The organism is Legionella norrlandica (genome assembly GCF_000770585.1).
Classification (GTDB): domain Bacteria; phylum Pseudomonadota; class Gammaproteobacteria; order Legionellales; family Legionellaceae; genus Legionella; species Legionella norrlandica.
Genome location: NZ_JNCF01000003.1, coordinates 1 through 57,671, shown reverse-complemented (window position 1 = coordinate 57,671; position 57,671 = coordinate 1). Strand labels below are relative to the sequence as shown.

The following is a 57,671-nucleotide window of genomic DNA, read 5'->3' as shown; positions in this document are numbered from 1 at the left end:
TTTGTTCGAAGGCGTAACAGGCAATATTTTGGATGACAGAGCGACTGCAAATGAGTATTTTTTTCCAACTGATTGCAGTGCTTTCCAAACACTATTCGCATTAGCTTGATTGTCTGTCACAATTAATTCATTACCCCTAAAAACTACATTGACATTTTGCCCTCTCAGAGCCTGTCTTACTACAGTTTCAAAATTCCTCCATCTTGCCTGGCGAGCTCTTTGTAACTCACCTTGAGTAGGACTCAATTGGAACTTGATGCGAGCATGAGGGGAAAATACTCGTGCCAAGCGGCTACTTGTTGGACTTTGTTGCAAGAAATAGGTACATAACGCATCCAATAGTGGACGTCCTGGCCCCGCTGGCTTTCCGGGCAACCTGTTAATATACATAGCAAAAGCCAAAGTGTGCCCATTAGCAGTATACAAATATCCGGATAAACTATTCATTCCGGTCATAGTTCCAGTTTTTGCACGAACAAAACCTTGTTGATTTGGAGTTTTAAATCGTTTTTGTAAAGTACCATCGCGCCCAGAAATAGGTAAAGCAGCTATGTATTCATAGGATAATGGAAAACGTTGATATAAAAATTTTAAAAGCGCCATAGTCTGTTCAGGAGTTACCAAATTATAACGTGATAGTCCCGACCCATCTGTAAAGATGGAATCTTTTAAATCTATTCCTGTTTCTTTTTGTAAAAAGTTTTTAATCACAGGTTGCGCCTGTTTCCAATCAACTGGAGCTCCTTTAATTTTAGCAGCTGCATGCAAATATAAACTGTCTGCATATAAATTATCAGAAGGTTTCAGGGTATCGGCCATAAGTTGCGAAATCGGTTTTGAATAACGAGTAGCAATCAATAAAGTACCTGCAGGGGCTCTTGCAAGCACAACTTGTCCATTCAATTTGATATTAGCCTTAGCAAGCTCATTTATAATCATTCCTTGAGCGTATACAAAAGGATTCTTTATTGCTATGCGTTGTTGCACAGCCCACTGTCCCAATCCAACACATCCCCTCACTGTTAAATTATTTTCAGGATCTAAATAAAGTCCCACACCACATCCCTTGGCACTCGCCTTCGTCGTAGCTTGATTATTGAGATGGATAGTACCGCCACCATCATCTACTTCTACAATTGCTGGATCCCCGGCTTTAGCTCCTGGGTTTACGGTGATGGTTAATCTGTTTGAATCCACCATTAGAGGCGCAATAGGAGCACCATAACTATAAGATAAATCAGCAGTTAACCAACCTGGGGGGTAGGCAGGGATGGACATTAAGCTACTATCAATAACTACATTGCCCTGAACAGCAGTAATATTCCAATCCTTTAGAGAAGAAAGCAATGATCGTAAATCTTCTCTACTAAATGAAGGATCTCCACTTAGATGCAAATACAAATTCCCATTCAAAACCCCTTGCTGCAATTGAGTAGCATTTGTACTAAGTTGATTCTTGAATTGGTAATCCGGCCCAAGCGCCATAAGGGCTGCAGCTTCAGAAAAAAGCTTCATATTGCTGGCAGGAATAAATAAACGATTAGCATTTCGCTTATATAAAGTCTCACCAGAAGTTAAATCAGTAACTACTATCCCCAGGTTTACATGAGGATTTAAGCGGTTAATTAATCTATCCACATCAATTTGCATACTAGCGCTATGGGATGAAATTGACCATACCGCCCACAAGCATACCCCAGCTAATGTCCTTTTCATCTAAATATTTTCCTTAATATTGAATTTCAATATATAAAATAGGTTGAATCGTTTGATACATTGAGATAACTTCTGAGTTAATTTCACCACCAATACGCTAATCATATCTCAAGCCCAAACGCTCCAAAAGCCCTGCAAGGGTATCATTATCAAAAAATTTTACTTTTAACCATCCTCCATCTTCACTATCGTTTACAATTTGAACAGGAGCACCAACTTGCTCTGCCAAGATAGTCTGCAACCTCTCAATATCTCTGTCTTTCTTAGGATTTTTAGGGGCATCAATATTTTTACTTTTATAAGACTTAATCTCTTGCTCTAATTGCCTGACCGACCAATCCTTCTCAATGACTTGACTTACAAACATTTCCTGTTGTCCAACACTTAATCCTACCAATACTCGAGCATGCCCAAGAGATAACACCTTATCCCTAATCAATTGTTTAACTTTATCTGATAAGCCAAGCAAACGCAGGACATTAGCAATATGGCTACGGGATTTTCCTACCAATACAGCAATTTCATCCTGATGGTAATGAAATTCATCAATCAAACGCTTATAACCAGCAGCTTCTTCAATTAAGTTCAAATCCTGACGTTGAATGTTCTCAATTAAGGTCAAAGCACAAGCTTGTTTATCAGTATAATCACCAATTAAACAGGGAACCTCATTTAATCCTGCTAATTTTGCCGCACGCCATCTTCTTTCCCCAGCAATAATTTCATAGCGCTGTTTTGCAATCGGCCTCACAACTAAGGGTTCGATTAATCCCTGTGAAGCGATTGATTGGGCCAACTCTTGTAATATTGTTGGATTAAAATCTTGCCTGGGCTGGTATTGCCCTGCCTGTAAGCTTTCAATAGGTAAGTAAGAAAACTGAGTTTGCATAAATCAAATCAATTGATTAAAGACAAGGAATTGTTTCATAATCAGCGTTAGAATGGAACCGAACAGAACCACAGTAGGTATAAAAAATCTATGATAATTTATCGTACCGATCCCAACCAAGGTGAAATAACATATGAGCTAGGATAGCAGAAATCAACCCATACTGCCAAAATAGAAAACCAAAAAGTAATGATTGCCAAAGGCTTAATGTTATAAAGGAATAAAGAAATCGTCTTGTTGATGAATACCCTGCTGCAATATAAGCAGGGATTTGCCCCACGGCAAAAATAAATCCGCTTAAAAATATTGAAATAATAATAATTTCTTGATTAATTTGGCTAGTGAACAATAAGGCAAAAAAAGTTATTACATTCATTAAACCCCACCGGGCAATGACTTCTTCTACAACTCCTCCATAAAGCACACAGCCATCAAGTCCTATAACAGATCTCAGTCTGGACATTATGTTAAAACTTTTTTCGTCCAATATAGAACCAACCAACCCATAATACAACACACAAAATATAACTAAACCCAAAAGAGCATATAATACGGTCGGTAATAAAATAGATTGAAAAGCGTTTAAACTCGCCTTCCCTTGCAGCAAATTTTCTAATATAGAATCGCCCAACCCCGTACGTGGTGACAAAACGGAACCTGCAAAACTCATGATAAATACCGTAAATAATGTCTGAAATACCACAAAACGACTAAACCTTTTTTTTAATTGCTCTGTATTATTCGCCAATAAAAAATAAACCAGCCGATGTATAGCAATCAAAACGCCTGGAACGGATAAACAAAATAAAACAATAATCATAGGCCAATTAATTATCATTTTTTCATCCCTTCGTTAAAACACTATAAAAAAAACCATCCATACCCTGTTCTCCAGGCAAAATCTGTTGACCATGACCAGTCCACCTACCCCAAGGCCAATGATCGTTAAGCACTTTACAATCGGCATGTCTTGTAACAAACCGTGCAATTTGGAGTTCATTTTCCTCATGAATAATGGAGCAAGTGGCATAAACCATAACTCCGCCGGTCGCCAGAAGAGGCCACAAAGATTCCAACATCGTAGTTTGTAAATTAGTAATAGTCAGAATTTCTTCCCTTGTTCTTAATAATTTAATATCCGCATGACGTCTTATCACGCCGGTAGCTGAACAAGGAGCATCTAATAAAATACGATCAAACAGGGAGCCATCCCACCAATCTTTAGGGGATAACGCGTCTCCTTGCACTACAGTAGCCTGTAACCCCAACCTATTTAAGTTCTCTCTGACCCGCTGCAATCTTTTGGATTCGAGATCTAATGCAACACATAAGTCGAGATTTGGCTCTCGCTCCAAAATATGGCAAGTTTTTCCGCCGGGAGCACAACAAGCATCCAGTACTCTTTGTCCCGATTCTAAAGACAACAGTTGGGCAGCCAGTTGAGCTGCACCATCTTGAACCGATACGCAGCCTTCTGCGAAACCAGGAAGTTCTTTTACATCACACGGATTTACTAAAGTAATACCATCAGACGCCATCAAATGCTTAAAAGCGTCAATACCTGAAGTTTCTAGTAAAGTCAGGTAATCTTCCACTGAATTTTTCCGTACATTGACTCTCAAAGTCATCGGAGGATGACTATCATTCGCTGCAGCAATACATTGCCAATCATTTGGCCAGTCTTTTTGCAAACGCTGAAGCAACCAATCAGGCTGACCATACAAAACAACTGGATCCTTTTCCAACTTGGTTAAAATATCGTTTTGTTGACGACAAAAATTTCTTAGTACCGCATTAATCAACCCTTTTGCCCAGACTTTCTTTATTTGTTCAAGCAACGAGACAGTCTCTTTAACAACGGCATAATCGGGCTTTCTCATATATTGCAATTGATAAATACCTATTAATAAGACTATCCACACTGCATTGTCCTTGGGCCGTTTATTTAACAAACTATCAGCAATAGCTTGTAAACGAAAATAATGCCGGCAAAATCCGTAGCAAATTTCCTTAGACATAGGGGAAATGCCTTCATTAGACATTAAGTGAGACAGGGATTTTTTGTTTTGTAGTAAAGCGGTTAATATTTTTAAAGCTTGCAAACGATCGTTGATTTTCATTGCAATATCAAACCATTATGTAATTGTGTTTTCCCAGAGTTTAGCCACTCCCTAATTGAAATAACTTTTGCCCCTGGAAACTGGATCTTCTCTACTAACAAGAACTTATTACCAGTAGCTACCAACATCCCATTCTTATCAATACTGAGCACCATACCGGGAGTATGGGCGCACTCTCTATCCACTACTTTAGCTTGATACACTCGAAGTACCAACTCTCCAACCAATGTGTATGCAATAGGCCACGGATTAAAAGCACGAATCTTTCTATCGATTTCTAGAGCAGACTCCTGCCAATTAATACGTGCCGCTTCCTTATTAATTTTACCAGCATAAGTGGCTAATTCATTAGCTTGTCTCTCAAATTGCACCGAATTAGTTTCCAATGCATCTAAAGTATCTAATAAGGGTTTCACCGAAATTTGAGCTAATTTATCATGCAAACTACCAGCAGTATCCACTAGAGTAATAGGGCATTCTACTTTACTTAACATAGGCCCTGTGTCCATTCCGACGTCCATTTGCATAATGGTCACCCCTGATTGCACATCACCATGTAGGATGGCATGTTGAATAGGGGATGCACCACGCCAACGTGGTAATAGAGAAGCATGGACGTTGATACAGCCTAAACGAGGAATTTCCAAAACAGCCTTCGGTAATATTAACCCATAAGCAATGACAACCATGACATCAGGCTTTAATGAAGCAAGTTCGTTGATCGTTTCCTGGCTTTTAAAATTAACGGGTTGATAAACAGGTATGTGGTGCTTTACTGCCCACTCTTTTACAGGGGATTCCTGCAGCTTACGACCACGCCCAGCAGGCCTGTCAGGTTGAGTATAAATAGCCCTCAGGTGATGTCTAGATTGAATTATAGCGTCAAGACAAGGTAACCCAAACTCAGGGGTTCCAGCAAAAACAATCGTTAAACCTTTCATGATTTGCGAGCTTGCAATCGTTTGAATTTATCTAATTTACGACGTGCCATCATTCTTTTTAATGGAGATAACAAATCGACAAATAATTTACCGTTTAAATGATCAATTTCATGCTGTAAACACTCAGCCAATAATCCTTCACCAGTGATTTCAAAAGGCTTACCAAACCGGTCTAACGCTTTAACTGTTACTTTTTCAGCTCTAACGACCACATCATAAGCTCCGGGAACAGACAAACAACCTTCTTCAAATTCCTTTTCACCCTGAGCAGAAACTATTTCAGGATTAATAATAACGATTTGTTCCTTTTTGTCTCCAACAATATCAATAACAGACAATCGCAAACTGACACCTATTTGCGGGGCAGCGAGTCCAACTCCTCGAGCATCGTACATCGTATCAAACATGTCATCAATTAAAACTTGCAAACTCTCATCAAACGTTTCTACAGGCTTAGCAATTTTTCTTAGCCGCTCATCAGGTAAATAAAGAATCTTACGGATTGCCATTGTTTATCTAGTTCTCCACACAGTAATCGTGATATTATCCTCTATATGCGGTAATGCTGCAAGATGCCAAAGTTTAACAAAAGGATTGATGTATGAGATATTACCTCCTCATTTTCAGCTTGATACTCTCCTCCTTTGGCCATGCTTTAAGTCTAAGATTAGACTCCCCTTCTCGTTATGTCGTACAACCAGGTGATACTTTATGGAGTATTTCTAGTCGCTACCTTAAAAACCCCTGGGAATGGAAAGCTCTATGGCGTGCCAACCCCAATATCCAAAACCCAGATCGTCTGTATCCTGGTGCAATACTTTCTCTGGAATATTACCAAAACATTCCTTATATCAGAGTCTTGTCTAACGGAACTGTCAAACTATCCCCTAATATAAGAATCACTCCAAGTGAAGATGCTGTGCCACCTATTCCATTAAGTGATATCAAACCTTTTTTAGATGAATCTTTAATTTTAGATGTTGATGTACTGAGCAGAGCTCCTTATATAGTGGCGCTACAAAGTGAAAGAATGCTAGGCGGACAAGGAGATGAAGTCTATGTCAAAGGACTCCACTCCTCTAAAGAAATGCCTCAAGGAAGTACAATTGGATATTCTATCTTCAGAGGAGGACGAAATTACTTCGATCCTATAACCCATGAATTGCTAGGCTATAAAGCCGTATTGGTGGGTTATGGCGAGCTGCTTGCAGGTGGAGAACCAGCAACGGTGCTATTAACCAACATCAATGTCGGCATTAAGATAGAGGATAAGGTTCTTATTAATAACCACCCAGAACTTGAATTGTATTTTGAACCTGAAACCCCTTCAAGGCAAGTGAAAGGGTATATTATTGAGATGCCAGATAATATGCCTGTTGGTAATACCCAGGAAGCTGTAGGAGGAGTGATAATAATTAATCTTGGAGAAACATCAGGATTAAAACCTGGAGATGTTCTTGCTATCTACGGTAAAAAGCGCATTGTCAATGATCCTAAAAATCATATGTGGCCTATTACTCTGCCCCAAGAACGCCTTGGGGAAGCTATGGTATTTCGAGTTTTCACCAAAGCCAGTTATGCCTTAATTGTGAGATCCACACGAGCCATTCACTTATTAGATACAGTAACTAACCCATGAACAATCTACGCCACTTCCTCGCCCTAAATAGGATGAATAAAATTGGCCCTCGAACCGTTCTAAAATTACTTAAAAAATGGCCAGATTTAAATTTAATGTTCCAGCTCTCGGGTTCTGAACTAGAACAGGCAGGCTTACCTCCTCTTTTAGCACAAACCATCAAAGATTTTAATTTGGATCTTATAAATGCTGACTTAAACTGGTTAAACTCATCAGAAAATCACCATATCTTAACTTGGGACTCCCCTTATTATCCCAAATTACTCAAAGAAATTGCCGATCCTCCCATTGTTTTATATGCCAAAGGTCAACTATCCGCTTTAGAGCAACCTAATTTAGCTATCGTAGGAAGCCGCAATTCATCTATTACAGGAAATGAAAATGCCCGGGAATTTTCCAAAGAACTTGCAAAATATGGAATAACCATAGTGAGCGGTTTAGCTCTAGGCATTGATGCCCACGCTCATTTAGGATGCCTGGAAGCCAGAGGACAAACAATAGCCGTTTTAGGTACAGGAATTGATTGCATCTACCCACGGCGCCATATAAAAATGGCTGAGCAAATCACTGAGAATGGCCTTTTATTAAGTGAGTTTCCTTTAAAAAGTCCACCAATCGCTGGACATTTTCCACTCAGAAATCGTATAATAAGCGGTCTATCATTGTGCATTTTGGTTATCGAGGCAGCAATTAAGAGCGGTTCTTTAATTACAGCAAGAATGGCTGTGGAACAAAACAGAGATGTATTGGCCATTCCAGGATCCATTCATAATCCTTTGGCTAGAGGTTGCCACTACTTATTACAACAAGGTGCAAAATTAGTAACCTCGGTGGCCGATGTTCTCGAAGAACTACGAATAGATCATGATCAAGTCATTTCTAATAAACCAATTTTTTCCCTTGCCAGCAGTAAGGAAAACCTAGTAAAGTTCATTGGTTTTGAAATTACTACTATAGATCAAATCGTTGTGCGTAGTGGCTATAGTGTAGAGCAAATCACAAGTGAGCTGGCTGAACTAGAACTACAAGGGGCCATTATAGCAGTCCCTGGTGGCTACATAAGGTGTGAATATGAAAGATAATTTGTTTGAAATGTTATTGAATTTGTTTGAAAAAAGTCTTAATCAACTTCAGAAAGACCATAAACTCAATGATCAAGATGCGCAAAATCAATTGCTTGAAGACGATCTTTTAAATACCGAAGAGCAATCATTATTTATCAAATCTGCCCATAAAAAATCAACACGTATTATTACCTATGAAGAACAAATGAAATTGACCAAAGCCAGTTATCAATTTCTAATGCGTATGAAATTATGGAACATCATTGATGTTGAACAATTTGAATCAATAATTGGTCAATTGCAATTTTCCGAATCTCGTATCGTAACCCTACAAGAAACTAAATGGACTATAAGAAATGCTCTTGCATCTAATTTGAATGAGGAACAATTAACTTTTCTTGATCTTGTGCTATACCAAACAGAAGATGAACTAACAATTCACTAAAAATTTTGTAGCTGATAAGCCTATTCATGAACTGTTAGAGAGCATTGACAACCAATAAAGGATAAGGTTCATTTTATATGAGTAAACACTTGGTGATCGTTGAATCGCCCGCAAAAGCAAAAACAATTCAAAAATACCTGGGAAGTGATTATGACGTATTAGCCTCTTATGGTCACGTACGTGATCTGCCTGCTCGCAAAGGATCAGTCAATCCCGAGCAGCATTTTGCTATGACTTATGCTCCTATTGAAAAGAATGCGAGACATATTGATACCATAGCAAAAGCACTTAAAAAGTCAGACTCACTATTGCTTGCCACGGACCCAGATAGAGAAGGCGAAGCCATTTCCTGGCATATCTTTGAATTAATGAAAGAAAGAAATCTTTTGAAAGACAAGTCCGTACACAGAATTTTCTTTAATGAGATCACTAAAGCGGCTATTCAAGAAGCTATCACTAACCCCAGATCAATTTCTATGGATTTGGTTAATGCTCAACAAGCCAGGCGTGCTCTTGATTATTTAGTTGGTTTTAACCTTTCTCCATTATTGTGGAAAAAAATTAGACGAGGATTATCTGCCGGACGAGTCCAAAGCCCTGCACTTAGATTAATCGTTGAGCGTGAAGAGGAAATTGAGCGTTTTATTTCTCAAGAATACTGGAAAATAATTGCAAAATGCACCCATGCCACCACAGAATTTGAAGCACGATTAACTCACTTTAATGAAGAGAAGCTACAACAATTTACAGTCACTCAGCAAGAGCAGGCGCATGAAATTAAAAACCAACTGATCAATCAGTCCCAAGGTTTTTTAACAGTTACCCAGATTGAAAAAAAACAACGTAAACGCAAACCTTCTCCACCATTTATTACTTCCACATTACAACAGGAAGCAGCAAGAAAATTAGGTTTTACTGCTCGTAAAACCATGATGATAGCGCAGCAATTATATGAAGGTATTGACATAGGCACAGGAACAGTAGGTTTAATCACTTACATGCGCACTGACTCTGTCAATCTGGCTAATGAAGCAATTGAAGAAATTCGTCAATATATTACTCAACGCTATACAGCAAATAATTGCCCACAGACCCCCAGAATTTATAAAACCAAATCGAAAAATGCGCAGGAAGCGCATGAAGCTATTAGACCTACATCCATTCAAAGAACCCCGGAACAAGTACAACACTCACTGACAGGTGATCAAATTAAACTATATAGTTTAATTTGGAAACGAACTGTAGCCTGTCAAATGGCTGACGCCATTTTGGATACCGTTAGCGTAGATTTCAGCTGTGGAAAAGGCAATTTGTTCAGAGCCAATGGTTCAACAGTAACCTTCCCAGGATTCCTTTCTGTTTATGAAGAAGGCAAAGACGACTCTAAAGAAGAAGATAATGAAGACAAAATCTTACCTGTTTTCACTGTTGGTGAGAAAGTAAAAATATTGGATATTGAAACTAATCAACATTTTACTGAGCCTCCTCCAAGATACTCTGAAGCCACTTTAGTTAAAGCGCTTGAAGAATATGATATAGGACGGCCATCTACCTATGCCACTATCATCCATACCTTGCAACAACGAGAATATGTAATAGTCGACAAAAAACGATTCTTGCCGACCGATGTCGGCAGGATAGTCAATAGATTTTTGACGAACTACTTCACTCGATACGTCGATTACCAATTTACAGCTGGTCTTGAAGATACTCTGGATGCGATTGCTCGTGGAGAAAAAGATTGGATTCCCGTCTTGGAAGATTTTTGGCAGCCTTTTGTTCAGCAAATCCAGAATATTGATGAACAAGTCCAACGAAAAGACGTGACTACAGAATTATTAGACGAAAAATGTCCTAAGTGTCAAAAGCCATTATCAATAAGACTCGGTAAGCGTGGGCGTTTTATTGGCTGCACTGGATATCCAGAGTGTGATTACACCCAGGATATAAGTGGTCAAGATAATGAGAAATCAGAGCCTGAAATCGTTGAAGGACGAAATTGCCCTTTATGCCATGGTAGTCTACATATTAAAACCGGACGCTATGGAAGATTTATCGGGTGCAGTAATTATCCTCAATGCAAACATATGGAGCCCTTGGAAAAACCTGCTGATACAGGAGTAACTTGTCCTAAATGTCATCAAGCCAAGATCCTGCAACGAAAATCAAGAAAAGGTAAAATCTTTTATTCTTGCGGAGATTACCCTAAGTGTGATTATGCTCTGTGGAATGAACCTATTAATGTGCCTTGCCCTAAATGTAGTTGGCCTATTTTAACTCTAAAAGAAAGCAAAAAATTTGGTCGCCAAATTATCTGCCCTCGTGAAGGCTGCGATTATTCTGAGAAAGAAAATTAGAGTTGACTCTTTAGCAACTGTCTTGAATTAAAAATTCAGGACTGTTGCCACTTACTTGCTGCCCAACCATATCAAATCACTAAAGGATTCTTGTTTTTTTGCAAATACAATTGGGCTAGATGATAAGACGCATAATCTGTAATATGCCCTGAATCACGGAATACAGGGACATCATGAATAGCGACCCGACACACTCCTGATGGGCACTGAACCAAACGAGGATCAATAATTATTAATTGAGAATATTTTTTTCCCATTTTTGTAAACAACGTATCAATCCAACGTTGTTCAGCTACATCTAATTTAAAATCACACTGCTCAGGATTGTATTTTTTTCGCAGTTTAATATGTTCGAAGAAACAGCTGTATGGATTCCCCTTAGAGAGAGCGATTGACTTGATTAATACTGGTTTCGCCCCAGAAGCAGTGATAATTTGTAAAGCTTCATCTAAAGCCTTTTCGATGCGCTTTTGAGAAAGTTCTTGTGAACGGACGTCATTTAATTGATTAATGATTTTATCACCTAAATAACCATTCCAGTTTTGTCCAAGAATAACATAATCATAATGATTTGCTTTAATCATATTAAAATAGCGATCCGTTTGATCATGACATTCTTGATAAATCTTATTTTTAATATTCACATCAAATTGATATATTCCAGGCAAAGCAAGGCACGCCACTGTTGCGTGAGCTAAAATAGACACATTAGCTTTTTTTGCAAAGGTATCCATAAATCTCCAATACTGATTGGAATAAGAATCTCCTATCATAAATCCATTATGGCTACCTGAATTTTGGGCCCCTAAAACGCATTGATTATCTACTTCGACGCTCTTTCTCTCAAGGCACAAAGGTCTTTGCACACTTTTGTATTTATTTAATTCTACATAAATTTGGGCAGCTTCCTTAAAACGATGAGGATAACCTATGTTCTTTTTAATTAAATGATCGCAGAGGTGAGTAACAATAACCGGGAGAATAAACAAACAAGCCACAGTATAACCAAATTTGATTTGATGTAATTTCCTTGCAGGTTTTTCAATAAATTGCCAAGAAAGATAAGCTATGATAAACACTATCCCAAAAGTAAGCAGTAATACCAAATTAGACTCTTCAATATTCAAATAACGAATCAAGGCAAATAAAGGCCAATGCCAAATATATAAGGAATAGGAAATCAACCCTATGAATACTAACGGCTTTAATGAGAGAACTTGGCTGGCAATCAGTTTTGGCTCTTGCCTCCCGACAGCAATCAATACAGCCGTCGCAAGACATAAAATTAAAGTATACCAATTAGGATAGCCTGCATTAACATCAACGTGCATCGCTATATAAAACAGCGTTATAATGGCCAGTATACTGATTGCATTTAATAAACTCTTATTGATTAAGAACCGATTCGAGCCCAAAGTAACACAAGCGCCAATCAAAAATTCAAAAATACGACTGGTCAATTGGTAATAGGTTTTTGCAGGATTACTCCAAGAATAATACATAGATAAACTTAAAAAACCAATAGCCAGCAAGTAAATAACCTTTGTCATATGATTGTGACCAAACAACCTATGAAGTAAATAGATAGCAACTGGTAAGATCAGATAACATTGCCATTCAATAGATAAGGACCACATATGTAAGAGTGGCAACTGATTGCTATCAGGAGAAAAATAATTACTAGTTACATTTTTAAAAAATACATTCGATGTAAAAATTGAAGTTTTGCGAGCACTTTTACTAAAAAGCAGCAGATCATCGGGCAAATAATAAAATAATGCGACTAACGTAGTAACAACAATCAGACAGATAAAAACAGGTTGCAGCCGCCATAATCGTCTACTATAAAATTCCACAAAAGAAAAATGGTTATTCTGTAAAGATTTTTGAATAATACTTGTGATTAAGAAACCTGAAATAACAAAAAAAATGTCAACCCCAATAAATCCAGAAGGGAATAGGGATAAACCACTATGGAAAAATAAAACAAATAAAATAGCAATTGCCCTTAAGCCATCAATGTCTGAGCGGTAATTCACACTAGATTTCCAAAATAATTGTTGATTTTTTAACCCTTTGCGGTGAATTTTAGGTGTTTTATGCGATTTGATTTGTAGTCATGCTACGATTAAAAACGAGCAATAGCAAGTCCCATCGCGAGTTTTAATCGTAGCATAGCATGAAAAAACAAGCAGGAAAAACTAAAACTCATTCATAAATATATCAAAATATTTTTAGCGAGAACTAAGGCATGAAGGCGCTTGGGAACAATTGCCAAACACCTTCTATTTTATTGCGGCTCGTTCATGAGCTGCTCAATATAGCGTCGGCAAGTTAATGGTTTATGTATATGGTTTATAAGATAACGTGTGCCTCCGGTACCTGTGATGATCAAGGTACCATAACTCAAGATGCTGCCTAGAATAGATTGTCGTATGTCTATGGTTTCAATTTTATTTAATGGTATATCTACTGTTTGTCTTACTATGATACCCGTACGTAAAATAACTTGCTTTTTCTTTATAGTAATGGAAGAAAAATAATAAGTAACCCAGGTAATGAATATCCAAATAAGAGCAAAAAAACCGAGAAAAAGACTGACTTCTCTTAATTGCGTAATATAATAATATATTGTCATAGCAATACCCAAACCAAGACAAGGGCCAAAAAATATAATCCAATGCAAGCGGGTAAAATAAATAACATTACTTTCAGTAGTATTCTCAGCCATTGCTCACCTTTTTTATATAATCTTTGGAAAAACAAATTGTAGCAGTCGGTACCTGTTTTTCATTGGATAATATTGCACTTCACATTATTTTGCTATTCTATACGCAGCTCTAGAAAAAAGTAGTAGTTAAAGTTCGTCTCTTCACAGACTAAACCAAGCGCGCTATAGCTTCAACTTCTTTTTCTAGGTTAAACCTAATTTTTTGCGGTAAACTGACACTTTAGCAGGCCCTCTAATAAGTAAGGCAACCTTATGAAATCAATCAATCGATGCCTAAATAAACAACTGAGCGAAATCTGCCAGCGCTCTATGCAGTTGGAAGAATTATCTCTTAAAATTTCGCGATTTCTTCCTGAAAATTTAGCAGATAAATGTCAAGTTGCCAGTTTTAACAAAGGGAGTCTTCTCCTTACAACAACCAATGCTGCTTTTGCATCCCAAATACGCTATCTACTCCCTGATTTACGAGATAAATTAAGAAAAGAGGCGGGGCTATACCAGTTATCTGCTATTAAAATTACCGTTATCGAACCATCTCCCCAATTACAAAAATCGATAGAAAAAAATTCCCCAACTCTATCAGAGAAAGCTAAAACTACGATCATCAGTGAAAGCCAGAATTGCAGCTATGAACCATTACAAAAAGCCTTACTTCGCTTAGCGCAAGGGGAGTAACTTAAACCTAGATAAGTTAGTACTTTCTTTAAATATAAGCAGTAGATTTTCTAATAAAGATCAACTGCTATTTTTAGGATTATAATCAAAGTAATTGATAATATCTTCTCAATAGCTAAATATGACTATGATCAAACAAATTGTACTGATGAGCTTTACCATTCTGGGTTTTGTAATTCTGCTCATGTATATATTTCAACGGCAACTTATCTATTTCCCTAATAGACACACGCCTAAACTTGAGCATTTCGACGCAACCGATATGCATGTAGTTTCCCTGCACACAAAAGATAATCTACCTATAAAGTCCTGGTATAAATCCGCAGTAAAACATCGCCCAACAATTCTTTACTTACATGGTAATGCTGGGCATATAGGGTATCGAATGCCACTTGCACGCCAATTCATTGATGCAGGCTTAGGAGTTTTTTTATTAGAATACAGGGGGTATGGAGGCAACCCAGGTAAGCCCACAGAAAAAGGACTATATGAAGATGGTAGAGCTGCAATTCAATTTTTGGCTCAAAATGGGATTTCTTCAAGGTATTTGATTTTATATGGCGAATCGATAGGCACAGGCGTAGCGACTAAACTTGCCACAGAACACCCTGTCTGTGCAGTTATTCTACAGTCTCCATTTACATCACTAACAAACCTGGCACATTACCATTATCCATTAAGCTTTCTTAAACCATGGGATCAGTATAATTCTCTGGAGCGCATAAAAAAAATAAATGCCCCGTTGTTGGTATTGCATGGGAAACTGGATCAGATTATTCCCTATCAAGAAGGTCTTACCATTTTTAAAGAAGCAAACGCGCCTAAGAAAATGATCTCTTTCGATAATAAGGAACATAATGATTTATGGAGTACTGACAATTTTTCTAAAGAAATTATTCAATTTGCTCTAGACCATTGTTCTTAACAACACATATTGAAAATGATCAACTATCAATTGATTCAGCAAAAGCTGCTGAAAATCGCCTTTCAACCCACTCTTTACTAAGGTATTTAAAACAATCTTCCAGATAATCGGCCAACTCTCCCTCTTCCAGAACATGCTCAAACCCCAAGGGTTCAACATTATGATGAAAATAATCCCCAAAATACTTCATGGAAAAATCAAAGTAGTCGCGAGTATGTAAGATAAAAGAATGCCACATTTCATCCATGATCAATAACGGGCCAAAAAGATGGGTCTTTTTACCTAGAGAATGTCTTTGCTCATTAAGCCACATCCAGGCTAATAAATCCTCAAAGATCACCCGTCCTTCGTTGGCAGAATATTCTGGATGAGAATGACAAAAATGAGCAATTATTTTCTCATTTTTATAATTAAGTAAATTAGATAATGTGTATTTCATTACCTTCCACAACAAGATTTCTTATTACTTGGTTTCTTAGTAATAAATGCAATTATTCTACAAATCATTTCTTCTTTAGTCATAATTGTCTCTTAATGTTTAAATAAGCCAAGTTTAACCCAATATTTATAAAGGACGCAATTGAATGTTCTTATTTTCATCTATTAATATCATATGTTGAGGTGGGACATCCTCCCATCCTTCATCCAAATCATTCAATCGTTCGGACGAAACAACGATATAAGCTGGCTTCTTTTCTTCCTTTACCCCTGTATGCTGAGTAGATAATACATACCCATTGAGGTAATGCAGGGTTAAGGGTTTTTTCTTTTTATGACTACAATAACGGGTAGCTATAATTTTTTTGCCATCTGTAAGGCAAACATTAAAATAGGAGGGGCCACTGTGACCAAATTGTTTTATCACATCTAATATTTTTCTTATTGTTTCTTCCAAAACATCAGCAGCAACAGATAATTGATTAATATCTCTTCCTTTTGCCAACTGCAAAAACAACCCAAACAAATGTTCAGAATCAGTTTCACCTTTCACCCAGTGATATATATCATCATCCAATAAATGTCTTATATGCCTCTTTACCTCAATAAAATCATTAATCTCACCATTATGCATTAACATCCAGTCACCAAAGATAAAAGGGTGACAATTGTAATTGGTTACTCCTCCAGCACTCGCTGATCTGACATGAGCAAAAAAACAGGAAGACTGAATTTTCGCTGTCAAATGCAATAAATTTCTATCATTCCATGCCGGATAAACAGAAGTAAATAAGGCTGGATCAGAGCTAATTTCTGGCGAATACCATCCCAAACCAAAACCGTCGCCATTTGTTCGATACTTGGTTTCGCGAGCATGCAGGCTTTGCATAATGATTGAGTTCTTAGGTTTAACCAAGACATTTTCCAATAAAGTAGGTTTTCCCAAATAAGCAACCAGCCGACACATGATAGCCTCCCTTTTTTACCAGATAATACACCGATTCTTATTCAGCATAGGACTATTATCCGGGACATTAAACGCCTTTTGAAATTGTGGGATATTCGCCAAACTGCCATTAACCCTGAATACAGCTGGTGGGTGAGGATCAGTAGTCACTTGATTTCGAAGTTGTTGGGGCCTTACGTTCATTGCCCAAACATGTGCAGTTCCTAAGAAAAATTGTTGGTCTGGAGTAACGCCATCTATAATTTTAGCATTTTTATATTCATCCGAACGCTGATAAGCTTTATACGCTAAAATAATACCCCCTAAATCTGCAGAAGCTTCCCCAACAACTAACTGTCCTTGTACATGGAGATCCCCATCCACCACATATTTTGAGAATTGATCCGCGATACATCCTGTGGCTTTCTTAAATTTTGATAAATCACTAGGAGCCCACCAATTTTTCAAATTCCCATAGCCATCAAATTGAGCGCCTTGATCATCAAAACCATGAGTCATTTCATGCCCCATAACATAACCAATCGCCCCATAATTTATTGCTGCAGAGGCATTGGGATCAAAAAATGGTGATTGCAATATTCCAGCAGGTATATTGAGATTATTCATTGAGGGATCATAGTAGGCATTAATAGTTTGAGGTGTCATAGCCCATTCGCTTCTATCGATGGGTTTACCAATTTTGTCAAGGTCTCGATTGATTAAAAATTCATTGGCTCTTATAACATTCAAAACATAAGGACCTCTATCCACTTTCAAACTGGAATAATCCCACCACTTAGAAGGATAACCTACTCGCTCCTCCATTAAATCCAGTTTCTTCAAAGCAGCTTCGCGAGTCTTGGGTGACATCCAGCTTAATGTTTGAATGTCTTCTTTTAGAACTGATCGGATGTTTTTTAGCATATCTAAAACTTTTTGTTTTGACTCAGGTGAAAAATACTTCTCGATGTAAAGTTTGCCGATCGCAAAACCTAATGCAGCATTTTCAGTGTTTACTACTCTTTTCCATCTTGGCAATAATTTTTCTGTACCCGTTAATGCAGAAACCATTTTAAAATTCTGATTAACAAAGGGCTCTGATAAATAAGGAGCAAAGGTATCTAACAAATGCCAACGTAAATAAATTTTCCAATCGTTCAAACTAACTGATTGCAATAACTCATTCATTTCTTTGAAAAAATTGGGCATTGCAAAATTAAGTTTTTTAATTTTTTCTTGATCTCGAGCCCTTAAGTATTGAGACCAGGAAAAATTGGGCGTTGCTTTGTCTAACTCAGCAATAGTCGTCATATGATAAATGGCATAGGGATCACGTTGTTCTACCTGGACATAGACGCTTTAGCCAATTTGGTTTCAATACTCATGATGATTTCAGCTTCTTTCGCTGCTGTTTCAGGATTATTGCCTAATAACTCAAACATTTTGGCTATATGATTCACATAAGCTTTTCTTATTTGTTTAAATTTGGCATCTTGTTTAAGATAATAATCTCTATCTGGAAGGCCTAACCCTCCTTGCATGACAGCACCTATCATGGAATTACTGTCCTTAAAATCTTGCATACTGCCAAAATTGAACAACACTCCTACGCCTATTTTATGAAGATGGATAATTTCCTTCTGCAATTCTTCATAGTTCTTAATTTTTTCAATTTTGATCAATTCGGGTTGAAGTGGAGTTATCCCTAGTTTATTAATACTCTTAACATCCATTCCACTATAATAAAAATCTCCTACTTTCTGCTCGATACTGCCGGGTTTGGCTTTTTTATTTTCGGATGCATTGATTAGCATCTGATGAATAATATTCTGTACTTTCTCATTAACAACATGAAAACTACCCCAAGAAGCATAATCTGCTGGGATAGGATTATTTTTTTGCCAATTACCATTAGCATAGGTATAAAAATCAACTGCAGGTGAAACACTGATGTCACGCCAATCCAGATGAAGCAGATCATTCGGATTATTGACTGAATTGTTTAAATTTGAAGAAAATACCAAAGAACTGCATAGTATTATTATAGAACAGATCCCCACCTTACATTTCATCCTGACACTCCTCTTAATCTATGCTACCTAAAACAAGTAAGATTACCTGTAACTATTCACGTTATGTCGCTGGAATGCTATATTTGGTCCATCTTGAGTTGGCTTTAAATGCTCATACACTAAGATATACTTCACTTACTTATCTAGTTTTTCATTCAAAATAGGCGCGCAACTATGGTATTCCGCCAAGATTCAAGATAACGACAATGCTATGATAATTTAGTAAAAGGAGCGTTCTGATTTATAAAATATGAGGAAATTCTCTTAGGCTTCAACAGGACAATATTCAGGGTGAATTGTTGGTAGATAATTTTCTGTGTCAAAATAGGTATATTCCCAAGCATCTTGTCTTACCATTAATTCACGCAATAACCTATTATTTAACTCATGGCCTGATTTATATCCTTCGAATGCTCCAATTAAACTGGAACCAATAAGTAAAGATCACCGATAGCATCCAAAACTTTATGAGTAACAAACTCTGATTCAAAGCGAAGGCCATCTTCATTAAGAACCCGATAATCATCTACAACGATAGCATTATCTAAGCTACCGCCTTTTGCCAAGTCACACTCTCTCAATTTTTCATAGTCCGAAAGAAAACCAAATGTTCTTGCCCTACAAACTTCCTTAACATAAGAAGTACCAGAAAAATCAAAGCTTACTGTTTGTGGCCTATCATTAAAAACTGGATGATCAAAACCTATAGTAAAAGTTATTTTATATCCTTTATGAGGAAGAAATTGAACGTATTTGCCATTATCTTCAACTCGTATAGGTTTAAGAATTCGAATGTATCTTTTAGCTGCATTCTGCTCTCTGATGCCTGCAGATTGGATTAAAAAAACGAATGGTGCAGCACTACCATCCATAATAGGGAGCTCTGGAGCGTTAACGTCTATATAAGCATTATCAATCCCTAATCCAGCAAGCGCCGATAATAAATGCTCTACTGTTGCAATTTTTACCTTTCCGTGATGTAACGTCGTGCAAAGCATAGTGTCTCCGACATATTCATAGGATGCTGGTATTTCGACAACTGGAGACAAATCTACGCGTCTAAAAACGATGCCTGTATTAACAGGGGCTGGTCTTAAGGTTAAAAGCACTTTCTCACCGGTATGTAACCCAACGCCAGTTGCTTGGATTACCTTTTTAGGAGTTCTTTGTTTTATCATTCAGTGCTCACCTTTCTCTCTTAATTTATTTTGCACGAAAAAACCTTAAGATCTTAGCAACAATTTGTTGATTAGTCTAATATTTTTAATTTTCTAATATAATTTAGAAATCTAAAATAAAAAAATGCAAAATAATCAATCATAAAACCACATTCACAACCTTTAAAAAAGGATGCTTATTTTTAAACGCTAAGCTCAGCCTTAAACTTTAAAAGGTATACGCATCCCTTCTAAAAATACCTCATTAATAATTATTCTACGCTTCTTCCTGTCGCCGTAAGAATGCTGGGATATCTAGATAGTCCACATCGGGAACACTGTCACTTGCATTATTAGTTTGCTTAGGTGTCGATGTTGTTGCTGGACCGGTTTGTGCTTGTTTTCTTATTACAGCAGGCCGCTCTAATTGTTGGTAATCCAGAGAACCATCGCTTCTTGTAGTTTCAATTAGTCGGGCTCTTAGAGATTGTTGTTGCTGCGGTTGCTGGTGGCGCTGTCTGTTATCACCTAAACCTGTAACAATCACAGTAACTCGCATTTCATCCGTCATCTCCGGATCGATTACGGTTCCTACAACAACGGTAGCATCATCAGAAATGAACTCCTTAACGACATCACCCACCTCTTCAAACTCACCAATAGACATATCTAGACCAGCAGTGATATTAACAAGTATTCCGCGAGCACCAGAAAAATTCACATCCTCTAGCAGTGGTGACGCAATAGCAGCCTCAGCTGCCTGACGAGCTCTTTGCTCCCCTACTGCACTGCCTGTACCCATCATAGCCATACCCATCTCAGACATAACGGTTCTTACGTCTGCAAAATCAACGTTAATTAAACCAGGGCGAGTAATTAAGTCTGAAATACCCTTCACGGCACCAAGTAATACATTATTCGCAGCTTTAAACGCATTAAGCAAACTGATATTTTTCCCTAAAACACTTAATAATTTATTATTTGGAATCGTGATTAATGAATCGACGTGTTCTGCTAAACGTCGAATACCTTCTTCAGCTGCCAGGGCCCTTTGTTTTCCTTCAAAAGAAAATGGTTTAGTTACTACAGCAACTGTTAAAATACCTAATTCCTTGGCAATTTCAGCAAAGACAGGCGCAGCCCCAGTGCCCGTTCCACCGCCCATTCCTGCTGTAATAAATACCATATCTGCGCCACTAAGAATCTCCTTAATGTGATCTCTGTCTTCTTCTGCAGCTTCTTTCCCAATTTGCGGATTCGCACCTGCTCCTAGCCCTTTGGTCAATGCATCACCTAATTGAATGTGTATTTTGGCACTAGAGCCTCTTAAGGCTTGAGCATCAGTATTGGCACAAATGAACTCTACACCATCAATATTTTCAGCGACCATATGTTCGACAGCGTTACCCCCGCCACCACCAACACCTACCACTTTGATGACAGCATTATTTTCTTGCTGGCTACTTTCCATTAATTCAAACATAACCCCGTCTCCCCTAATGTGCTGTTTTGTAACTACTCACTTAAAAATCCTCTCTCCCGACTACTGGAGAAAGTTGAGGAGAAGGTAGAAATGCGTTTTAACTCCCCTTCTCCCTAATCCTCTCTCCCAGACTACCTCTGGGGAAGAGGGAATTCTAGGTGAGTAGTTACCTATTTTTTTATTTTTTAAATAAATTTTGATAAGTAATTTTCACATGAAAAGCTAAAAATTTCCTTGAAACCATTCTTTCATTCGTGACCAAATGCTTTTGCTATTATCATTCATCGCTGGCACATTATAACTTCCTTCATATTGTTGTTGAAAGCCATGAAGTAATAAGCCAACTCCTGTTGCAAACGAAGGGTTCTCAGTTGCTTCTGCTAAACCTGAAACATAATGAGCGCACCCTATTCTTACCGGCATCTCAAAGCAAAGCTCAGCCAACTCAATACAACCCCTCACGTTAGAAGCACCGCCAGTAAGAACAATACCTGCTGCCAATCGGTCTTCAAACCCACTACGACGTAATTCATTCCGTACTAAAGAAAATAACTCTTCATATCGTGCTGAAACCACATCAGCCAACGCTTTCGCCGAAATCTTTCGTCCAGATCTATCATTGACGTTGGTAACTTCTAACATTTGGTTTGAATTAGCCAACTCAGGCAATGCACAAGCATGGCTAATTTTAATTGCTTCTGCAGCTTTGGTGGGAGTCCTTAAAGCCATTGCAATATCATTCGTGACTTGATCGCCTGCAATCGGGATCACTGACGTATGTTGAATAGCCCCTTCACAAAATATAGCGATATCGGTAGTCCCACCACCAATGTCTATCAGACATACCCCAAGTTCTTTTTCATCTTCTGTAAGAACTGCATGACTTGAAGCTAATTGTTCAAGAATAATATCAATAACTTCTAAACCACAACGTCTAACGCACTTCACAATATTTTGGGCGGCACTCACTGAACCGGTAACGATGTGCACTCGAGATTCCAGTCTGACTCCAGCCATCCCAATTGGCTCACGAATACTGCCTTGATGATCAATGATAAACTCTTGAGGCAATATATGAAGTATCTTCTGATCAGCAGGGATTGCTACCGCTTTGGCTGCATCAATAACCCGCTCGACATCAGCTTGAGATACTTCTTGATCACGGATAGCTACAATCCCGTGGGAATTTAAGCTGCGTATATGGCTACCAGCAATGCCCGCATAAACTGTCCTCACTTCACAACCCGCCATTAATTCAGCTTCTTGTACAGCGCGTTGAATTGAATTTACTGTTGTTTCTATATCTACTACAACTCCTCGCTTTAATCCGCGAGAGGGATGACGGCCAATACCAATTATTTCTATCGATTTGTCGGATGTCACTTCACCAATCAAAGCAATAATTTTTGAAGTTCCAATATCTAGTCCTGTGATAATATTTTTTTCTATTTTTTTAGCCATTATCGTCCCATTTGTTGTTTCCACTGCACTGCCATGCCACGTGGATAACGCAGGTCCACGCTTGCCAACTGCTCTGCCTTTTCTGCAAAAACAGCAGGATATGCCTTACAAAAACGCAGCAATCGCTCTTCTAACTCTTTCTTTCCTAAGTATATTTTTGCACCATTATCAAGTAACAATACCCAGGATTGATTATCTCTCAAAGACAGTCCAGAAGCATTTAAACCATATGATGATAATATCTTACTCAATTTTTCATAAACTTGTAAGACTTCTAATTGCTGAGATTGAGGTCCATTTAATTTAGGGATATTCAAGTCTGGTGGAACTGCTCCTTGATTAAATAACTGCCCATCTTCTGTCATAAGGGCATCACCCCAAATTGCCACAGGTTTTTTTTCAGTTAATTTTATTTTTAATGTATCTGGCCAAACCCTTTCTACGTATGCTGTATCAATCCAATTCATTGAATTTAATTCATTTTGTAATCGATTCACTGATAATGAAAAAAAGCTGGCATTTAAATATTTCGCTAACACATTTTCTAATTCCTTATGTGTAACGTGTTCATAGGTTGCTGCTACTTTTATCGTGGTAATAGGAAAACGGTCTGAATCTGCAAGATATAAATACCCTAAACGACCAGCTAATAGCAAAGCACTAAGAATTAAAAAACCCATTACTGCCAAATAACGGAACCCGCCAGAGTTTGCGTCCATAATTGTAGTATTCTCATTCACATGTAATTTGTTACCAAATGTTGGCGACAATTCTGATGAATCATTGCAATGCGAATCAACTCATCGAGCAAATCAGGGTATGCTATACCACTTGCCTCCCACAATTTAGGATACATACTTATGGAAGTAAAACCAGGCAGTGTATTTATTTCATTAAAATAAATTTCTTCTGTCTTATCATTCACAAAAAAATCTACCCTGGCCATGCCTTTACATTTTAAATAACTAAAAATATCTGATGCCGCCTGCTTCAATCTTTCTTCAAGCGTACTATTTAATTGGGCAGGAATAATTAAATCAGTTTGACTGCTTTCTATATATTTCGCAGTATAAGAATAATAACCATCAGGGTGATTGACTTTAATCTCACCTACTGTACTAACTCTGGGTTTTCCCCCTGGAATGCTATTTTCTAAAACAGCCAACTCAATTTCTCGCCCTGCAATAAACTCTTCTACCAGAATCTCTTCATCATAACGTAATGCATCTGCTACTGCAGAAGTTAGTTCATCCATGTTACTAGCCTTGTGAATACCTACACTGGAACCCAATGAACATGGTTTAACAAACAAAGGCCATCCCAGCTCTGAAGAAACTTCCTGGCAAAATTGCTCTCTTTCAGACGCATTAGCATACCAAGATAATAATTTATATCTCGCTGATTTAAGGCCATTAATACATGTCAAGCGCCTTGCCATGTCTTTATCCATACCGATGGCGGAGGACAAAACATCACATCCAACATAAGCGACACCAGCCAACTCAAGCAAACCTTGCAAACAACCGTCTTCATATAGAGGCCCATGCACTACTGGAAAAACAATTTCCGCATCAACAGCCAAGCGCCCATTAATTAATAAACTCTCCAAGTGAGTTGATTTTTCAGTAATAACGGGCAATTTATCCTCATAGCTAAGTAAATCATTGTAATCATGAAGATGAAATCGACCACTTTTATCCATTGCAATAGGTATAATGGTATATTTCTCGGAATCCAGATGCTTCAAAACTGATGCAGCTGAAACCAACGACACTTCATGTTCGCCGGATTTTCCACCATAAAGTAAAATCAAATGAACGGGTTTGGACATTAGTGGTCTCCAATGATATGTACTTCGCGCGTCAACTCTATAGACATTTGCTCTCGAACTTTAGTTTGCACTAAATGAATCAAGGCTTCAATATTTGCTGCTGTAGCAGTGCCATGATGATTGATAATAAAATTGGCATGTTTTTCGGAAACAACCGCTCCACCTATGCTCATCCCTTTAAGACCGCAGGACTCAATAAGCCGTGCTGCGAAATTTCCAGGAGGATTTCTAAATACCGACCCACAATTATATTCATTTATTGGTTGGGTATTAGCTCTGTGAGCCAACAACTCTTTAATCAACTGTAAGGAAGTCTCTTTCTCACCAGGAGTCAACTCAAAAGTAGCCGAAACGAACCATTCATCGCCCAAACCTGCAACATGTCTATAAGCCACTTCAAATTCTTCTGGCTTCCGAACCTTGATTTCTCCTCGATGATTCATTGTTTGTACCTCAACAACTGATTTCCATGTCTCACCTCCATGACAGCCAGCATTCATTCGTAAAGCACCACCCATAGTGCCTGGAATACCAGCCCAAAATTCGCCACCTGATAGATTATTTCGCGCAGAAAAACGGGCCATACTGGCACAGGATACTCCTGCCTCAACCCGAACACATCGTTCGTTTATTAAAGCCATTTCTTTTAGACAGCCTTGGGTAAGAATTACAGTACCCGAAAAACCACCGTCGCGAATTAAAGAATTAGAGCCTAAGCCCAACCATAATAAGGCTCATCGGGAGGAAGTTGGCTAAGGAACAAAGCTAAATCAGTTATATTGACCGGCTTATAAAGTCTAGCTGCAGGACCTCCGACACGCCAGGTAGTATACTCGGCCAAAGGCTCGTTAAAAAGCAAAGTCCCCTGATACTCAGTTACAAAACTGCTATCCGTTGTTATGCTCATGTTCATTTCTCGCGTTTTTCATCAGGTTCACTGCCATTTGGCCAATACTTCCAGCTCCTTGCATCAAAATAACATCACCATCTTTAATAAATTCATCTAATGTTGCTTTCAAAGATTGCTCATTTACCATTGTCACTTTTTTATCTCTCGAGCGTATTTCATTGGCCAAATTTTCACTAGTAACACCGGGAATAGCTGTTTCTCCGGCTGAATAGATATCCATTAATAGTAATTCATCCGATAAACTTAAAACATCCACAAATTGTCTCTGCAAAAATTGTGTTCGGGTGTAGCGATGTGGCTGAAACACATGAACTAGACGCTTATCAGGCCATACTCGTCTAAAAGCATCTATTGTGGACAAAATTTCTTGAGGATGATGCCCATAATCATCAACAATTATTGCAGAACCTTTTTCAAACTGCTTTTCACCCAGCATTTGGAATCGGCGCCCCACACCTTGGAATTTTTGTAATCCACGAACGATAGAAGCATCATCTACGCCCAGTTCAGTTGCTATTGCAATGGAAGCTAATGCATTGAGTACATTATGATGGCCTGGGTATTGAAATTGGATAGTCAGCTGCTTATGAGGAGCAGGGCGAACTACAATAAATTCACTCAATATCCCTTGTTGCGTCCAATTAATAGCTCGATAATGCGCATCTTCCTTAAAGCCATAGGTTAAAGTTGGTCTTTCAATGGCAGGCAAAATACGGCAAATTTCTTCATCTTCAATGCAAACTACAGCCAACCCATAAAAAGGCAAATGATGCAAAAACTCCAAAAATGTTGCTCTTAATTTCTCAAAATTGCCTTCATAAGTATCCATATGATCGGCATCAATATTAGTAACGACAGCCATCATAGGTTTTAAAAACAAAAATGAGGCATCACTCTCATCAGCCTCAACAACAAAATAAGCTGATTTTCCAAGTTGGGCATTAGTACCACAACTATTCAATTTACCACCAATGACAAAGCTAGGGTCTAAGCCACCTTCTGCTAATAAACTACTTACTAAACTCGTTGTTGTGGTTTTCCCATGAGTGCCGGCAATGGCAATACCATGCCGAAAACGCATTAATTCTGCAAGCATAGCTGCTCTGGGAATTACTGGGATCATTAATTCGCGCGCAGCTAAAATTTCAGGGTTGTGTAGATCAACCGCTGAAGAGCGAACAACCACATCAGCCCCCTTAATATTCTCCACTCTATGGCCAATGTATACTGGAATACCTAATGATTTTAAACGCTGAATAGTGCTGCTTTCACCTATATCAGAACCAGTAATACGGTATCCTTGGTTATGCAACACTTCTGCAATGCCACACATACCGACACCACCAATACCTACGAAATGAATTTGCTCCACACGTCCCATTCGTGGAGATGAAAAATGTTCTGAATTACTCAAAATTCCCCCTTAAGCCGTCAGCAACCTTAATCCCAGCGACTGCCAACGATTTTCGTGATCTATACGTAATAATAATGCAATAACTATACAATTAATAACTATACTGGCTCCACCGTAACTCAATAAAGGCAGAGTCAATCCTTTTGTCGGTAACAAACCCGCATTAACTCCCATATTAATAGCTGCCTGCAAAGCCAACCAAAAAGTTAAGCCATAAGCAGTATATGATGCAAAGTACCTTTCTTGAGTGTAAGCGGTATACCCTATATTTAAACCTCTAATAACTAGTATACTATACAGCGTTATTACTACTAAAATTCCAAACAACCCCAATTCTTCAGCAATCACCGCAAACAAAAAATCAGTATGAGCTTCAGGCAAATATAATAATTTTTGTATACTTTCACCCAAACCAGTACCGAACCATCCACCTCGTCCAAAAGCAATTAAAGATTGGGTGAGTTGATAACCGCTATTGTATTGATCTGCCCATGGATCTAAAAAGGCTGTTAACCTTGCGACTCTATAGGGAGAGGATACCGCTAATAAGGCCAGGGCAGTTATCACCACCAACATTAAACCAAAATAATATCTTAATTTAACCCCAGCTAAAAATAACATCGCCATGACTGTACCTGAAATTACTACGGTGGCTCCAAAATCAGGCTCAAGAAGCAATAAAAAAGAAACAACAGCCAAAATCGCCATAGGCTTAATGAACCCAAAAATGCTTTTGCAGACAGCTTGTTGTTGGCGTACTAAATATCCAGATAGATAAAATATCATCGCCAGCTTGACTAACTCAGATACTTGTATGCCGATAGGGCCAAAAGCCAACCATCTGCGACTGCCATTAACCGACTTTCCAATACCTGGAATCAAAACAATAAGCAATAAAAATACACATAAAACCATCATGGGCATGCTTATTTTTTCCCAAAAGGTGCTGTCAGTCCTTACCACAACCAAGGCTAATAATAAACCAACAAACAGAAAACAGGCTTGACGAATCAAATAATGAAAAGGTTGGTGAAAATATTTTGTGGAAATCATGACTGAGCTTGATGCAACCATCATCAAGCCAATAATAAGCAAGCCCAAAACGGCTCCTATTAGCCATTTATCATAAAGTGAGATAGGCCTACTAACAGGTTTTCCCCTTTGATTTAAATGCCTTGGTCGCATCTCACTTATAATCCGCTCACTAAAGATGTAAACACATCGCCTCTATGATTAAAATCACGGAACATATCCAAACTAGCACAAGCGGGCGAGAGTAATACCACATCACCTGGTTTTGCGCAGGTTTTGGCAAGAGTAACTGCACCTTCCAAAGAAGAAGCTCGTACTATAGGAACCACTTTGGCTAAAGCAGATTCAATCTTATCTGCATCCTCACCAATTAAAACAATGGAACGCACAAACTCAGCAACTGGTTGAGCTAACTCTTGAAAATCCGCTCCCTTTCCCTGTCCACCCGCAATTAGAACAATTTTCCCTTGCATAGAGCCTCCTATTCCATTAATAGCAGAGATTGTAGCACCAATATTTGTTCCTTTCGAATCATTAATCCAATCTACACCATCAAGTTCTCTTACCCACTGACAACGATGAGGTAATCCTGAAAAAGTTCTTAAAACACTGAGGATGTGCTGCATAGGAATTCCTGCTGTTTCAGCTAAGGCGCATGCCGCAAGAGCATTTAGCCAGTTATGTACTCCCTTAATTAAAATGGAGCTAACAGGCAAAAGGCAATCACTTCCTCTAGCCAAATATATGGTGTTCTCGCGTTGGATTAGTCCCCAATTTACTTCTGCTGGAACATCTTTTCCAAAAGAAATACACTCCATGTCTGATTGATACAATTGCTGAGGGATGGTGTAGACATCTTCACGATTAAATAAAGCAGTCTTTGCACCGCGATAAATTCTTTGTTTTGCTTGTATATAAGCTTCTAAAGTGTGATGCCTGTCTAAATGATCAGGAGTCACATTTAAGATTGTTGCAACGATGGGAGATAAAGAATAGGTTAAATCCAGTTGGAAGCTCGATAATTCCAATACCCACAAGTCATATTGATGCTCATCGCCCAATAGATCCAAAACTGGAGTACCGATATTCCCAGCCACAGCCACGCGAAACCCAGCTGCCTTAGCCATTTCTCCTACCAAACTGGTCACAGTTGATTTACCATTAGTTCCAGTTATAGCAACCGCCGGGGCACTAATTTCTCGAGCCAAGCATTCTATATCACCATAAATCTCTACACCGACCTTACGCGCCTTTTTAAAAATGGGAATATCAAGCGCAAGACCTGGGCTCGTGATGACATCTGTCAATTGTGCAATTATTTCATCTGGGACATCTTGCAAATAAACCGGTACATTAGGAAATTCATTTTGAAATTCCGCTAAACCTGGTGCCTCTTTACGCGTATCAAACATAATAAATGATTTATTATTTCGCCTCAGGTACCTTGCTATAGAAAGACCGGTCTTACCTAAACCTGCTACCAAATATAAGGAATGATTCATGAATGCACCTTGCCTATCGTAATTTTAAAGTAGCCAATCCGCATAACACAAATACAACCGTCAAAATCCAAAATCTAACGACGACTTTAGGTTCTGCCACCTCATTCAAATGATGATGCAATGGGGCCATCCTAAATAATCTTTTTCCATGGGTATATTTAAAATATCCAACTTGTAATATGACTGAAAGCGTTTCAATTACAAACACTCCCCCCATAATGAGTAAAACGAGCTCTTGTCTCACTACGACGGCTACTATCCCCAATGCAGCACCCAATGCCAAAGAGCCTACATCACCCATAAATACCTGAGCGGGATAACTGTTGTACCAAAGGAAACCAAGCCCAGCTCCAACAATAGAGGAGCAAAAAATGGTTAACTCATCTGTATTAGGAACATAAGGTATCCCCAAATAATTGGAATACACCGCATTACTTGATGCGTAAGCAAATACCCCTAATGCCCCAGCAACCATGATAATTGGCATAATGGCCAAACCATCCAGTCCATCAGTCAAATTCACTGCATTACTACTTCCAACAATAACAAAATAAGCAAGTATTGGAAAGAAAATACCCAAATCCCAAACAACTGTTTTAAAGAAAGGAACTGTAAGTTGGGTGTGTACTGGAAGGCTAGCATTCCAGTATAGATAAACCACAGCAACTAGGGCAATAATTGACTGCCAAAAATACTTCCAACGCCCTGGCAAACCTTTACTATTTTTTAATACTAATTTACGATAATCATCAACCCAACCGACTAAGCCATTTGCCAAAGTAACTAAAAGCACCAACCACAAACTTGTTTGACTTAAATCACACCAAAGCAAACAACTCACCGTAATAGCCAATAAAATCAAAACCCCACCCATAGTAGGAGTCCCTGCTTTTGACAGATGTGTTTGTGGGCCGTCATCTCTAACCATTTGGCCTATTTGTAAACCCCTTAACCAACGAATCATTAATGGGCCACATAATAAACCAACTATCAGTGCCGTTAACGATGCTAAAATAGACCTGAAGGTCAAATATTGAAAAACTCTAAACGCATGGTATTGACCTTGCAATAACTGCGTTAACCAATAGAGCATAATTATTCCTCTTGTTTTTAGAATTACGATCAATTTTACCTATTGAGCATAATCCTTTGAATAGGGCAAAAAAGTGATCAAGCATATCATATTAGTACTGAGTCAATGAAGAAAATTTACATTAATTAGTGCTCTTGCTCCCAATCAGTTGATGCACAACTTTTTCCATTGCACTGGAACGAGACCCCTTTACCAGCACTGTAGTTCCAGGTGCCAAATCATCCTTTATTACTTGAACCAATTCCTCTTGGCTAAAAAAATGCTGTCCTCCCTCACCGAATGCCTGAGCCGCCAATTGACTGTGTGATCCACAACTCATTAGCTTGTCTATTCCAAACTGGCGAGCAGCTATCCCAACCTCCTGATGATGTTGTGTTGTCCAATCGCCCAATTCTCCCATATCACCAAATACAAAAATTCTCTTTCCTGGGCGTTCAGCTAATACTTCCAAAGCAGTTAAAACTGAGCGTAAATTAGCATTATAAGTATCATCTATCACAATGGATTGATTTCTTCCTGATAAAAAGGTCATACGACCTTTCACACCACAAAAATGTGCCAAGCCTCTCTGTATGTCTTTAATTGATATTCCCACGGCATAACAGCATGCAGCAGCGGCCAAAGCATTTCGTACATTATGTAAGCCAGGAACTTGTAGTTCAATTTCAGCTCTACCATTAGGTAATATTAATGAAAAGTGGGCTCGTCCATGGGTATCCATGCGTATATCTTGAGCATAAACATCGGCAGTATGAAGAGATGAAAAACGTAATACTTTTTTATCAGCAATCAAATGATCCCAAAAATGAGCGTAAGCATCATCATCATTGACTATAGCAATACCTGTTGGAGATAACCCCTGATGAATTTCCCCTTTGGCACGAGCAACCCCATCTATTGATCCAAACCCCTCTACATGTGCTGGGGCTATGTTATTAATTAAAGTAACGTCTGGCTGCACTATCTTTACCGTGTGAGCAATTTCACCCGGATGGTTTGCTCCGAGTTCAAACACCGCATAGCGATGTTCTCTATTCAAATCCAAAACACTTAAAGGAACCCCAATATGATTATTTAAGTTTCCTTTTGTAGCGTGCGAGGGTTGAGGTAAGATAGATGCAATCATTTCCTTAACCGTTGTTTTTCCATTGGAGCCCGTCAATGCGATGATTGGGCAAATCATTTCTTGCCGATGTACCGCTGCAATTTTAGCTAAGGCAATTAAAGGGCTGGCAACAATGAATTGAGGAATATGAACCCCTTCAATTTCCCTACTAGCCACTACAGCTAATGCACCTTTTGCTTCTGCCTCTTTAATAAAATCATGACCATCAAAACGATCTCCAACTATTGCAAAAAATAGGTTCCCTGGCCTTATTGTGCGGGTATCGATACAAATACCAGTTATATCAGCGTTGACCTGGCATACCTGAGAGAGAAGCGAAGCTATAGTAATTAAATTCATAATATTCTGAGATGTCCAAAAGGTTAGTGTACTAACACTCACACTCACTGTTCAAGATGGTACTAATAATAGATAAATAAGAAATATAACTAAAAGTCAAGAAATTTAAGATTTTATTTGAATATTCAGGCTATCCAATCTAAAAAAACTGTAACAATTACCTTTGTGGCGAAAGAGCAAATGCTGTCCGAAGTTTCAGCATAAGGCTTTCGAGATAGGGCTTTTGCCTTGTAACTGTTCACGCTGTATCGCCGGAATGCCATATTTGGCCGAACTGATCCAAAACGACAGAATCCTCACTGTCTCAATTTTGTGAGGTTCTCTCAAGGCAAACCCGCGTACGTAGGCGCTGGGAAGCAATTGTTGGCACTACGCTATTGCGCAGTTTTCAGTCAAGTGCCCAATTTTCAATAACCGGTGATAACGAGCAATACTTTCTTCAGTTAGAGGCTTACGCTGATCATCTAACAAATAAGCATCCATTCCTTCACTTAACTGCTTTGCAGTTTCCAGCATAATAGAAAAACGTTCTGCATTATTATTAGGATCATTTGAAATTGGCATAAATAAACACAAACCTCTTACGCTAAAGGCGCCAATATTCTGTAAATCAAAAACGCCAGTTGCTGTAGCCGCAGCCAAACTGCAAAGTATTGGGCCTTGGCCATTTGCCAACTGATGTCTATGAAACAAATATCCCTCACCAAACCGCAAACCTGCCGCTAAAACCGTTTGTAATAACTCATAACCGGCAAATTGGCGATTTTCTTTAGCCAGCAAAAACATCATAGCAGTAGATGGAGTAGCTCCTTTACTTGTTTCTACCTTTTCTTTTGATGTAAAACCCTCTTCCCGAGATACCAATTGAGGTTGGGTTGAGGTTTTTACAATTGGCTTTTTTGTTGATAATGCTTCTGTTTCATCCATCTTTTCAAAATCCAAAGAAGTCTCCCTATTGACCTTGCGAATAGCAATAATGTCATCATTATAAGACTGAGAATCATAGGAGTTATTATTTTTCTCCACTTGACCAAGAGAAGGGTGGCGGTTATCTTGATGCAAGCTCTGTCTTCTAGCTTTCATTAAACGGCCAATAGCAACCAGAACGCCAATTAACAACAGGACATTAAGAATTAAACTCCAATTTGCCTGCATAATTTACTCCATAGTCAAAGCTTGTTTCACATCAACTGCAACCAAACGAGACACTCCTGGCTCACGCATGGTCACCCCAATTAAATGATCAGCCAATTCCATAGTTACCTTGTTATGGGTAATAAACAGGAACTGTACGAATTGTGACATTTCTTTTACTAAATCACAAAACCGGCTTACATTTAAGTCATCTAAAGGTGCATCTACTTCATCTAACATACAAAATGGTGAAGGATTTAACTGAAAAATCGCAAACACCAATGCCACTGCAGTCATGGCTTTCTCACCACCGGACAATAAATGAATAGAACTATTTCGTTTTCCAGGTGGTTGGGCCATTACGACAATACCTGCTTCTAACAGATTATCACAAGTTAGTTCAAGCTGTGCCCTACCACCACCAAATAAACGTGGAAAAAGAGCTTTAAAAGAAGTATTCACTTCTTCAAAAGTATTTTCAAGTCGTACTCTCGTTTCATTATCCATCTTTTCAATCGCAGTTTCCAAGGTGGATAGTGCTTGGCTTAAATCATTATATTGCTCATCCAAATACACTTTTCGCTGCTGTTCGGCGGCAAATTCTTCTATTGCTGCCAGATTTATAGCGCCTAATCTTTTTATTTTCTCAGAAATTGCGATCAATTCATCTTCTTTCATGCCCTGAGTTACTCCAGTTGGAATACGCCCCAATAAAACCCGAGCTTGTAAATTCATTTCATCTAGAGATTCTTGTACTGAGCCAGCACGAACAGATAAAGCTTGTTCTTCCATTCGGGTCTGACTTATGACTTCCTGGATTCGCTTCAATTCTTGATCATAGTTTAAAATTAATTTCTCTTGCTCTTCAAGTTGCAACTTAATCTGGGATACTTTCTCTCGGCTCAATGTCAATTCCAACTCTATTTCACGATGTTTCATCAACAGCGTTTCTAACTGATTTTTAAGTTCAGTTTCAGGCGTCACTGACTGTAAATAAAGTTGAATTAATTCTTCTAAATGCGTTTGCACACGTTGCAAACGTTCTTTTTCTCTTCCTATTCTATCTGTTATTTGTTGTATTTTGCTAACTTCTCTATCGTGTTCTAATTCGACATGATGCAATAAAGCCCGAGTACTCTCTAATTGTTTATTTTGCTCAAGCTGTGCGTTATTCCATACACTTTTCTCATCCATAAATTGCTGATACCGCAACTCTGATGATTCATATTGATTCTTTAACTCATTTAATTTTTCACTACACTCCAACAGTTCTGCATTAAGTTCTTCAAGTAAGAGTTCCGCTTCTGCTTTCTCATTGGATATTATTTCTAATTGCTTTTCAGCATGAAAAACTGCCTGTTCCTTACTATTTATTGCAATGGTATTATTTTTTAATGCTTCGTTGCTGGAGTTTAAGTTCAACTGATGCCGCTTTATAAAATCCAAATTTTCTTTTATCTGAGCTTGATATCCGTCTCTAAGCAAACGAATCGCATCAATTTTGTTTTGCAAATCTTGCACACTAGAATTTAATTCAACAATTTTTTTCTGTCTGGCGAGGATTCCTGTTTCATCATACTCTGCAGGATGAGATAATTTTATCCACCCGTTACCTAACCAAATACCATTGACTGTTATAATGGATTCATGAGCTAATAAAGTAGGCAGCCAACTCATCGCTTCATCTAAATGCTCTGCGGCATAAATAGATTCAAGATAATTTTCTGTGGCAGGAATTAATCCTTGAATTTTATCAGCAAGGCAAGGACGCTCTCGTTGATTACCATCGAGAGTCCTCATTGTGACTGCACTCTCCCTTTGATTTTCATAAAGCAGCCACTGAGACCATAACTCAGAGAAATCTTCCAACACGTAGGCACATAGGTCATCCCCTAACACCATTTCGCATGCAGCCTGCCATTTTGGCTCCACTTGCAGAATGTCCATCAATCTTGGCTTATCTGACCACTCCATAATCCCTTCTTGATTCAGCTGGCTCCTTTGCTTTATTGCTTTTTGAGCAGCTTTTAATGCCGAAAGTTCGCTATTTAAGCGATGAAATTCATCTTGTAATGAATGAAGCTGTTGCTCGGTGTCTTGTAACTGATTGCGCAAAACCGACTGAGTTTCATTAACTTCTTCAAACTGTCCCTCATCAAACCGCTGTGTTTCTTTAAGCTTAATTTGTTTTTCTTGTAATTCGATTATGCTTTTTTGCATCTCAGCAAGAGAAATAGAGGATTGATCCAGGCTCAATTTTTCCAGTCTTAATATGGCCTGCTGCCGTTTCTGTTCTAGATGTTGTAATTTAGCTTGTGTCAGTTGGTACTCATTTTTAATGGTATTAGAATGAATTTGCACTTCTTGCCAAATTCTTTCCCATTGCACTTGCTCATTTTGCTTGTCATGCCATTGAGATTCTTTTTCTTTAAATTCCACATTTAGATGATGCAATCGCTCCTCTAACTGCTCAGCCTTGAGTTTAGAATTGAGCAACTCTTCATTGTCCAGTTTAAGCTGTTCTTCTATGAGTAAAGAATCTGCTCGCATCCGTTGCTTGTCAATTTCCAAGCGCTTCTTTTCTTTCTCCTGCTGTTGAATTGTTTCTTCCAGTCGTGCTATCTCAGTGCCTGAATGATAGAGTGAATCCTGAATTATTTGAGACTTATCGATAGCCTCTTGCAGTTGCTCATTTAAAATGATGCGTTCTTTGCTGGCATTGGTCAACAACCCTTGTTGTTGTTCATAATGTATGGTGTGCTCTTGCAACTCTCTTTGCTTCATTATTTGTTTTTCTGAATACTCTTGCCATTTAAGCGCCTGAATCTCGGCACGACATCCCTTTTCTTCCTCCTTTAACAAAATATAACGCTCAGCTGATTTCGCTTGACGCTCCAAGCGTTGCAAATGCTTATTTAATTCTTCTCTAATATCTGCGACGCGAGTTAAGTTATCACGTGTATGTTCAATGCGTTGTAAAGTTTCTCGGCGACGTTCCTTGTATTTTGAAACGCCTGCTGCCTCCTCCAGATATGCTCTTAAATCTTCTGGTTTTGCTTCAATTATCTGAGATATAGTACCTTGTCCGATAATTGAGTAACTTCGCGCACCGGCCCCAGTCCCTAAAAAAATATCAGTAATATCTTTGCGCCTGCACCGGCTCCCATTCAAATAATAAAGAGATTCGCCGTCTCGAGTGACTACTCGCTTCACAGAGATTTCATGATAACTGGTAAACGGACCACTTAATCTTCCCAAACTATTATCAAATATTAATTCAACAGAAGCCTGTCCTACAGGTTTTCGATTAGCAGAGCCATTAAAGATGACATCTGTCATGGATTCTCCACGAAGATTTTTGGCGGAGCTTTCTCCCATAACCCAACGAACTGCATCAATAATATTCGATTTACCACACCCATTAGGTCCCACTACAGCGACCAATTGACTCGGAAAATGAACAACTGATGGATCAACAAATGATTTAAAACCGGATAATTTTAATTGCTTCAAATGCATTTTGATTATGAATTGTAAAATACTAATCAACTAGTATAACGTAGGAAGCAAACTATGACTATTTTAATAGACATCTTACTTGCCGTTGTTCAAATCAATATGCTCAATTGACAAACAATTTTATCTCTTTATAATGCCAATTATTTTCAATAACCCTAGGTAAATAATGAAACAGCAATTCCATATATTGCCCAAATTTCTAATAATTCTCTGCCTTACCATTATTTTGTTTTCCCATTCCCATTCCGAACCCCCAAATCTTACTTTACTCAGGACAGAAGTAAAAAACTATTACAACTCAGGCTTGTATCATCATGAGTTAGAGCAGACTATCAAGTTAGCTCAGCAATATATAAATGAGCAATATTTGATTAATGAGCACAATAAATATCCTCAAAAACTTGCCATAGTGCTTGATATCGATGAAACCAGTCTATCTAACTACAATAAAATGGTAAAACGAGATTTTATGGGCAGTAAAGAGCAAATTCATAAAGAAATACTAGCTGCAGACTCTCCGGCTATAGAACCTATGCTAACACTCTATAAAAATGCTTTAAAACAAGGCATTAAGATATTCTTCGTCACAGGAAGACAAGAATCAGAACGTGAGGCTACTCGTATCAATTTAATCAAGGCCGGATATACTAAATGGTCTGGACTCTATTTACGACCTAGTAACTATTCGTTGCCTTCAATTATTCCTTTTAAATCAAAAGCCAGAGAAAAAATAGCGCAAAAAGGTTATACCATAATTGCAAGCATCGGTGACCAATACAGCGACATTAAGGGTGGCTTTGCCAAAAAGGGATTTAAACTTCCAAATCCATTTTATTACTTGCCTTAGTGAAGATATTTTGAAGCTTAATAATTAACGTGAGTTCTATATAGGCAAAATCGAGGTTTTTCTTATATTGAACTGGATTATTTTAAAATTAATTAAGTTATGTTTCTTTATGTGGGATATAGGTCGGATTATTTTGACCCCAACATTAGTGAATGATCACTTGTTGGGGTCAAATGACCCACTTATTTAAAAAAGAAGAAAGCCAGAATTTTTATTTAGATAAAATAATTAAGCAACGGCCTTTTCTTTCATACGAATTGCCATGACTTCCATAGCCAGGAATTTGATATAGTCGTAGGTAACATAATAATCCCCTTGATCTCCAGCAAACTTAGACCAGGAATTACGTAAAGTGAAAACCCCTCTATTAACATGACCTTCATCATCCATTACCTCAAGATCATCGTCGTATCCAGTAATAATCAATTCATGGCCAGCATAGATCATTCCATTCATTGCATCCAGCACGATGTCGGGTGTTAACATCCAGGTATCATGATAAGCGCGGTTATTACCAACAGCTCCAGCATCACCAACATAAACATCTAATAGCATGCCTACTGTTAAGCGGTTACCTTTCGCCAACTCTTCTTTTATTTGATATACAATCTGATCCATATCTGTTTTAGTGGAGAATGACTCTTCATCCTTTAAGATAGCTTCCCAACTAATTAAATTTGAAACTGGGATGCTATGAGCTCTGAATTCAGAATCAGACATAGGCTTGCCTTCGTTATTTTCATCTTCCAAAGGATATTCTCTAACACCAGCGCAACCATTTAATTTTTGATAATTCTGACTAATGATGCCGTATTCAGAAATTTGTTGCAAAACCCAGTATCCAAAAGAACCATTCCAACCACTGGCTGGCGCTTTGTCATGGATAGCCAGATAACTTCCCAATTCCAGATTACACAATTGACTAACATAATCACCTGCTCCTAAAGCAGCATTTATAGCTCCTGTCACCGCAAAAGTAACGCAGCTGCCATGATATCCTTGATCCAGAACTGGTGTTAATTGCATTCCTAATTTTACTTTTCTTGGTAATTCAGAAGAAAAACTGGCTGTATTTATTCCATTTTTAGGATATTCTGATAGTTGCTCATGTAAATAAGATTTTGCTTCCGTCGATAATTCGTATTGAGGTAGTTTAAATGTCAAATTCTTAGCAATGGCACTTGGATTTTTAGAAGTAATGTGCACATCCACTTCTCCTTTTTGTGTCAAAGGACCTGCAAAAGCTAATGAAGAAGATAAAGATAATACCGCTAAATTAATTAACTTGTTCATAAAATATATCCCTATAATTAACCCTCTTGCATCATATCAAGAGAGGAATTAAATGCAACAAAAAATTCCTCCCCTATTTTTTGGTATGTTATTGTAAGATGGTTTATTGCCTCATGTTAAAAAATAGATTCGCCAAGAAAATCCATCATTCATGGGGGCTTTCATTTGATGATTAGGTATAAACCTAGAAAAAGCAGTTAAAACCCGCTGCACAAACTAATGATACTAAACCTACTGGATTTATTTTGAATAGACCCTTACAAAAAGCTCCGCTTTTTAGCAGTAATGTTCGTTATCGACATAAAAGGCTTTTATGCCTTTTATGTCGAATCATGTTATTTACCGAGTTGTGCTCCAACAATTGGTTGATGACATTGAGGTAAATCAACATTAAAGTGCTGAAATATATTCATTCTGTTATGATAAAGTTGGCTGCCAACAATACCAAGTTCATCGCTGTTATTATAGCCAGTAACACGACCATCATCATAAAGATGGATAAATCTTGGTTCGCCGCTGGAGTTTTTTCCATGCATTACAAAACATTTCTTTGAATCATTTCGTGTAATGCCAGTTGCAAAATTATCACCTTGTGCATCTTTTAAAATAAATGCTTGCGGACTTCTTGATGCAAATATTGTTAATATATTTAAGGCTACTGTTTGTCTTTTTTCTGCTGGTTGACTAAATTCAGTAACAATATCTTTTAGAATTTCTTTCTGTCCCCTGCTTCCAACAGCGCCTCTGCCACTATGACAATATTCCAAGACCAATTCATTGAATTTACCTCTTTTTATATCAGGTAAATTGGAATCCAGTATTGTTGAAAGTACTTCTTTTAATCCAACAACAGGTTCTCTAGTGTACGGATTAATCCCACCATTGATATAAAGCAGATTCATAGAGCCATGTCTACCACCTTGTTCTTGCAATTTTCTGGCTATTTTCTCTAGCTCTTCGTTAAGAGTCGGCATAGGCGCTCCAAGTTAAAAATCTTTGTACGGTACATTTTTTTAAGATCGCCGCAGCGACGAAACAATCTAGAGATCTGGGTTGCTTCGCTACGCTCGTAAAGACGAGACTCTTGAAAAATCGCACCGTACAAAAGTTAAAAATTAATGACTTTATTATTCAATGTAATTTAATATAGTCTGGAAGCTATTATACCATATCATGAACCATAAAAAGAACGTTTTTCGATCAATTTGGCTTATATGTATTACTTTCTATGTTTTCCATTTCAGGTTCTTGGGATTTAATTTGTCGCAATTGAGACTTGAAAACTACTGTGGGTTGTACTTGAGATTCTTTTAGAATTTGTTGATGTTTCTCGATTTTATCGAGAGATATTATGACATCATTCATACTATCCCGCAACATGGGAAATTTTTTTTCAATGTCAACGTTTGTTTTAATGGACTCAAGTATATTATTTGCCGCCTGCCTAATGTCTGCAGATGATGATGCTGGGTCAAGAAGTTTGTTCAAATCGCTTTTTATTGGTGTAATCATAACATCTACAGGTTTGCCAGCAATCGATGCCACCCATATACGCTTTCCTGCCAAATTCGCATTAAGTTTCTCCTGCTCTTGAGCAATGATTTCTTTTGAATCATAAATTCCATGTACGACTTTTAGATCAGCGACTACTGCGGCATATTCTTGCAACATAGAATTGATCACATCAAATCTTTCTTTTGGATACGTTGTTGGCGTCGTTTTATAAAGCTCTGCGAGAGTGGTCAACGCAATTTCTAAAAATTTGTCTTGTTGGTTGATATTAAGCGCTTCTGATTCATTCACAATCATTACCAACTTTTCCATTATCTCCTTTTGAATCTGATTAAGGGTATCCGAAAAAAAATATGGTGTAAAATATCCGGAGCTTTGGTAGATTTCATTTTTAATATAATTTCTTAAGGAATCACGTATATCATTCATACGAGTTGAATTATGGAGCAATACATTTTCAGAGTGAATACAGACTACTTCAATATGACTCACCCCCGAAACGTCTTTGGTGATATCAATTGGAATTATAGCAATATCATCAGGTATCCTTGATATAAATTCTTCTTCATTGGCAAATTTTGATATGTTAGCTACGTTATAAAAATCTGCTAACTGCTCTGGGTTTTTAATGTGGATGACTACCCCCGATTTCGTTGCAAAATCAGACGTGACTTGTAAATCGGTAGAGGTGCTAGCAATTTTTTTTCCCACAATATCCACAACATTAATTTCGGCCAGCTCCTCTGGTGAAAGAGTAGTTAGCTTGCCTTGAGTTTGCAGCTCTTTTGTTCGCTCGAATTTTTTGACAAAATTATCCAATCCAAAACTTTGTCCACGATACAGCTCATCTGGCGTTTGCTGTACTTCAAATTTCCGTTTATTTAAACCAGCTTTGTGTATTGCTACATTTAATAAAAGAGCTAATTTTTTTTCGCTATCGGTAGTAGTTGTAGGATCATTATACCCACCAACAATAGCATTTAATTTTTTATAAAATGGGCTGTCTTCTGTGTACATTCTTAGTAGTACATCTCCAAAATTAGGCTCTTTTCCTTTTTCTGCTATTAGATCCTTTTTACATCGGTTATACAAATTGGATAAAACAATTTTTTCACCATCTTTTTGAAATTCAATGTTTGTTTTTTTTAAAACCCCTTCAATAGACCGCAAAAAATTATCATCTAAATTGTTTGCTACTAAGGTTAGTTGACCACGTCGTGTCATATTTTCAATTGATTCAACCGAGATTGAAGGCAACATACTAATCTGATTCTCAGGTTGCCCTAACACAAGAAGTAATTTTTGTATAGTTTGCTTAACTGCTATTTCTTCTTCCGCAAATTGCTTAGGCGGTAACGTGTATTTGGACAGAATTAATGTTTCTAAATCTTCACGAATTTTATCTTTGGAACTAGGCATGATAGTGGCTCGTGACATAACTCAATATAAGTATAGCTTCAATCTGAAATATTTTTGCTCAAGCCTCACCTTGCTGAGTTAGGAATTGAAAGAAGGAGTTCTGTCGCAACAATAAGTTACAATTGTGACACGAAGAAATTCTAGATGAGCTTATAGCGACAAGCCCGTAAATTATTCAAAGCAAGTAAATCTAAATTAAGAAAACAAGCAACTTGACTTGAGTTCAGATATAATAGCTCTGATTTTAAAAAAGAGGATATAAATATGCGTACTCTATTATCGTATTTCCTGATTGCTTTGCTGTCATTTGGATTAATTATCAATGAAGCTGCCGCTAAGCGTTTTGGTGGTGGACGAAGTTTTGGGGTGCAGCGCTCCCAAAGCAGCCTTTTCTCATCTAATAAAACATACAACACCTCTTCAATCGGGCAAAAAGTCAATAAAAGCAGATGGGGAGGAATGCTAGGTGGTCTTTTAGTGGGTGGATTATTAGCTAGTCTCTTTATGGGGCATGGCTTGGCTAATGGGCTTATTAGCTGGTTAATTCTTGGTTCAATTATCTTCTTTATAGTGAGTTTTTTACGCCGAAGAATGCAACCAGGTATGCAATCAGCCCAATCAGGTGCATTTCGCCAAAATCCATTTCAACAATTTACTCAACCTTTCACCAATAATGGAAACAGCAACAGTTTTCCTTTTTCTCAACAAGAGACAAATTTTGATACAGACAATTTTATTCGTAATGCAAAGATTACTTTTATACGTTTGCAAGCTGCTTATGATCAAAAAAATCTGCATGATTTACAAACCTTTACCGTACCTGAAGTATTTGCAGAAATCAAAATGCAGCTGGATGAACGCGGTGATGCTCCCAACCAAACCGAAGTTATCTCACTTGATGCTAAATTACTTGATGTATCAAAGCAATCCCGTTCAACCATAGCAAGTGTACATTTTACCGGCACAATAAAAGAAAATGGCGAAATCTCTACTCTTGATGAGATTTGGCACTTCCGCCAATTTGATGATAACAGAGAATGGCTGGTAGGAGGCATCCAGCAAGAAGTATTTCAACCCTAGGTAAGTTTGGGTCGTTTTGACCCACAACTTACGCAAGATATAAAAATATTTTTATTACTCAACTACATATTGCACATCAATAATTTCATATTCCACCATGCCGCCAGGCGTTTCGACTGTAACGGTGTCGTCAAGTTCTTTACCAATTAAGGCACGTGCTATAGGAGAGCTGTATGAAATTTTATTTAATTTGATATCCGCTTCATCCTCTCCTACTATTCGATAAGTCAATTCAGAACCAGTTGACACGTGGCAAATTGTCACTGTTGAACCAAATATTACTTTACCATTATTAGGAAGTTTACTGATATCAATGATTTGAGCATGAGACAATTTCGCCTCGAGCTCTTGAATGCGCCCTTCATTAAAACTTTGCTGCTCGCGAGCAGCATGATACTCTGCATTTTCTTTCAAATCACCATGAGCTCTTGCAGTCGCAATTGCTTCTACAATGCGAGGGCGATCCACAAACTTTAAACGATGCAACTCTAACTTCAGTGCTTCCGCACCTTCAACTGTCATAGGATGTTTACTCATATCTACCTCTAATGTAAATCTTGTAATCGAGTTACGGTTTCCCTGTCTTCATACTTCATAGCAAGGCAAGCTGCCTCAGCCCCTGATAAGGTCGTAGTGTAGCTAACCTTGTGTTGTAAGGCATTGCGTCTAATTGCAAAAGAATCTGCAATTGCTTGTTTGCCTTCAGTAGTATTCACTATAAAGTCAATTTCATTATTTTTGATAAAATCCAGTACATGAGGCCTACCTTCTGCGACCTTAAAGACTCTTCTGCAATCGACACCAGCAGCCTGTAATGCTAAAGCAGTACCTCGCGTAGCGATAATTTCAAAACCTAATTCAATCAACCTCTTGGCTATCTCTCCTACTCGGGTCTTATCTGCATCACGCACCGATACAAACGCACGACGTCGTTTCACAATATTAACCCCGGCACCTAATTGGGCTTTAGCATATGCTTGTCCAAATCGCTTGGCAATACCCATTACTTCACCAGTAGACTTCATTTCAGGCCCAAGAATAGAATCCACACCAGAAAATTTAATGAATGGGAAAACCGGTAATTTAATAGAATAAAAAGAAGGTACGTGATGATTTTGGCTCAACCCCTGTTCTTCCAACCCCACACCCACTTTACAAAGAGCAGCTATCTTAGCTAAAGATAGTCCAGTAGCTTTTGAAACAAAAGGCACCGTTCTTGAGGCACGGGGATTGACTTCGAGCACATAAATATCATCCGCTTGAATAGCAAACTGTGCGTTAATTAAACCAACCACACCTAATTTTAACGCCATCTTCCGTATTTGTTCTATCAAATCCTGTTGAACTACGACACCTAAGCTAAAAGGAGGTAGAGTACATGCCGAATCGCCTGAATGGATACCTGCCTGCTCAATATGTTCCATAATGGCGCCAATTAATACCTCTTTCCCATCACAAACGGCATCAATATCCACTTCAATGGCATCATTTAAGAATTTATCAAGTAACACTGGTGAATCATTAGAGACTTCAACAGCATGAGATAAGTAATAACGTAAATCATCTTCATTATAAACAATTTCCATGGCACGACCACCAAGCACATAAGAAGGGCGCACTACTAATGGATAACCGATTTTATTCGCCAACGCGATTGCTTCCGCTTCACTGCGGACAGTTCCATTATCAGGCTGGTGCAGATTTAACTCCTTCACCATTTGCTGAAATCGCTCCCTGTCTTCAGCCATATCAATAGCATCAGATGAGGTCCCTATTATTTTTACACCATTTGCTTCTAGGCTACGAGCTAACTTTAATGGGGTTTGTCCACCATAATGGACAATAACGCCTTCAGGTTTTTCGACTTCGGCTATAGATAGCACATCTTCTAAAGTAACTGGTTCAAAGTAGAGTCGATCTGAAGTATCAAAGTCGGTTGAAACGGTTTCTGGGTTACAGTTTACCATGATGGTTTGATAACCTGCACTTCTTAATGACAAAGCAGCATGAACACAACAATAATCAAATTCAATGCCTTGTCCGATTCTATTAGGCCCACCACCAAGAATCATAATCTTTTTCTTATTTTTTTCCGGTCGCGCTTCACAACTGCCACGTTCATAGCAAGAATAAAGATAAGCCGTATCGCTAGGAAACTCTCCGGCACAGGAGTCAATTCGTTTATAAACAGGTAAGATTCCTAGCTCAATCCGTCGAGTACGAACTTGAGCTTCAGTACACCCTAGCAATTTCGCTAAATAGGCATCGGCAAAACCTCTGTGCTTCAACCAATGTAAGGTCGCTTCATCCAGGTCTTGAATGGCTTTTCCTATAATGGAATTCTCTAAAAAAACCAACTCCTGAATTTGACCTAAAAACCATCGATCTACTCGACTTTCCAGATAAACTTCCTCAACTGACAAGTTTTGCCTAAAGGCGTCTGCAATAAACCAAAGTCTATCAGGAGTCGGTTCTCGTAAATGCCCGCGCAAACGGGCCATATCTTCCTTCTGAAATAGCGAATGCAAGCCACATCTTCCAATTTCTAAACCTCTTATGGCTTTCTGTAATGATTCCTGGAAATTGGAACCAATCGCCATGACCTCGCCCACTGATTTCATCTGAGTAGTAAGAGTATTTGAGGTCTGAGGGAATTTATCAAAATTAAATCTCGGTACTTTTGTCACCACATAGTCGATACTAGGCTCAAAAGAAGCCGGAGTTATGCCGCCAGTAATTTCATTTTTTAATTCATCTAAGGTATATCCTACAGCCAATTTGGCTGCAACTTTTGCTATTGGAAAACCAGTAGCTTTTGATGCTAAAGCGGAACTCCTAGAGACACGTGGTTCATTTCTACCACCAGCATACGACCATCTTCAGGGTTAATCGCAAACTGAACGTTTGATCCTCCTGTATCTACACCAACCGCTCTTAATACTTTAATTGCTGCATCTCGCATGCGCTGATATTCTTTATCAGTCAATGTTTGCGCCGGGGCAACTGTAATGGAGTCTCCAGTATGTACCCCCATGGGATCAAAATTTTCTATAGTACAAACAATAATACAATTATCATTTTTATCCCGGACTACCTCCATTTCATATTCTTTCCAGCCTAATACTGATTCATCAATTAAAAGCTCATGCGTTGGCGATAATTCCAATCCTCTAATACAAATTTCTTCAAATTCTTCGCGGTTGTAAGCGATACCACCCCCACTACCCCCCATAGTAAAGGACGGTCGGATAATCGTGGGAAATCCCAATTGGGCTTGAACTTGAATTGCCTCCTCCAAACTATGTGCAATAGCCGATCTTGGCATATCCAATCCGATTTTAATCATGAGTTGGCGAAATTTTTCCCTGTCTTCTGCCCTGTCAATCGCTTCACGTGTAGCCCCTATCATTTCTACAGAATACTTGGCTAACACACCTTCCCGTACTAAATCCAAAGCGCAATTTAAAGCTGTTTGCCCACCCATGGTAGGCAAAAGAGCATCCGGCCGCTCAATCTCAATAATGCGCGCTACTTCTTTCCATTGAATAGGTTCAATATAGGTGGCATCCGCAAGTTCCGGATCAGTCATTATGGTTGCTGGATTGGAGTTCACTAATATCACTCGGTATCCTTCTTCTTTCAAAGCGCGTAGCGCTTGTGTACCTGAATAATCAAACTCACAAGCCTGCCCAATAACTATAGGGCCTGCTCCAAGGATCAGAATAGATTTTATATCGGTTCGTTTTGGCATAATGACTATAAAAAAAGAATAAAGTGATATATTTTACCGAGTTTTGCCCAAAGATTATACCCTAAAATGGCATGTTTTAGTTCATTTAATCGTACATTCGGTATTCAACCGTTCGGAATGACCCAAACTACCTATATAAAGCTGAGAGAAGCATTTGTAACCCCGCTTCTGTCAATGATAAATATTTATAATTAGGATCAGCGGTTGTCCTTTCAAGCCATTCATTGGCAATGCATATATCAGTTAGTTTTTGTGCTTCTTCTACTGAGACCTGCCTACCCATTCTTTGAGTAAGTATTGCTGCGGCATCCTCCTCAATGCTTAAAGAAACCTGCTCTCTTGTGATTCCTTTTGCTATCATTGCATCATAGAACAAAGTTAAAATATCCATTTCAGTCATAAAAAGCCTTCTTATTTATCTTTGATGTTATGAAGATCTATAGCATAAATTTACTGTAACTTCGAAGCGAGATTAGAAATTAGTTTCTTTTGATCCCAAAAGCCCAAATTTTTCCTAATATTTCATGAAACGCAATGGAATTGTAAGCAAGATTATAGGGATTAGGTATAATCATTTTTACCCAAGTATCTGTAGACCAAAAAAAGGTAAAATCAGTAGGAGCAGCTATCGGGTGCAAGCCTTGCTGTTGGCATAAAGCCATAGAGCGTGGCATGTGAATAGCAGACGTTACGAGATAAAAAGGTTGTTTATTCACTATTGCGACCAATTCACGAGCCTGATCTGCTGTATTAACAGAATTTATTTCAAGCACAATTTTTTCTTCTGGTATAGAAAACCACTTAGCTAATTGCGCCAATAATAGAGCCTCTGGTTGTTCACCTGCAGAGCCACCACCAGATAAAAGCAATTTTGCATCTGGCAAAGCTCTCAACAATCGAATGCCTTCTGTCAACCTCTTAATACTTGCTGAGGTTAACAAATCATTGGCGGGCATTCCTTCTGCCTGATTTTGGCCTCCGCTTAAAACTACCACCACTTTATACTGGGATCAATTTGACTCACTACAGTGTATTGCGACTCCATTTTATTAGTCAAGTATCTGGGCAACCACCCAGTACTAATTATCAACAAAACGATAAAGGCGCTAGTGAGAACTGCCTTGGTCATCAGAAAAAATCGACGCCACAATAGAAAAATTGAAACGCCTAATAACAATAAACATAAGAAAAAGGGATTAGCTAAATATTCAAACACATGCCTCATTAATGCCATTATCTTACTCTTCGCATTAAGTAAAACCCAATTAAAGAAAATATGATAGTTGGGCTAAAAGCAGCTATTTCGGGTGGCCACTGAAACACAGTACTTACAGGCCCAAAAAATCGATTGAGGATATGGAATCCAAATCCGACTATAGCACCTACTAATAATTTTGAACCCATAGTTGAAGAACGTAATGGGCCAAAAATAAAAGGGATTGCCAATATCATCATCACCATAGTATTCAGGGGTTGGGTAATTCTTTGAAGGAAAGCAAATTTATAATTCGACACATTTTGATGGTTACGTTGTTGTTCGCGGAGGTAGCGGTTTAACTCGTGCAAAGTCATTTCATCTGGATTGGTACCGCTTATTTTAAGGATTTCTGGTTTCACGGCCACATCCCAAGGAAGAGTATCAAAATGAGATGCTTTGGTATGATCCTTAGCAAATACTGTCTGTTTCACATCATAAGCTTCCCACGAATTATTAACATACTTTACTTCACTAATGAGACGAGCTAGTTGTAAATTATGTTGATTATCGAAGCGGAATTGATTGACATATCGTAAAGTATTTTCGGGTGTCACAGAGGCTATGGATACAAAATCATTACCGTAACGGAGCCAAACTCCTCTTGGAGTCAGTAAAGCCTGGCCACCGGTTAATGCTGAGACCTTATATTCATTGGCATAACGCGCCATAACTGGCACAATGGTTTCACCTAAAGAAGTAATCAAGACGATAACCACCAGAGACGCTTTCAATACTGCTCCTGTGATTTGAGCAATAGACATCCCAGCTGATCTCATTACAACCAGCTCACTATGATTAGCCAATATTCCCAAACCAATTAAACACCCCAATAGACTGGCTATAGGAAAAAATAAATACACTTGATATGGCATTTGCAAGAGAACAAAAACGCTCGCTTGCAAGATCCCATAATCAACCCGACCTAAATCATCGATTTGATTCACAAACAAAATAAAAATTTGCAGTCCTATCAGCATCAAGGTCACTAACCCGATAGCAGATAAAACTGTTTTGGCAACATAACGATCGAGTATTTTTCTACTCATGCAAGCTTCACCTGATTTCGCCAAATGAATACAATACCCAAGATCGCGATAACAAGATGCACCCACCACATACCTATCCACCAAGGGATCTTGCCGGTTGCGATCGCATCGCGAGAAACAAAGATAAAGTTGGCATAAAAAATATAAATAATAATGGCTGGTAATAGTTTTGAATATTTTCCCGAACGCGGATTGACCCGGCTCAGAGGAACAGCAACCAAAGTCAGAGTTAATACCATCAAAGGTATAGAAACTCGCCATTGCAGTTCAGCCGCTTTTTTCAAATCAGGATTGTTAAAAGGCCACAACGTACTGGTTTTCGCAGTTCGAGCATCATCATTCATAACCACGGTTGGATGCGGTAACTTCGATTGATAGCTAGCAAATTCGGCGATCTGGTAATCAGCATGTCCAGGAATTCCTTGGTATTCTTTGCCATTTTCCAATACGATATATTCTTCACCTGTTTTAGGATTAGCCTTTGCGAATGCCTTATCTGCCCACAGTATATCCCACAACAACTGATTGCCTTGCACTGTGTGCTTTGCCATAAATATTTGTTCGGCCTGTGAATGATCACGATTCATGGCTTGAACATAGAAGATTTGTTGGCCACTGTTAATAGCGTGAAAGCGCCCCGGCATAATGGTTTGGATCAACGTTTTAATTCCAGTAGAACGAATCAGTTTAGTTCGCTCAACAGCGATCACTGGACTAGCCCAAATCATTACAGCTCCGACAATTACTAACACAATACTTGCCATAATAAAACTATGCATTAATAATTGCTTAGGACCATAACCACAAGCTCGAAGTATTGTCATTTCACTTTCAGCATACAAGCGACCATAAGCTAATAGCAAAGCAACATAAAAGCCCAAAGGAAGCAGTAAACCCATTAAATTTGGCAATTCCAGCATCATCAATTTCATGATAATAAAACCGGGAATTGAACCAGAAGCGGCGCGATTCAAGTATTGAATAAATTGATTACTCATGAAAATAAGAACTAATATCGCTGTTAATGCGATCAAAGTGAGAAACACTTCCTTAGCCAAGTAACGAAAAATAATCACTACCCAATACCCTTAATTAGAGGATGTATAAATAATTCGATTCTTTCAGAATAATACAGGACTTACAACCAACCCCCAAGACAGACAACAAGGTTTTTAATGAGAGAGTTTATACCCACTTCAATGCAAATGATTAAATTAAAACCTTTTTCACACCAAGAGTTTGAGGTTTTTAGTGTATCCTGTAACATAAAAAAGAGCCGAGGATAATAATTCATAACACTCTTATTTAAAAATAGAATTCATTTAAAAGTGAATTTTTCATTTCAAATGCTTTTGTAATTTAGGTAAACTAATTGTCTATTTTTAAGAGGCAATGGAAGAGATCATGAACTATGGATTAACATACAAACCTTCACTAACTACCAGCGAATGCCTGGTGCTTGGTATTTTTTCTGATTTAGAATTACCAGATTTTGCGGTAACTCTGGATAAAGAACATCAAGGACTTATCAAAAAACTTTGCCAAAGAGCCCCTGAACCAGGTAATACTGTATGGCAAGCTGATGTGGAAGGGCATAGCTTATTAATTATTCAGTGCGGCAAAAAAGAAGAATTTAACACCAGTGCACTCCAAAAACGTGTGGGTGAAATTACGGAAGCATTAATTAAACAACGCTTCTCTTCGGCAACGCTCTGCATGCCTCGCTTAAATCAAGAATCGGCCGAATGGCAGATAGAACAAATGATTGTTCAAATTGATAATTTGAGATATCAACTCCTTGATTTTAAAACTAAAAATTCAAAAGCTCACCGATTGGAATCGGTTGTATTCTATTTACCTGGAGCAACTGAAAAAAATCTGGAGACAGCCAAAGCGCTTGTCTCAGGGGTTGAATTTTGCCGTAATTTAGCGAATATGCCTGCCAATATTTGTACTCCTACTTATTTAGGTGAGCAAGCCATTTTATTATCAGAACAATTTGATCAAATTAGCTGCAAGGTTATGGGGCCAGATGAAATGCAGCAAATGGGTATGGGGGCATTATTAGCAGTTGCTCAGGGAAGTGACCAACCACCAAGATTAATAGACATTCATTACCAAGGTAACAAAAACTCAGCGCCAGTAATTCTTGTTGGTAAAGGCATCACCTTTGACTCAGGAGGTTTGTCGATAAAACCCGCTAATGCTATGGACGAAATGAAATATGACATGTCTGGCGCGGCAAGTGTACTGGGAACCATAAAAGCTTGTGCTTTGCTGAAACTACCCATTAATCTTATTGGAATTATTGCGAGCACAGAAAATTTGATAAGCGGTTCGGCTGTAAAATCTGGTGATATCGTAAGCACCATGTCAGGACAAACGGTTGAGATTCTTAATACCGATGCCGAAGGTCGATTGGTATTAGCGGATGCTTTAACCTACGCAGAACGGTATAATCCTGATTTTGTAATTGATATTGCCACTTTAACCGGGGCAATCATAGTTGCCCTGGGTACTGTAGCTACTGGTTATATGACGAAAGACGAAAAATTAGCAGAAGCCATTGAACTGGCTGCGAATGAAAGCCAGGATAAAGTTTGGCGCATGCCACTAGACGATGCTTATCAAGAGGCTTTGGATAGCCCTCTAGCCGATATGATCAATAGTAATTTTGATCGCACTGCAGGAAGCATTACTGCTGCATGCTTTTTATCACGTTTTACTGAAAAATACCGTTGGGCTCATTTGGATATTGCAGGAACTGCTTGGGTTTCCGGGAAAAAACGTAATGCAACCGGGAGACCTGTTCCTTTATTAACACAATTGCTACGTCATGTTGCCAATTCGCGTTGATTTTTATTTGTTAGCTAGTCACCAACCAGAATCTCGCTGGCTGGTGGCATGTCGTTTAATTGAAAAAGCCTATATAAGAGGCCATAAGGTTTTTGTTCTTTGTGATAATAAACAACAAACGGAATACCTGGATGAATTGTTATGGACCTTCAAAGACGACAGCTTCATTCCCCATAACATTCAAGGAGAAGGACCAGAGCCTCCTCCACCAGTACAAATTGGCTACGATAAAGAGCCCAGAGGCTTTAATGATATTTTACTAAATTTATCAAGCAATATTCCGCTTTTCTATACCCGATTCAAAAGAATCATTGAATTGGTTAGTAGTATAGAAACAGAGAAAGAGTTAAGTCGCTTGCACTATAAAGAATATAGAAGCAAAGGGTGTGAACTACACACCCATTCTATTGAATAAATTGAAATATACATTTTCATTTTCTTCATGAAAGATATAAATCATGATAAAATTGTATTTTTTATAGTCAACAACTGGATTGTTATTCAAAGAGCACAGATCATGGTTAAATCAGTACATGTTCTAATAGTAGGTGGTGGCATCTCGGGATTAACTCTGGCTAATTTATTAATTCATAGCAATCAACAAGTTAAATTTCACGTAACCATATTCGAATCTCGACCATCTGTCGATAGTAATCAAGAAAGTGTCGGTGGAGGGATAGGTCTTTGGCCGCCAAGTCAGTCAGTATTGAAGAATTTACCAAACTACCAAAATTTTATTGAACAATTCGGTTATTGCATGCCATTTCCTAGTTACCGCGATTCTAATGGGAAGATATTGGCGAGAGCTAATGAAGACTTTAGTGATCGATTTCCTGTTCAATGTTTAAGCCGAAATGATTTAATCAATATGCTGTTAGACGGTTTAAAAAATAGGGATGATGTTGAAATTATTACATCAAAAAAAATCTGCGAATATGAAAGACACCATAATCAAATCATTGTCAGAACTGATGATAAATTATATAAAGGGGATTTACTAATCGCTTGTGATGGTATCCATTCGAAAATCAGAAATTGCCTGATGTCTGAATTAAAACGACCCCCAGTTCTTGAAACCGATCTCGGTTATACTTATTTTCGTGCCAATACTCAGATCCCTGCAGATACCAAACACAAATGGTGGGCAGCATCATTCGAAACCTGGGGAACTTACAAATCTGAACAATATGGCAATCATGAGGTTCGGTTTGGTTATGTTCCGCTAACCCCCCCTAATGTTTTTTGGTTTATCGCCATTAAAACTCAAAAAAATCACAAATATCTATCGCCAATAAATGGTGTTCAATTAATTAACGAGGACACTAAGGAGTTTCTGAAAGATTTGGTTAAGGGATGGAAACCAATTCGTACAGAATCAGGAGATATCGCTGTTGATTATGAAGAATTAATTAATTTGACCCATAAAATACTAAGAACTGATATTGCTAAAATTAAAGGGGTTGAACAATTTCCCTGGACATCAAAAGATAATCGAGTTGTGTTAATGGGGGATTCAGCCCATGCTACTGCACCGAATATTGCTCAGGGAGCAGGCTTATGTATCGAAGATGCCGCTTGCCTGGCATCTAAGTTGAACCGAATTGACTATCTACAAGGTATCTCTGAATACGAACGAGAGCGAAAACCACGTGCTAAAACAGTTCAAAATATCGCTGATTTTATCGCATTAATAGGGCAAGTTAATAATCCATTACTTAGAAAGTTAAGGAATGGCGTAATGGGTGCTGCTACTACCTATCTTCCTTCATTACAACGAGGTATGTTTGAATATTTAGTATCTTTCAGCTTAGGCGGCTCAACGAAATCAAACTATTGGCCGGTACCCCGATTATCGATAACTGATGATTCTTCCTCCTCTTTATTTGGTAGAGTTTTTCCTGATTCTCATTTACTTGATAACCATGTAAAAGACTTTAAAACATCTAACATTGGAGGAAGTGGTCTGGGTGTTGTTACCGTAGAAAAACCTACCTCTTTTGCAAGGATACTTGGGGCTTTTGCAGGTTTTCCCAGTAATATGTACCAGCAACCGTTTTACGCTGAAGTAATCAACTTGTCTAAAGATGTACAGCGCTGGAACAGGGTATTTGGCTATAATACGCCACAACAGAAAACATATTCAACAACACATTCCGTGTACTGCGGATTTGACCGACAAAAGTATTTAAGTGAAGGTATTGGTGGCTTTCTAGACAAAGTCTTTCGATTTATATACACGATAAAGCGTCAGCCAGATCAGTCGTTAAGATATGAATCCCAAGGCATAACTTTTTTTGATTCATTCAGAATACCATTGCCCATGTTTTTACTACCAAAATCAGAGTGGATTGAAAAACCAACAGAAGAAGGCTGGAAATTTGATGGCAAAGTCTCTTTCCCTATGATTGGTACTTTATTGCATTATTACGGTCATTTTCAAGTGAATAAAAAGAATGACGTTAAGAATAAAAAAATTATTATAGCAGGCGGTTCCGGGATGATTGGAAAAGAAGTTAGTTGGGAATTTATTAAAAAAGGCTATGATGTCTATTGTTTAAGTCGTTCTTCAGATACACAAATAAATATTGAAGGAGTCAAAGTCAGACTTATTGATGACGATTGGTCGGACTTAATTGATAAAAACACAACCATATTAAACTTAAGTGGAGCAAATCCCGGTGCTAAAAGATGGACCTCGTCTGTGAAATCAGATATAGCAGAATCACGCTTTCGAGTAATTGACACAATAATCCGCAACATAGATAGAGCGAGCGAAAAGCCATTGAAGTATCTGCAAGCTTCGGCAGTAGGAATTTATGGCCATGCTGGCAATACCGTTTTGAGTGAAGAAAGCGAATCAGCCAACAGCAGTGAACCAGGAACACAATTTAGAATTGACGTCTGCAAGGAAATTGAAAAAAGAGCCAATAGAGCGAATTGCAACGTGGTTAATTTAAGAATAGGACATGTTCTCTCTAATACAGGTGGCCTTCTGCCTATTATAGGTTCGCGGGTTTTTTCTGTGCCGGTAGGTTTGGTTCTGGCAATCAATATGTTCCTTTTGTGCATATCAGGGATGTTGCGAAAGCTATTGAATTCATTGCTAGCAACAACAATATTATTGACGGAGCAATAAATATAGTTGCCCCACAGCCATGTAAAAACTCTGAAATGCTGAAAGATTTGCGATTAATTAAATGGGGGCCTGAGGTACCACTGCCAGAATCTGCTTTAAAATTACTAATCGGTCAGTCGTCTGTTATATTAACAGATTCTGAAAGAGTACAGCCGAAAAGGCTGCTGGAGAACGGTTTCGAATTTAATTACAACACCATCAATGAATCCATACATGGATTGCAGTAGGAGAGTTTTCTGTAAAATAAATACACAACTGCTATACTTGATATACCATTAAAACACAATTAAGAGATTGCAGGTATGAAAAAGTATATTAAAGACGATGAAATATGGCGTTTGTATATTGATAGGGAACGCCAATATCTGGGAAAGGATGCCTTTGAAGATGAAAAAGGATACATGAAAGGCATGTTAGAAGCTCATAAGCACATGCTGTCTACATTAGAAAAGAAATTAACTCCGGAATATATCCAAACGCTAAGAGCCATAGCAATAAATCAAGTGGAATCTCTAGTCTCTAATAATACGGCATTTAGAGATAAAGAGACAGGGGCTGTTTATGGATTAACTAACTCGGCCTCTTCTTCCGAGGGAATCAAGGAATTTATTAAAAACCAATATACCGATCCTAAATACCCATATAATCTCAAAGAATGCCTGGAAAAAAGTTACCTAATAAGGGGATTATATCCCCTGCCTAAACCATCATCTAAGGGAGATATTTTTAAACAGATGTCAAAGGATACTAAATATGAACAATATAAAATTACTCCTGAAGATATTAATGGACTTACCACAGAGGAACAACAAATATATAAGAAAGCTATGGAAGGACGAAGAGACAATGAAAAAACAGCTCTTCAACGCGCTTCCGCACAAACAATTGTTGATTACATAGAAGCCAGAATTTTTCTTGGGAAAATTATTAAAGATAATTTATTAGATGATTTATGTAACGATATTTATGATGAAAGACCCACCTTAATTGCGGACATCTCCGACAATATTGAAGCACGTGCTGGAGAAATTATTGAAGATTATTACAAAGAAAAAGAAGCTGCAAACGATCCTGATAAAAAACTAACCGCAATTGTTAATTTAGTACAGAGACTAGAGCAGTTGCACCCCTTTGGCGATGCAAATTGCCGCACCTTCTGTATGTTGTTATTAAACAGAGAGTTATTAAATAACCAGATGGATCCAGCGATGGTGAAGGATCCGAATAACTTTGATATGCAAAGCAAAAGTGAATTAATTGATTTAGTAAAAGAAGGTCAAGAGCACATGAAACAATATCAGCCTGAGAATGAACATACTCATGAAGTTACAAAAAGTTTCAAAAGTCAAATATCATCAATGAAAGTTCAAGCTGAATCAGATGATTCAGAGGCAACTTTAAGAGGTCCTGGGAGTTCCTGACAACAGTAACAGGCTATCGAATTTATCCGGGTGATTTTGAATAAGACCACAACACATCGCAATCCTTTTTGATAGCCGCCTGCAGCATATAAATTAAAGGGATAGCTCTTTTAGCTAAACTGATTTGAGGCTCCAGTTCTTCTTCATTATCATTATTCTCAAATGACTGCTCTTTAATTTTTATTTTCTCTAGCCCTTTCTGTAGATTACTTAATGCCTCTGCGACATTACCTGACTTAATAGCACCAGGAACTGTACCGCTGTGCCCCATCAATAACAGTAACTGTTTTGCTACATCATTAAAATAAGTAATGTTCTCATACGCATCACAACTAAAAGTGATAAACATAACCAACTCCTTCTTAAAATCTTATCCATAAACCTGTGCCAAATACTCAGCAACGGCTCGAAGCCCCATTGCTTCACCACCCTCCGGTTTCCCAGGTTTGCTTATATTATTCCAAGCCATAATATCAAAATGAACCCAAGGTACTGATTTTGTCACAAATCGTTGCAAAAATAATCCAGCAGTGATTGCACCCGCATAAGAAGAAGAGCTGGAATTGGTCAAATCTGCAATATTAGAATTGAGTAACTCCTCATACGGTGAAAACAAAGGCAAACGCCAGACAGGGTCCGATACTTTATTTGAGGCCTCGATTATTTTCTCAGCCAATTGCTCATGATTAGAAAACATAGCGGCTATTTCAGTGCCCACTGCTACTCGAGCAGCACCCGTCAACGTAGCGAAATCAACGATTAAATCAGGCCTATCCTCACAGGCTTTAACCAAGGCATCAGCCAAGATTAAACGCCCTTCTGCATCGGTATTTTCTATTTCTACAGTCAATCCATTACGCATGGTTAAAACATCACCTGGCCTGAAAGCATTAGGTCCAATAGAATTTTCCACAGCAGGAATTAGCACCTGCAATCGCACAGGCAAACGTTGATTCATTATCCACTGAGCCAATCCTATCACATGAGCAGCCCCTCCCATGTCTTTTTTCATCCAGCGCATACCGGATGAAGGTTTGATATCAAGCCCACCACTATCAAAACAAACCCCTTTTCCAATCAGTGCTATTCGTGG

At 38.3% G+C, this 57,671-nt stretch carries 44 protein-coding genes and 4 pseudogenes (1 of these 48 running past the window's edge); 13 read left to right on the top strand and 35 right to left on the bottom strand.

Features of this window, described 5'->3' with window-relative positions; all coding sequences use genetic code 11:
- From dacB to def, 6 genes are all read right to left on the bottom strand, one after another.
- Window positions 1–1,716: the 5' portion of a D-alanyl-D-alanine carboxypeptidase/D-alanyl-D-alanine endopeptidase gene (dacB, locus tag OK13_RS01405; protein ID WP_035886915.1), read on the bottom strand. Its footprint begins 78 nt before the window's first position; the window shows 1,716 of its 1,794 coding nt (coding positions 1–1,716); its start codon is at window positions 1,714–1,716; its stop codon lies beyond the left edge, outside the window.
- Between the two features lie 97 nt (window positions 1,717–1,813).
- The gene (locus OK13_RS01400) at window positions 1,814–2,605 is read right to left on the bottom strand and encodes a ParB/RepB/Spo0J family partition protein (protein WP_035886912.1); all 792 of its coding nucleotides are present in this window, start codon (window positions 2,603–2,605) and stop codon (window positions 1,814–1,816) included.
- An 88-nt stretch (window positions 2,606–2,693) separates the two neighbouring features.
- The gene (locus OK13_RS01395) at window positions 2,694–3,443 is read right to left on the bottom strand and encodes a CPBP family glutamic-type intramembrane protease (protein WP_035886911.1); all 750 of its coding nucleotides are present in this window, start codon (window positions 3,441–3,443) and stop codon (window positions 2,694–2,696) included.
- 4 nt (window positions 3,444–3,447) lie between these two features.
- On the bottom strand, window positions 3,448–4,725 hold the full coding sequence (rsmB, locus tag OK13_RS01390) for a 16S rRNA (cytosine(967)-C(5))-methyltransferase RsmB (RefSeq protein ID WP_035886909.1): 1,278 nt from the start codon (window positions 4,723–4,725) through the stop codon (window positions 3,448–3,450).
- On the bottom strand, window positions 4,722–5,666 hold the full coding sequence (fmt, locus tag OK13_RS01385; protein ID WP_035886907.1) for a methionyl-tRNA formyltransferase: 945 nt from the start codon (window positions 5,664–5,666) through the stop codon (window positions 4,722–4,724). Before fmt ends, rsmB begins: the two co-directional genes overlap by 4 nt.
- Window positions 5,663–6,175 carry a peptide deformylase gene (def, locus tag OK13_RS01380; protein ID WP_035886905.1) on the bottom strand — a complete coding sequence of 171 codons (513 nt, stop codon included), beginning with the start codon at window positions 6,173–6,175 and terminating at the stop codon, window positions 5,663–5,665. Before def ends, fmt begins: the two co-directional genes overlap by 4 nt.
- 92 nt (window positions 6,176–6,267) lie before the next feature.
- Here def and OK13_RS01375 point away from each other — a divergent pair, with 92 nt between their 5' ends.
- From OK13_RS01375 to topA, 4 genes are all read left to right on the top strand, one after another.
- The gene (locus OK13_RS01375) at window positions 6,268–7,305 is read left to right on the top strand and encodes a LysM peptidoglycan-binding domain-containing protein (protein ID WP_035886904.1); all 1,038 of its coding nucleotides are present in this window, start codon (window positions 6,268–6,270) and stop codon (window positions 7,303–7,305) included.
- Complete coding sequence (gene dprA, locus OK13_RS01370) at window positions 7,302–8,387, top strand: DNA-processing protein DprA (protein WP_035886902.1); 1,086 nt, start codon at window positions 7,302–7,304, stop codon at window positions 8,385–8,387. Before OK13_RS01375 ends, dprA begins: the two co-directional genes overlap by 4 nt.
- The gene (locus tag OK13_RS01365; protein ID WP_035886896.1) at window positions 8,377–8,814 is read left to right on the top strand and encodes a DUF494 family protein; all 438 of its coding nucleotides are present in this window, start codon (window positions 8,377–8,379) and stop codon (window positions 8,812–8,814) included. The genes dprA and OK13_RS01365 overlap by 11 nt, the downstream gene beginning before the upstream one ends.
- A 77-nt stretch (window positions 8,815–8,891) precedes the next feature.
- Window positions 8,892–11,171: a type I DNA topoisomerase gene (gene topA, locus OK13_RS01360; protein ID WP_035886894.1), complete on the top strand. Its 2,280-nt coding sequence runs from the start codon at window positions 8,892–8,894 to the stop codon at window positions 11,169–11,171.
- Window positions 11,172–11,242: 71 nt separating this feature from the next.
- Here the strand turns inward: topA and OK13_RS01355 are convergent, their stop codons facing one another.
- On the bottom strand, window positions 11,243–13,210 hold the full coding sequence (locus OK13_RS01355) for an acyltransferase family protein (protein WP_035886892.1): 1,968 nt from the start codon (window positions 13,208–13,210) through the stop codon (window positions 11,243–11,245).
- 251 nt (window positions 13,211–13,461) lie between these two features.
- Complete coding sequence (locus OK13_RS01350) at window positions 13,462–13,902, bottom strand: PH domain-containing protein (protein ID WP_035886890.1); 441 nt, start codon at window positions 13,900–13,902, stop codon at window positions 13,462–13,464.
- 252 nt (window positions 13,903–14,154) lie between these two features.
- Between OK13_RS01350 and OK13_RS01345 the strand changes: the two genes are divergently transcribed.
- Together OK13_RS01345 and OK13_RS01340 are read left to right on the top strand one after the other, a co-directional pair.
- On the top strand, window positions 14,155–14,577 hold the full coding sequence (locus OK13_RS01345) for a DciA family protein (protein ID WP_035886888.1): 423 nt from the start codon (window positions 14,155–14,157) through the stop codon (window positions 14,575–14,577).
- A 127-nt stretch (window positions 14,578–14,704) separates the two neighbouring features.
- On the top strand, window positions 14,705–15,502 hold the full coding sequence (locus tag OK13_RS01340; protein WP_035886999.1) for an alpha/beta hydrolase: 798 nt from the start codon (window positions 14,705–14,707) through the stop codon (window positions 15,500–15,502).
- A 19-nt stretch (window positions 15,503–15,521) separates the two neighbouring features.
- On the opposite strand, the gene OK13_RS01335 is transcribed toward OK13_RS01340, so the two are convergent.
- The 16 genes and pseudogenes from OK13_RS01335 to smc form a co-directional block, all read right to left on the bottom strand.
- Window positions 15,522–15,941, bottom strand: coding sequence for a glycine-rich domain-containing protein (locus tag OK13_RS01335; protein WP_035886886.1), 420 nt, complete (start codon window positions 15,939–15,941; stop codon window positions 15,522–15,524).
- 126 nt (window positions 15,942–16,067) lie between these two features.
- Entirely contained in the window at window positions 16,068–16,907 is an 840-nt protein-coding gene (locus OK13_RS01330; RefSeq protein ID WP_035886883.1) for a class II glutamine amidotransferase, read from the bottom strand.
- A gap of 15 nt (window positions 16,908–16,922) precedes the next feature.
- A pseudogene (locus OK13_RS15975) lies at window positions 16,923–18,958 on the bottom strand (M13 family metallopeptidase).
- Window positions 18,959–19,222: 264 nt separating this feature from the next.
- Window positions 19,223–20,136: pseudogene (lpxC, locus tag OK13_RS01320) on the bottom strand (UDP-3-O-acyl-N-acetylglucosamine deacetylase).
- 256 nt (window positions 20,137–20,392) lie between these two features.
- Window positions 20,393–21,598: a cell division protein FtsZ gene (gene ftsZ, locus OK13_RS01315; RefSeq protein ID WP_035886882.1), complete on the bottom strand. Its 1,206-nt coding sequence runs from the start codon at window positions 21,596–21,598 to the stop codon at window positions 20,393–20,395.
- Between the two features lie 222 nt (window positions 21,599–21,820).
- Entirely contained in the window at window positions 21,821–23,059 is a 1,239-nt protein-coding gene (ftsA, locus tag OK13_RS01310) for a cell division protein FtsA (protein WP_035886881.1), read from the bottom strand.
- Window positions 23,059–23,778 carry a cell division protein FtsQ/DivIB gene (locus OK13_RS01305; RefSeq protein ID WP_035886880.1) on the bottom strand — a complete coding sequence of 240 codons (720 nt, stop codon included), beginning with the start codon at window positions 23,776–23,778 and terminating at the stop codon, window positions 23,059–23,061. Before OK13_RS01305 ends, ftsA begins: the two co-directional genes overlap by 1 nt.
- A gap of 17 nt (window positions 23,779–23,795) precedes the next feature.
- On the bottom strand, window positions 23,796–24,890 hold the full coding sequence (locus tag OK13_RS01300; protein WP_035886879.1) for a D-alanine--D-alanine ligase family protein: 1,095 nt from the start codon (window positions 24,888–24,890) through the stop codon (window positions 23,796–23,798).
- A pseudogene (gene murB, locus OK13_RS01295) lies at window positions 24,835–25,797 on the bottom strand (UDP-N-acetylmuramate dehydrogenase). Before murB ends, OK13_RS01300 begins: the two are co-directional and overlap by 56 nt.
- Window positions 25,778–27,214, bottom strand: a complete 1,437-nt coding sequence (murC, locus tag OK13_RS01290) for a UDP-N-acetylmuramate--L-alanine ligase (protein WP_035886878.1) — start codon at window positions 27,212–27,214, stop codon at window positions 25,778–25,780. The pseudogene murB and the gene murC overlap by 20 nt, the downstream one beginning before the upstream one ends.
- A 9-nt stretch (window positions 27,215–27,223) precedes the next feature.
- Entirely contained in the window at window positions 27,224–28,399 is a 1,176-nt protein-coding gene (ftsW, locus tag OK13_RS01285) for a putative lipid II flippase FtsW (RefSeq protein ID WP_035886877.1), read from the bottom strand.
- Between the two features lie 5 nt (window positions 28,400–28,404).
- Window positions 28,405–29,748 carry a UDP-N-acetylmuramoyl-L-alanine--D-glutamate ligase gene (murD, locus tag OK13_RS01280; RefSeq protein ID WP_035886876.1) on the bottom strand — a complete coding sequence of 448 codons (1,344 nt, stop codon included), beginning with the start codon at window positions 29,746–29,748 and terminating at the stop codon, window positions 28,405–28,407.
- Window positions 29,749–29,761: 13 nt separating this feature from the next.
- Entirely contained in the window at window positions 29,762–30,841 is a 1,080-nt protein-coding gene (gene mraY, locus OK13_RS01275) for a phospho-N-acetylmuramoyl-pentapeptide-transferase (RefSeq protein WP_035886875.1), read from the bottom strand.
- A 121-nt stretch (window positions 30,842–30,962) separates the two neighbouring features.
- Entirely contained in the window at window positions 30,963–32,306 is a 1,344-nt protein-coding gene (locus tag OK13_RS01270) for a UDP-N-acetylmuramoyl-tripeptide--D-alanyl-D-alanine ligase (RefSeq protein ID WP_035886874.1), read from the bottom strand.
- Window positions 32,307–32,675: 369 nt separating this feature from the next.
- The gene (locus OK13_RS01265; RefSeq protein ID WP_035886873.1) at window positions 32,676–33,461 is read right to left on the bottom strand and encodes a cell division protein ZipA C-terminal FtsZ-binding domain-containing protein; all 786 of its coding nucleotides are present in this window, start codon (window positions 33,459–33,461) and stop codon (window positions 32,676–32,678) included.
- A 3-nt stretch (window positions 33,462–33,464) separates the two neighbouring features.
- Complete coding sequence (smc, locus tag OK13_RS01260) at window positions 33,465–36,959, bottom strand: chromosome segregation protein SMC (RefSeq protein WP_035886872.1); 3,495 nt, start codon at window positions 36,957–36,959, stop codon at window positions 33,465–33,467.
- A gap of 166 nt (window positions 36,960–37,125) precedes the next feature.
- Between smc and OK13_RS01255 the strand changes: the two genes are divergently transcribed.
- Complete coding sequence (locus OK13_RS01255) at window positions 37,126–37,806, top strand: HAD family acid phosphatase (RefSeq protein WP_035886870.1); 681 nt, start codon at window positions 37,126–37,128, stop codon at window positions 37,804–37,806.
- Window positions 37,807–38,034: 228 nt separating this feature from the next.
- On the opposite strand, the gene OK13_RS01250 is transcribed toward OK13_RS01255, so the two are convergent.
- The 3 genes from OK13_RS01250 to OK13_RS01240 all read right to left on the bottom strand — a co-directional run bounded on the left by OK13_RS01250 (window position 38,035) and on the right by OK13_RS01240 (window position 42,030).
- Window positions 38,035–39,099: a C1 family peptidase gene (locus OK13_RS01250; protein WP_035886864.1), complete on the bottom strand. Its 1,065-nt coding sequence runs from the start codon at window positions 39,097–39,099 to the stop codon at window positions 38,035–38,037.
- A 335-nt stretch (window positions 39,100–39,434) separates the two neighbouring features.
- Window positions 39,435–40,073, bottom strand: a complete 639-nt coding sequence (locus OK13_RS01245; RefSeq protein WP_035886862.1) for a hypothetical protein — start codon at window positions 40,071–40,073, stop codon at window positions 39,435–39,437.
- A 226-nt stretch (window positions 40,074–40,299) separates the two neighbouring features.
- Entirely contained in the window at window positions 40,300–42,030 is a 1,731-nt protein-coding gene (locus OK13_RS01240; protein WP_035886860.1) for a hypothetical protein, read from the bottom strand.
- Between the two features lie 264 nt (window positions 42,031–42,294).
- On the opposite strand from OK13_RS01240, the gene OK13_RS01235 reads away from it, so the two are divergent.
- Window positions 42,295–43,110, top strand: a complete 816-nt coding sequence (locus OK13_RS01235) for a Tim44 domain-containing protein (protein ID WP_035886858.1) — start codon at window positions 42,295–42,297, stop codon at window positions 43,108–43,110.
- A 54-nt stretch (window positions 43,111–43,164) separates the two neighbouring features.
- Here the strand turns inward: OK13_RS01235 and greA are convergent, their stop codons facing one another.
- The 6 genes and pseudogenes from greA to lptF all read right to left on the bottom strand — a co-directional run bounded on the left by greA (window position 43,165) and on the right by lptF (window position 50,241).
- The gene (gene greA / locus OK13_RS01230; RefSeq protein WP_035886856.1) at window positions 43,165–43,647 is read right to left on the bottom strand and encodes a transcription elongation factor GreA; all 483 of its coding nucleotides are present in this window, start codon (window positions 43,645–43,647) and stop codon (window positions 43,165–43,167) included.
- A gap of 8 nt (window positions 43,648–43,655) precedes the next feature.
- A pseudogene (gene carB, locus OK13_RS01225) lies at window positions 43,656–46,861 on the bottom strand (carbamoyl-phosphate synthase large subunit).
- Between the two features lie 127 nt (window positions 46,862–46,988).
- Complete coding sequence (locus OK13_RS01220) at window positions 46,989–47,261, bottom strand: hypothetical protein (RefSeq protein WP_035886853.1); 273 nt, start codon at window positions 47,259–47,261, stop codon at window positions 46,989–46,991.
- 79 nt (window positions 47,262–47,340) lie between these two features.
- Window positions 47,341–47,856, bottom strand: a complete 516-nt coding sequence (locus OK13_RS01215; RefSeq protein WP_277619249.1) for a YdcF family protein — start codon at window positions 47,854–47,856, stop codon at window positions 47,341–47,343.
- A 238-nt stretch (window positions 47,857–48,094) separates the two neighbouring features.
- Window positions 48,095–49,165, bottom strand: coding sequence for an LPS export ABC transporter permease LptG (lptG, locus tag OK13_RS01210; RefSeq protein ID WP_035886851.1), 1,071 nt, complete (start codon window positions 49,163–49,165; stop codon window positions 48,095–48,097).
- Window positions 49,162–50,241 carry an LPS export ABC transporter permease LptF gene (gene lptF / locus OK13_RS01205; protein WP_035886849.1) on the bottom strand — a complete coding sequence of 360 codons (1,080 nt, stop codon included), beginning with the start codon at window positions 50,239–50,241 and terminating at the stop codon, window positions 49,162–49,164. The genes lptG and lptF overlap by 4 nt, the downstream gene beginning before the upstream one ends.
- 328 nt (window positions 50,242–50,569) lie before the next feature.
- On the opposite strand from lptF, the gene OK13_RS01200 reads away from it, so the two are divergent.
- From OK13_RS01200 to OK13_RS01185, 5 genes are all read left to right on the top strand, one after another.
- The gene (locus OK13_RS01200; RefSeq protein WP_035886848.1) at window positions 50,570–52,021 is read left to right on the top strand and encodes a leucyl aminopeptidase; all 1,452 of its coding nucleotides are present in this window, start codon (window positions 50,570–50,572) and stop codon (window positions 52,019–52,021) included.
- The gene (locus OK13_RS01195; protein WP_035886846.1) at window positions 52,002–52,436 is read left to right on the top strand and encodes a DNA polymerase III subunit chi; all 435 of its coding nucleotides are present in this window, start codon (window positions 52,002–52,004) and stop codon (window positions 52,434–52,436) included. Before OK13_RS01200 ends, OK13_RS01195 begins: the two co-directional genes overlap by 20 nt.
- Before the next feature lie 102 nt (window positions 52,437–52,538).
- A complete protein-coding gene (locus tag OK13_RS01190; protein WP_241480321.1) occupies window positions 52,539–55,157 on the top strand; it encodes a DUF4166 domain-containing protein in 2,619 nt (872 codons plus the stop codon).
- 35 nt (window positions 55,158–55,192) lie between these two features.
- Window positions 55,193–55,384, top strand: a complete 192-nt coding sequence (locus tag OK13_RS16130) for a DUF1731 domain-containing protein (RefSeq protein WP_420911414.1) — start codon at window positions 55,193–55,195, stop codon at window positions 55,382–55,384.
- 75 nt (window positions 55,385–55,459) lie between these two features.
- A complete protein-coding gene (locus tag OK13_RS01185) occupies window positions 55,460–56,578 on the top strand; it encodes a Fic family protein (protein WP_035886844.1) in 1,119 nt (372 codons plus the stop codon).
- Window positions 56,579–56,600: 22 nt separating this feature from the next.
- Here OK13_RS01185 and OK13_RS01180 read toward each other — a convergent pair whose 3' ends face one another.
- Together OK13_RS01180 and OK13_RS01175 are read right to left on the bottom strand one after the other, a co-directional pair.
- Entirely contained in the window at window positions 56,601–56,927 is a 327-nt protein-coding gene (locus OK13_RS01180) for a DUF1840 domain-containing protein (RefSeq protein WP_035886842.1), read from the bottom strand.
- Between the two features lie 21 nt (window positions 56,928–56,948).
- Window positions 56,949–57,671: leucyl aminopeptidase family protein (locus tag OK13_RS01175; RefSeq protein ID WP_035886840.1), on the bottom strand; the 723-nt coding region annotated here is incomplete at its 5' end.

Excerpts from the sequence above, each read along its gene's own strand:
- greA (WP_035886856.1), bottom strand. The coding sequence starts at position 43,647 with ATGAGTAAACATCCTATGACAGTTGAAGGTGCGGAAGCACTGAAGTTA.
- OK13_RS01350 (WP_035886890.1), bottom strand. The coding sequence starts at position 13,902 with ATGGCTGAGAATACTACTGAAAGTAATGTTATTTATTTTACCCGCTTG.
- OK13_RS01305 (WP_035886880.1), bottom strand. The coding sequence starts at position 23,778 with ATGGACGCAAACTCTGGCGGGTTCCGTTATTTGGCAGTAATGGGTTTT.
- murD (WP_035886876.1), bottom strand. The coding sequence starts at position 29,748 with ATGAATCATTCCTTATATTTGGTAGCAGGTTTAGGTAAGACCGGTCTT.
- OK13_RS01345 (WP_035886888.1), top strand. The coding sequence starts at position 14,155 with ATGAAATCAATCAATCGATGCCTAAATAAACAACTGAGCGAAATCTGC.
- OK13_RS01180 (WP_035886842.1), bottom strand. The coding sequence starts at position 56,927 with ATGTTTATCACTTTTAGTTGTGATGCGTATGAGAACATTACTTATTTT.
- OK13_RS01265 (WP_035886873.1), bottom strand. The coding sequence starts at position 33,461 with ATGCAGGCAAATTGGAGTTTAATTCTTAATGTCCTGTTGTTAATTGGC.
- OK13_RS01330 (WP_035886883.1), bottom strand. The coding sequence starts at position 16,907 with ATGTGTCGGCTGGTTGCTTATTTGGGAAAACCTACTTTATTGGAAAAT.
- ftsW (WP_035886877.1), bottom strand. The coding sequence starts at position 28,399 with ATGCGACCAAGGCATTTAAATCAAAGGGGAAAACCTGTTAGTAGGCCT.
- OK13_RS01235 (WP_035886858.1), top strand. The coding sequence starts at position 42,295 with ATGCGTACTCTATTATCGTATTTCCTGATTGCTTTGCTGTCATTTGGA.
- OK13_RS01400 (WP_035886912.1), bottom strand. The coding sequence starts at position 2,605 with ATGCAAACTCAGTTTTCTTACTTACCTATTGAAAGCTTACAGGCAGGG.
- topA (WP_035886894.1), top strand. The coding sequence starts at position 8,892 with ATGAGTAAACACTTGGTGATCGTTGAATCGCCCGCAAAAGCAAAAACA.
- OK13_RS01190 (WP_241480321.1), top strand. The coding sequence starts at position 52,539 with ATGGTTAAATCAGTACATGTTCTAATAGTAGGTGGTGGCATCTCGGGA.
- OK13_RS01395 (WP_035886911.1), bottom strand. The coding sequence starts at position 3,443 with ATGATAATTAATTGGCCTATGATTATTGTTTTATTTTGTTTATCCGTT.
- OK13_RS01375 (WP_035886904.1), top strand. The coding sequence starts at position 6,268 with ATGAGATATTACCTCCTCATTTTCAGCTTGATACTCTCCTCCTTTGGC.
- OK13_RS01365 (WP_035886896.1), top strand. The coding sequence starts at position 8,377 with ATGAAAGATAATTTGTTTGAAATGTTATTGAATTTGTTTGAAAAAAGT.
- ftsA (WP_035886881.1), bottom strand. The coding sequence starts at position 23,059 with ATGGCTAAAAAAATAGAAAAAAATATTATCACAGGACTAGATATTGGA.
- lptG (WP_035886851.1), bottom strand. The coding sequence starts at position 49,165 with ATGAGTAGAAAAATACTCGATCGTTATGTTGCCAAAACAGTTTTATCT.
- OK13_RS01200 (WP_035886848.1), top strand. The coding sequence starts at position 50,570 with ATGAACTATGGATTAACATACAAACCTTCACTAACTACCAGCGAATGC.
- OK13_RS01300 (WP_035886879.1), bottom strand. The coding sequence starts at position 24,890 with ATGTCCAAACCCGTTCATTTGATTTTACTTTATGGTGGAAAATCCGGC.
- OK13_RS01250 (WP_035886864.1), bottom strand. The coding sequence starts at position 39,099 with ATGAACAAGTTAATTAATTTAGCGGTATTATCTTTATCTTCTTCATTA.
- OK13_RS01240 (WP_035886860.1), bottom strand. The coding sequence starts at position 42,030 with ATGCCTAGTTCCAAAGATAAAATTCGTGAAGATTTAGAAACATTAATT.
- ftsZ (WP_035886882.1), bottom strand. The coding sequence starts at position 21,598 with ATGTTTGAATTAATGGAAAGTAGCCAGCAAGAAAATAATGCTGTCATC.
- OK13_RS01245 (WP_035886862.1), bottom strand. The coding sequence starts at position 40,073 with ATGCCGACTCTTAACGAAGAGCTAGAGAAAATAGCCAGAAAATTGCAA.
- OK13_RS01335 (WP_035886886.1), bottom strand. The coding sequence starts at position 15,941 with ATGAAATACACATTATCTAATTTACTTAATTATAAAAATGAGAAAATA.
- OK13_RS01195 (WP_035886846.1), top strand. The coding sequence starts at position 52,002 with ATGTTGCCAATTCGCGTTGATTTTTATTTGTTAGCTAGTCACCAACCA.
- dprA (WP_035886902.1), top strand. The coding sequence starts at position 7,302 with ATGAACAATCTACGCCACTTCCTCGCCCTAAATAGGATGAATAAAATT.
- OK13_RS16130 (WP_420911414.1), top strand. The coding sequence starts at position 55,193 with ATGCTGAAAGATTTGCGATTAATTAAATGGGGGCCTGAGGTACCACTG.
- fmt (WP_035886907.1), bottom strand. The coding sequence starts at position 5,666 with ATGAAAGGTTTAACGATTGTTTTTGCTGGAACCCCTGAGTTTGGGTTA.
- OK13_RS01185 (WP_035886844.1), top strand. The coding sequence starts at position 55,460 with ATGAAAAAGTATATTAAAGACGATGAAATATGGCGTTTGTATATTGAT.
- mraY (WP_035886875.1), bottom strand. The coding sequence starts at position 30,841 with ATGCTCTATTGGTTAACGCAGTTATTGCAAGGTCAATACCATGCGTTT.
- OK13_RS01220 (WP_035886853.1), bottom strand. The coding sequence starts at position 47,261 with ATGACTGAAATGGATATTTTAACTTTGTTCTATGATGCAATGATAGCA.
- OK13_RS01340 (WP_035886999.1), top strand. The coding sequence starts at position 14,705 with ATGATCAAACAAATTGTACTGATGAGCTTTACCATTCTGGGTTTTGTA.
- rsmB (WP_035886909.1), bottom strand. The coding sequence starts at position 4,725 with ATGAAAATCAACGATCGTTTGCAAGCTTTAAAAATATTAACCGCTTTA.
- OK13_RS01270 (WP_035886874.1), bottom strand. The coding sequence starts at position 32,306 with ATGAATTTAATTACTATAGCTTCGCTTCTCTCTCAGGTATGCCAGGTC.
- def (WP_035886905.1), bottom strand. The coding sequence starts at position 6,175 with ATGGCAATCCGTAAGATTCTTTATTTACCTGATGAGCGGCTAAGAAAA.
- smc (WP_035886872.1), bottom strand. The coding sequence starts at position 36,959 with ATGCATTTGAAGCAATTAAAATTATCCGGTTTTAAATCATTTGTTGAT.
- OK13_RS01255 (WP_035886870.1), top strand. The coding sequence starts at position 37,126 with ATGAAACAGCAATTCCATATATTGCCCAAATTTCTAATAATTCTCTGC.